The organism is Blautia sp. OM07-19 (genome assembly GCF_003481595.1).
Lineage (GTDB): Bacteria > Bacillota > Clostridia > Lachnospirales > Lachnospiraceae > Blautia_A > Blautia_A intestinihominis.
The window spans coordinates 1-57,671 of record NZ_QULA01000022.1 but is presented as its reverse complement, the minus strand read 5'-3'; the positions used below and the strand labels follow the sequence as shown (position 1 = coordinate 57,671).

Genomic DNA, 57,671 nt, shown 5'->3' with positions numbered 1-57,671 from the left:
CAAGCTCTGCATCCAGAATCGCTTCATCAGCTGTCAGGCTGTCAGAAACCAGTGGGTATTTAACTTTTGCTTCGGTATCATTTACAACTGCAAAAGAAGTTACTTCTGATCCTGTTCCACTTGTGGTCGGAATTGCGATCAGTCCAACCTCGCCGTAATGGTTGATCTTCAGGGCAAACTCACGGATTGCCTTGGAAGAGTCAATTGCAGAACCACCGCCAACTGCGATGATTGCTTCCGGCTGATAGCTCAGGAATTTCTTAACTCCGTCTGCGATTTTGTCGACCGGTGCATCCGGTACAACGTTATGGAAAATATCATATTCCTTACCAGCTTTTTCCAGAGGTCTGGTAATCAGATCAATCATTTTGCTCTGCACTACAAATGGGTCTGTAATGATCAGAACTCTTTTGTATGGAATGTTCTCAAGACGTTCCAGTGCATTCTCTCCAAAATGAATCGCTGTTTTCATTTCAAAGGTCTTCATATCTGTTGCTCCCTTTCTATGGCTGCATGTCAGGATAGAGACATTTTACGCCTGCATCTTTGAAATAACCCATCCATTTGTCTGATGGTTTCCTGTCCGTTACAACCACATCTACATCCCGCAGTTTTCCTGCTACAGAAAAAGCGGTCTGATCAAATTTTGTGCTGTCTACAACCAGAATCTTCTCACGCCCTGATGCGATCATGGCTTTTTTTGTTGTGCCAAAGGATTCCTTTGATTCCATGATTCCCCACTCATGATCCAGTGCCTTGCAGGAGATAATGACCTTGTCTACATAATAGGACCGGATCGACTCCTCTGTTCTGGAGCCCAGGAATGCAAGATATCCTTCTTTCATGACACCTCCGGTTGAAATAATATTCCAGCCGGATACGTCAGAAAGTTCAAGAAGAATCTCCATGGAATTTGTGATTACAGTGAGACGCTCTTTCTCCTTAAGTGCTTTTGCTACAAAGACAGCTGTGGTACTTGCATCAAGAAAAATGTGGTCTCCCTCCTGCACCAGAGAGGCGGCAATCTCCGCCATTTTTTGTTTTCCGCTTACGTTCTGGTTTTTGCGGATATTGAAGGGCAAATCGATACTTACATCCTCGTTTATGACTGCACCGCCATAGCTTTTGATAGCAAGCCCTTCCTTTTCGAGCTTGTCAAGATCGCGGCGGATCGTTTCTTCTGAAACTTCGTAGAGCTGACTGAGTTCGCTTACTACGACCTTCTTTTCTGTCTGAAGTTTCTCCAGAATTAAATTCCGTCTTTCTAATGCCAGCATTTACTTTGCCCCCTTTTGAGAACATTTATTTTTTATAAAAGAGAATCCATCATTCGTTTATCCGGATGTGCAATGACAGATGAATCCAGGTACATACCTTTTTCTGCCACGAATTCTTTTGCTTTCTCGATGGAAGCTTCTACTGCTGAAACTTCTCCTGTAAGAAGCATGTAGGATTTTCCACACATACCTTTTGCGATACGAAGTTCGATAACGTCTACGATCGCAGTCTTGGCTGCCTGGTCTGCTGCTTCGATAATGGAAGCGGCATCATATGTCTCCAGAATTCCCAGAGCACTGATTCCTTCTACCTGTGTTGTTCCATACATTGCCGGGAAAAGGGATTCGTGCGGGTTACCAAGTACAAAGCTGTCGATACATTTGTCCTCATATGTGGTTACTGCTGCGTCAACAGCGGCTTTTACTGCACTTAAATCGCCTGTGATAATTGCAATATATTTTCCCGGACATACGGTCTGTGCCTCGACGATCTCTACATCAGAGGTCTTTACCATGGTATCTGCTGCTGTGATACCTGTGGCAGTCGTTTTAAATTCAATCATTCCGATTGCTTTACTCATGTTCTGCACGTCCTTTCTACTTTGCTGCGATTATGATATGGCGATCTGTTACTTCAGTTACTCTTCCTGAGATACTTGCATGGATGCTTACGCTTAATCCGTCAGCATGCTGCGCGATCATCTGTCCCTTTGTTACTGTGTCGCCTGTTTTCACAATTGCCTGTGCCGGTGCTCCGATATGCTGGCTCAGAAGGATCTTAACCTTGGATACCGGAACTACGTTCTCGTCCATCGGTGCGTCCTTGTCGTATTTTGTCAGTCCTAAACGGGCCATCAGACGTTCTTCCGGAACCTTGCGATATTCTCTTGAAGGTTTAACCGGTACCGGCTGAACTCCCTGAGGAGGTCTGATACCTGCTTTACGAAGTCCGCCCTTCATGTCTGCAAGAAGTGATCTTGGTGCAAGACTCTGCGGGCAGGCATACATTTCGCATACACCGCAGGAACTGCAGAATGCGGAATTGATGTATGGATTTACATCTCTGAAATCTCCGGCAGATGCTGCTCTCATAAAGCGTGCCGGGTCGATCGGGTGTCCGAGGTTATGTCTCGGGCAAAGGTCTGTACAGGTATTACACTGGCAGCAAATAGATGCTGCACGTTTTAAGTCGATTGCTGAAGTTCTTCTTTTCTTCATGACGATCTGATGATCGTGTGGAAGAACGAGAACTGCGTTTGTTGTTTTGGTCACCGGATCTGATCCGTTGCCAATGCGTCCCATCATCGGTCCGCCTACAAAATAAACAGGATCTTTTGTGGTAATGTCACCAGCCTGTGCTACTACTTCATCCAGTGTACAGCCCAGCGGAACCTTGACTGTTACAGGATGACCGACTTCTGCTACTACAGACACGTATTTCTCTGTTACAGGCTTCTGTGATGTCACTGCCTGATATACATTGTAGATCGTCTCTACGTTGAATACAATGACGCCCTGCTCAATCGGCAGTCCGCCAGGTCTGCAAACACGTCCTGTAGCTTCATAGATCAGCACAACTTCATCGCCCATCGGATACACTTCATCAAGAAGATGGATCTTCAGGCCAGGGAATTCCTCAATGTGCTGCTGCAGTGCCTTGATCGTCTGAACATAGGATTTCTTGATTCCGATGATTGCCTGTGAAGCACCAACGGTTTCCATAACCATATGGAAAGTTTTCATGATCTCATATGCATGTTTTTCAAGTAACTGTCTGTGAAGTTTCAGCAATGGTTCACATTCTGCACAGTTCATAAGAATTGTGTCCGCCTTGTCAGTAAGCTTGGCGTATGTCGGGAAACCGGCTCCACCAGCGCCTACGACGCCACTGTCCTGTATAATTTTCTGTAAATCTTTGATTTCCATGGCGTTACTCCAATCCTGCACCATCATCGATGATTCCGACGATTGCGGCATCGATCGGTGCTGTTTCTTCACCGCAGCCAATCCTTGCTGCGCTTCCTTGTGCCACCAATACATATTCCCCGATTCCTGCGCCGATGATATCGATCGCAACGATCTGGGATAAGTCAGTTTTCATATGATGCACCGGCTCCACAATCATGAATTTCTGTCCTATTAACTTGTCACTCTTCCGCGTGGAAACCACGCTTCCAACTACTTTACCTACTATCATGTGTGTGCCTCCGCATTATTATATAATCCCCTAATGCCGGTGGCATACGCCACCGGCTGATCCAGGAGATTCGTATTTACTTTATGATGGTAACTGTATTGCCTGTGGCAATCTTTGCTGCATTCGCTTCATCTGTATCAATGTGCATTTCCAGTGTAAAGCTGTCGTCTACACGGATCGCAACATGATTGAAAATAGTTCCGCGCTCGTTATCTGCCTTGACAGAAACGATATCACCGTTCTTGACACCGGCTGCCTGTGCATCCTTAGGAGACATATGGATGTGACGCATAGCCACGATACATCCCTCTTTGAGATAGATGGCGCCCTTCGGTCCAACGATCGCGATCGGTGCGCTTCCTGCAATGTCACCGGACATACGTACCGGAACATTCATTCCAAGTTTGATGGCATCTGTTGCTGATACCTCAACCTGTGTTGCACTGCGGACCGGTCCGAGTACACGGACGTTCTCGATCGCACGGAGTTTCAGACCAATAATCGTAACAGTTTCGTTTGATGCGAACTGTCCGCCCATCAGATCTTTCTTCTTGGTGAGCTGATATCCAGGTCCGAATAATGTCTCTACGTGCTCTTGTGTCAGGTGAACGTGTCTTGCGGAAACTCCGATCGGAACCATGAAGCCATTGCTTTTTTCTTCTGACTGATTGATGGCATCAATGACCATCTTTGTGATCAGTTCGATATTCTTTGATTCCAAGATTACACCTGCTTTCTTCCGTTTTCAGGATCTTTGGTTATTTGATTGACGGAAGGATTTTTTCTACGTCTGTGTGTGGTCTCGGGATTACGTGTGTAGCAACGAGTTCTCCAAGTCTGGATGCTGCTGCGCTTCCGCTCTCTACTGCAGATTTAACAGCTCCTACGTCTCCACGTACCATAACTGTTACCAGTCCGGATCCGATCTTCTCTGTTCCTACAAGTGCAACGTTAGCTGCTTTGCACATCTGGTCTGCTGCTTCGATAGCTGCTGTAAGTCCTCTGGTTTCTACCATTCCTAATGCTTCCTGTGTCATGATCATATCCTCCTTATGGATAAATAAAAATTAATTCTGGTTACTGTTCACTTCGTTCACAGCAACTTGGTCAAAATGCATTCCAAATCACCTACGGTGATAGCATTTTGCCCTGCATGTCTCGGGATTTTGCCATATTCATGGCAAAACACCTCGCGGGATATTCCCTATAAACAGTAACTAATTGTCTGCTACTTCCTGTGTTTTCTTCTTCCATCGGCTCGCACTCAGCTCTACGAGTTTGACGATCTCCTCGTGCGGCCGTGCGATCACTGCATAACTTGCCGGTTTCTTAATCGCGCCTGCAACAGCGGCTTCAACTGCTTCGTTCACCGCTGATACATCGCCCTGTATGATAAGAGTTACCAGTCGTCCGCCCAGCTTACGTTCCCATGACGCCAGCTCAACGTCTGCAGTTTTGCACATAATGTCGAGCGCGTTGATTGCGGCAACAACACCTGTGATCTCAATAAAACCATATGCTTTATTCATGAGCGAACTCCTTTTGACTGATCTGTATGTATTCTGCTAAGATCAGATCTTTGGAAGAATTTTTTCTACGTCTGTGTGTGGTCTCGGGATTACGTGAGTAGCTACCAGCTCTCCAAGTCTGGATGCTGCTGCGCTTCCGCTCTCTACTGCTGCTTTGACAGCTCCTACATCACCACGTACCATAACTGTTACCAGTCCGGATCCGATCTTCTCAGTTCCTACCAGTGCAACTTCTGCTGCCTTTGTCATTGCATCGGCTGCCTCGATTGCAGCTGTCAGTCCTCTGGTCTCTACCATTCCTAAAGCTTCCTGTGCCATGATTTCTTCCTCCTGAATCATCTGTTTAATTAATTACTGTACCAGGATCTAAGCTGCGTCAGCTTTTATCCAGGGCGCTGATTTTCAGCATCTTGACCGTATCCTCTGTCGGATTCGGTATTACGTAGTGCTGCACTACACCAGTTCTCCGGTTTGCTTCTGCCATTCCTGCTTCCACAGCTGCGGTAACATCCTCAACGCTTCCACGGAATTTGATGCATACCAGAAGCGGTACTGGCAGGCTGTCAGCATTTGCAGGTTTGTTCTTGTCGAACACCTCCAGGCGGACATTGGCTGCCTTGCAACCTGCATCTGCCGCTACAAAGGCTGTTGCCAGCCCAAATACTTCCAAAATTCCTACAGCTTCTGCCATTTTGCTTCTCCTTTATTTCCGGATTATTTATTAATGATCGCGATCTTAAGACCTGTCATTGCAAGGTTTGTCTGATGTGCCTCATTGATCTGCTCAAGCGGGAATCTGTCTGTGATAAGATCAGACATCGGAAGTCCGATTGCTTTTGCTCTCTTGAGGAAATCAAATGTTGTTGCATAATCTCTCAGTGTGTATACCCAGGAACCAACCAGGTTGATTTCTTTGGAACACAGATCGAAGTGCGGGTTGATTGTTGCATCTCCACCATTGATGAAGAAACCAAGCTCGCAAAGTCCACCGCCGTTGCGGATGAATTTGTAGATGTTTGCATGAGCGTGCGGGTTTCCTGTACACTGGAATGCAAAATCTGCAAGATGTCCGCCCTGAGCTTCTTTAACAGCTTCTGTAAGAGCTTCAATGCCTTTGTACTGTGTAAAGTCAACGGATACTTCAGCACCCATCTTCTTAGCGAAATCAAGACGTTTTGCATTTCCGTCTACTGCACAGATGTTTTCGATACCCATGGTACGAAGGATAGCGATACAGATAAGACCGATCGGTCCACATCCCTGAACAACAACTCTTGAGTTGAATTTAAGGATTCCTGTTGTTTTTGCTCTTTCTACTGCATGGATAAGTACTGCACATGGCTCGATCAGGATACGGGAATCCAGATCCAGATCACTTACGTTGAAGAATGTAGATCCAAAAGATCCTCCTCTGATCAGGATGTAATCAGAGAACCATCCGTTAAGATGTACATCATCATCCGGAAGAAGTCCGTATACATCTGCTCCACCAACATTTTTCTTGTTGAGGTCGAACATTGTGATTTCCGGATCATCCTTGAAGATCATACATGTAACAACTTTATCGCCGACTTTAACTGGTTTTCCAGCTGTATCAACTTTAACGTTTTTACCCATTTTTACGATCTCACCAGTTCCCTCATGTCCAAGAGCTACAGGGATCAGACCGAATGGGTCTCTCTTGAATTCGTGTGCGTCAGTTCCGCAGATACCACATCCTTCTACTTTAACAAGGATATCGTCATCTCCAACTTCCGGCATCGGGAATTCTTTGATTTCATAGTGTTCCAGAGCTGTCAGCATTGCAACATGAGCTGTTTTCGGGATTACCGGATCAGCTGTCGGTGCTGCCGGAGCCTGAGCTGCCGGTGCTGCTGTCTGAGCCGGTGCATTTCCGGTCATTCCGGAAAGAACCTGTTTTACGATTTCTTCAATATTTACGTTATTCATATCCATTTTAATATTTCCTCCTGATCAGCGAATGCAAAGGCTGTCTGACATTACGCAGCGTCTTCTCTTGGTAAAGGTGCTTGCACTTGTAAGACCTTCTCCTGTACGGCTTGCGATTGTGAATGTACAGTAACCTTCTCCACCGAATCCAAGTGCAGAATAGGACGGGCCGTTCTTAACAAGGATTGCTGTGTCGATTGCTTTCGCATATTTGGTAATGTTATCAACATTCTTGGAATGGATGTGTGCTGAGTGACGGTTGCCATGTTCAAGCCATACAGCCTGTTCTACAGCATCATCAAAATCTTTGGCTCTTACAATACCAAGGATTGGCATCATAAGCTCTGTTGTGATAAGCGGATGTTCCTTCGGTCCTTCGAAGATGATGCAGCGGATATTTGCCGGTGCGTTTACTCCGATCATGGAAAGAAGGGTCTTTGCATCACGACCTACACATTTACGGTTCAGTTTACCGCCTGCCAGAACAACTTCTGTTAATTTGTCCTGTTCTTCTTTGGAAGCCAGGTAGCAGTCGTTTTCTGTCAGCATGTAGTGCATCAGTTCATCTACTACAGAAGATACTGCAACAACTTCCTTCTCTGCGATACATGGAAGGTTGTTATCAAATGTACATCCGTTTACGATGTCCTGTGCCGCCTTACGGATATCAGCTGTTTCATCAACAACTGCCGGCGGGTTTCCTGCTCCGGCTCCGATTCCTCTCTTACCGGAAGAAAGAACTGCGGTTACAACGCCAGGGCCGCCTGTTGCTGCGATCAGCGGGATATCTTTATGTTTCATCATGATATTGCTTGTTTCAAGGGTAGGCTTCTCAACTGTTACTGCAATGTTGTCCGGTCCGCCTGCTTCAAGAGAAGCTTCGTTTACCAGGTTGATTGCAAAGATAGAAGTCTTGATAGCAGCCGGATGCGGGTTGAATACTACTGTATTTCCGCCAGCCAGCATACCGATTGTATTGCAGAGTACTGTTTCACTTGGGTTGGTACATGGTGTGATCGCACCGATTACACCGAATGGTCCCATTTCGATCAGTGTCAGTCCTCTGTCTCCTGACCATGCAGTTGTTGTGATGTCCTCTGTACCAGGTGTCTTGTCTGCTACCAGATGATGTTTGAGGATTTTGTCTCCCACATTACCCATTCCGGTTTCGTCAACGCCCATACGAGCCATAACTTCTGCATTTTCTTTGATTTTTTTACGGATGCAGGTGATGATTTTTTCTCTCTGATCCATGGACATTTTCTTAACGATCAGTTCTGCTTTCTTGGCAGCTTCGATCGCATCGTTCATTTCTTTGAAAACGCCATGTTTTCCTGTCGGAGCATCTGCAATCTGCATTTTTGCCATTACTTCCTGTACAATATCCTGTACCATGCTCTCACTAATTGGCATGAGATTGTTCCTCCTTAATGTCTACCGGTTATCTGACCGTAAATTATTTCAGGCCAAGCTGTGCCATAACCTGTTTTGTGATGTTTGCAACCAGTTCTGCATCTGCGTTAGCCGGTGCTGCTGCCGGTGCTTCTGCTGCCGGTGCTGCTCCACCAACGAAATCATACTGATATCCCGGGAACTGTTTGTATTCTTCGTTGTGGCATGCTCCACCGCAGTTGTGGCAGTTTACGCCATCTTTGTTCTGGCAGAGGTTTGCAGGATGTTTACCAGGCATACCGAATTTACGACGGATCTCATACAGTTTCTTGATGTTTTCTTTGTCGAATTCCTTCGGTCCGCCAAGGAGTTTGCTCTGATACAGAAGCTGTGCGTAGAATTCTACGGATTCCATCTTCATGTATGCAGCGTTCAGGTCTGTGCTCCATGTAAGAGCTCCGTGGTTCTCAAGAAGAACTGCGTCGAAGTATGGCAGATATTTCTCAAGGTTGTCCGGAATCTCCATTGTGGAAGGTGTACCGTACTCAGCGATCGGAACGCATCCAAGAGCGATAACAGCTTCTGGCATGATCGGCTGTGTAAGCGGGATACCAGCGATAGCGAAGGATGTTGCATAGATCGGATGAGCATGTACAACAGATCCTACGTCTGGTCTCTTCTGATATACTCTCATGTGCATTTTAATCTCAGAAGATGGTTTGAATCCCGGGTTAGCCTGGATTACGTTACCCTGAGCATCTACTTTACAGATGAACTCTGGTGTCATGAATCCTTTGGATACACCTGTTGGTGTGCAGAGGAATTCGTTGTCGTTCAGTTTTACGGAAATGTTTCCGTCGTTTGCTGCAACCATGTTACGGTTGTAGATACGTCTTCCGATGTCACAGATTTGTTTTTTGATTTCAAATTCGTTTACCATGCTTATTTTCCTCCTAAAGCAGTGTGGTTTGCCGTACCCTGGAGGCGATTAGGATAACCCTCAGGGCATAGCTTGGGTTTTGTTTTATTTCTAAGAAGATTTTACTCCTCATAACCTGGATTGTCAAGAAATTATCGTTGTTTTATGTTGTTTTTATTGTTTCTTGAATGTTGTTTTTGTTGTTTTTCGCAACATAACTTTATTGTCCTCAGCCGCCGATCTGAACGTGCAGGGAGCTTACTGCCTCTGCCGCTCTCTTGAGGGTATTCATCTCCTCTGCGGTCGGTGGAAGGATGCCATCCATCAGATATTCTCTGCCAAGTCCGGTGTACTTATCCTGTCCGAGACGGTGATACGGAAGCAGGTGAAGCTGCTCTACTCCGGGCAGGGTATTCGCAAAGGATGCGATTCCCTGGATCTCCTCTACCGTCGCATTGAACGTCGGAATAACCGGAACTCGGATGATCAGCTTGCATTTGCCGGAAAGTGCAACCTTACGGGCATTTTCCATCATCAGATCATTCGGGCGACCAGTGAATTCCTTATGTTTTGCCGGATTGGTATGCTTCATATCCATCAGATACAGATCAAGATATGGAAGGATTTCCTCGATCACCTCAAACGGTGCACATGCCATGCTCTCCAGGGCGGTGTTGATTCCCCGCTCCTTGGCAGCTCTGAGAAGGTCTCTCGCGAACTCCGGCTGGCAGAGGCTCTCACCTCCGGAGAGGGTCAGGCCGCCGCCGGAACGCCGGTAGTACGGGCGATCCTGTTCAACCACCTGGATCATCTCTTCTACTGTAACATCTCTGCCGATCACCTTGTCCTCACCGAGGACTTTCATGGTCTGGATCTTGTATTCCTGTGATTCCGGATTACAGCACCAGCGGCAGCGGAGCACGCAGCCCTTCAGAAAGACGATCGTACGGATCCCCGGGCCATCGTGGATCGAATATCTCTGGATATCAAAAATACGACCTTTTGTCTGTAAATAATCCATAATATCTTCCTTTTAGAAGCCCTGCTCTGTTCTTCTGATTATATCATCCTGAAGAGAACGGGAAAGTGTTGTAAACAGTGCACTGTAGCCTGCAACACGTACAACCAGATGAGAATATTTCTCCGGATGTTTCTGCGCGTCGAGAAGAGTCTCACGGTCAACAACGTTGAACTGCATATGCATTCCCTTCTGATCAAAGAAGGTCTGGATCAGGGAAACAAACTTCTCCAGTCCTTCCCTTCCTGCCAGTGCTGACGGATGGAATTTCTGGTTGAACAGTGTTCCGTTGGATACGATGAAGTGATCCAGTCTGGAAACGGAAGTTGCTGCCGCTGTCGGTCCCTTGACATCCTTGCCTGCGGATGGAGAAACGCCATCTGCAACCGGTGTATGTGCATAACGGCCATCCGGTGTTGCACCTGTCTGTCCACCAAGCGGTACGTTTGCTGATACCGGATAAAGACCTGCCTGATACTGTCCTCCACGTGGATTGTGGTATTTCTGCATCGGGCGTGTGTATGTATAAGCTACGTCTCTTGCAAAATAGTCAACATCGTCGATCGCATTTCCGTATTTCGGAACTTCGTCGATCATGTGATGGATCTCTGTGAATCTGCGAAGCTGCTCCTCTGTAGGTTTCAGTCTCATGACTGTTGTAAGGACTGCTTTGGCTGTGTCTTCTGTGACATTCATGCCGCCGTCCTGCATTCCCTTGAGGATCATCTCGGAGATATCTTTGACTGACTGCTCATCAAGTCCTTTGTCATAGTTCCATGCAAGAGCTTCTTTGTATTCTTCCATGGAAACTTTCTTGTCTTCGTATACAAGTTTGCGGATCGCATACAGGGAATCTGCCATATTTGCGATACCGAAGCCCTGCGGTCCTGTGAAGTTGTAGATCGCGCCGCCTTCCTGAACGGAAAGTCCTCTGCTGATGCAGTCATCTACCATACAGGATTCAAATGGAAGCGGTACACGTTCTGCGTGTGCAACGTCGATCGCATTATCTGCATTTACAAGAAGGGAAATACAGTATTCCATCTGTTTCTTGTATGCGTCATAAAATTCCTCGAAGGTTGTCATCTTGGTGACATCGCCTGTCTGGATACCAACAAGCTCGCCCTTGTCCATACCATTGGAGAATACGAGTTCCAGCGGGCGGCACATATTGAAGAATGCTGCGTCATGCCATCCATCTGTCTTGCCGGCTTTCTGCGGTTCTACACATCCGATGATGTTGTATTCTCTGGCATCTGCAAGAGTCAGTCCTCTGTTCAGAAGTGCCGGGATGATAACTTCATCATTATAGTAGGCCGGAAGTCCGATACCTGTTCTTGTAAGCTCGGCTGCCTTGATCAGCAGTTCGTGCGGGGAGCCATTCCATACACGAATGGAAAGGGAAGGCATCGGCAGGTGTACATGCATAGATGCAAGGATACACATAACAGAAAGGTCATTGGTAACATCATTTCCGTCCTTGTCCTGACCACCGACGATCAGGTTCTGGAAAAGGCTGTATCCTGCAAATCCCTCTGCAGAAGCTGCATCACGGACTTTGTTGAGGTCATTCAGTTTGACCCAGATACAGTCAAGAAGTTCCTGTGCGGATTCTCTGGTGATGATGCCCTTGTCAAGATCTGCCTTATAATAAGGATACATATACTGGTCAAAACGTCCAGGGGAAATGGAATGTCCGCTGGATTCAACCTGAAGGAGCTGCTGTACAAACCAGAAGGACTGGCATGCTTCATAGAAGCTTGTTGCTCCATTTGCCGGAACACGGCTGCAGTTCTGTGAGATCTGCAGAAGTTCCTGTTTACGTACAGGATCGGTACACTCTGCTGCCATCTGGGACGCAAGCTCTGCATAACGCTCTGCGTATTCGATGACTGCCTGGCAGGAAAGGATGACTGCCTTAAGAAAATGTGATTTCTTGACGTAATTGCCGTCTCCAACCTGACATCTGTCGAGTTCTGCCTGTGCTTTGTCGATGATTCCCTTGTAACCGATTGCAAGAACTTCTTCATATTTAACAGTTACATGTCCGACACCGTTGTAAAAATAGTTGCCTGGTGTAAAAATATTGTGTTCGATTGCTCTGATTGCTTCCGGCGCCATGTAGGAGGTTGCAAGTTCGCTGGAGGTTTTGCCCTTCCAGTATTTATGTACTTCTCTTAACTCCTGCTTGGTCTCCTCAGCAATGTAAAACGGGTCTGCGCTCCTCGTTTCAACCGTATCCAGTTCATCCTCCAGCCACTGGTAGGAAAATTCCGGGAAAGTCTGACATCCTCGCGGTGCGATCGTGCTGCTTCCAACAATCAGTTCGTTGTCACGGATGATGATCGGGATATTACGGAGAATGTGGGCAAAAGCTTCTGCACGTCTGGTGATCGTAGGCTGTCCCTCTGTGGCCTTGTACGATTCTGTGATAAGCTTCGCCCTTGCAGATTCGATAACCGGCATGTGGGCATAAAGTGCCTCAACCAGTTTCGGAATTCTGGATGACTTTGGAATATCTGTGGTATTAAACATCTCCACGTCTCCTTTCTTATGGTGTCTCAAACGCCATATCTCATATGTATCAGCGGACATGCCACTGGCACCTCTTAAGGCGCTATGACGCCACGATTCATATAGAACCATTATACTCTACACGCTCCTGCATGTCAACGAAATCCAACAGTATTTATCGGTTTTTTGTGCGGGTTTTGTTGTGGTTTTTGTTTGTTTTGTGTTGGTTTTTATTTGGAATTTGATTTTTGAGTTGACTTTTGGATTTTAGACTGCCATACTGAGATCAGTATAGTTTCTGTTACTGTAATTGGATCTGACAGTAACGATTTTTTCCGATCGGAGGAGGAACAAACATGTATCTTTCTGATGTACATACACATTCCATCGCAAGCGGGCACGGAACGACCTGTACCGTTTCTGATATGGCAAAAGCGGCTTCAAAGAAGGGGCTTAAACTGCTCGGGATCACAGACCATGGACCTGGCACACTTGCCGCGGGAACTTCTTCTTATTTCAGAAGTCTTTCTTATTCTCCCAAGAAACGCTTTGAGATTGAATTATTGTTTGGAGTTGAACTGAATATCCTTGATGTTGATGGACATGTAGATTTAAGTGATAAACTTCTTGACAAACTGGATTACGCGATTGCGAGCATGCACGCGCAAAATTATAAGAGTGGTTCTGTAAAAGAAAATACAAGTGCTTACCTGAACGCTATGAAGCATCCCTGCGTCAAAATCCTCGGACATTGCGATAATCCGCATTTTCCAGCAGATTATGAGACACTTGCAGTCGCAGCAAAAGAATTCGGAGTGATCTTTGAAATCAACGAAGCCTCCCTCGCCCCCTACGGCTACCGAGGAGACACCCGAACCAACAACCGCGAGATCCTGCGCTGCTGCCGCAAGTACAACATCCCGATCGTCCTCTCCAGCGACAGCCACGGCACAGAACACATCGGAGACTTCACCTGCGCCGCCGAATTCGTGCATGAAGAAATGTTCCCGGAGGAACTGATCTTGAATAATCAGATTCCAAGGTTGAAAATGATATTAGAAGAGAGATAATGAGTCTCCCACACACCGGTCCCTAATCTGCCGCCCTACGGGCGGCGTTCAGGGACCACACCCCGGTGAGCGAATGTCATCCGTACAGGAGGTGTTTCTCCGTAGGCGTCCCCATTCCTCATCTACCCCATCTTCTTCATCAACTCCACCAACTCCGCATACTTCCCAGTCACATACCCATAATTCTTCCTCTTATGCGGCAGCTGACAATCCGTGCAGTCCTTAAATCCCTTATCCGTAAACTTAAAATTCCCGCCACATTTATCACCCAGTGCATACAACGGGCAATAACAAAACAGACAATTAAAGTTCTCCGGGTCTGCCCCTTTATGGCATGGAAAATATTCACACTCCTTATTGCTGAAATAGGAATAATGTTTCCCTTCCCAATACGGTTTCTCCATAATATTCACCTCCATCCCCTTTTCATCCTATTATATCCTATAAGAAAATATAAAAAAAGCAGCTATGACCAATGTCATGCTGTCATTCAAACATTCTTATAGAGGATTTGCGATGCTGCTCCGGGGTAGACAATGAATCCGTTCAAATATGCGGAGGGAACGAATGCATCCGAAGCAGTATCGCCTGCCATTTAATCATACCCTTAATGGGTTACCATGCTCTGCGGCGGCCACCGCAATTACAAGCATGAGGTATAATTCATACGAACAGGCGAATTCCATAAAAAAATGCCTGCTTCCAATAAGCAGACAACACTCTGGGACTGCGGATATCCCTAAGTTGGTTGTTACACTTTACACGGAAGTTTAACCTCGCCATACAAAGCAGGTTTCCTGACTTCAGGATCATCGCTTGCCTTCCCCTTCTCATACTATGTACAATGGGATAATGAAGGTTCGCTCCTCTGTTACAGTGACCGGATCGCTCAGGACTCTCACCTGATTCCCTCTTCTGACTGCTACGCGGACACAGCCAGCACTTCATATGTTCAATATGGAATTATACTGACATTATAATAGCATACCCTTTGGTCATTGTCAATAGTATCTGATACTTTTTTCACAAATTCATAAGTAAAAAGTTATAATCTCTTTTCACACCCGTTTTTTCTCTGTGTTGCATTTTTTCTGCGTGTGTCCTATACTGAATTATATTTTCCGGTCCTGCATGACCACTACGTAGTTATCACCAAAAGGAGGATTTTTTATGATTCAGGATATCGCACCGCATACTTATCACAATGAATATAAACCAGTCACACCGGATGGCAACAGCATCATTCTCGCTTACGAAAATGGAAAGTGTTTCTTCCATAAAAAAGAAGATGACGTTTCCATCTCTCTTCCACGTTTTCGCGAACTGGAAGGAAATGTAAGCGATCTGTACGAAAATTATATCTATCTTTTTTCCATTGATCAGGAACGTTTTTATCTGATCCCGGGACTTGATACATCCCTGCTGCCGGGCTATGAATTCCATGAAACAAGAGAGCTTCGTTATGTCCAGCCACAGTATCTTGCTTTCGCCACAGTCACTGGATATCAGCTCTGGTTCTGGTACAAAAATCGGCGTTTCTGCGGATGCTGTGGAAAACCAATGAAGCATGACACAAAAGAGCGTATGATGTACTGCCCTTCCTGCGGCCGTCGGGAATACCCGGTACTTATGCCGGCTGTCATCGTCGGCATCACAAACGGTGACAAGATCATTTGTTCCAAATATGAAGGCCGGAGTTTTAAACAATATGCTCTGATCGCCGGATTTGCAGAAATTGGGGAAACCATTGAAGAGACCGTCCAGCGTGAGGTCATGGAAGAGGTCGGCCTTAAAGTCAAAAATCTTCGTTATTACAAGAGCCAGCCATGGTCCTTCTCCGGCACTTTACTTTTCGGATTTTTCTGTGATGTAGACGGAGAGGATACTCTCACGGTGGATCACGAAGAGCTTTCCATAGCACAGTGGTTTGAGCGTGATCAAATTATCGGTCAGGACAACAACAGCAGTCTTACTAACGAGATGATGATGGTATTTGCTGCTGGAAAAGAACCCAAATAAAGAATAGACAAACGTGGTATCTGTTTTTACAAGCAGGCACCACGTTCAGACTATCGCATTATACTCATCATGCAGATCTGCACTTTACAATTCTTTTATCCGCTTCATTTCAAATATTTTGTTATATAGTATATATATTTCGTAAATTTATCTTTATTTTTCAGTATCAAAGACATATCTTTTTCATCCCGCACATGCTATAGTAACATCATCAAAGCTGTTCAGTTCCTCCAATCACCTTACACATTTGCGTTTACTGCCTGAGCAGCTTTTTCAAAAAAACATTCACATTACCAACAGGGGGTTTTGTTATGAAAGTTGTAGTTGCTGTTGATTCATTTAAAGGAAGCATGACTTCCATGGAAGCCGGCATGGCTGTCAAAGCCGGCGTTCTTGCCGCACATAAAGATGCAGAAGTGATCGTCAAACCACTGGCTGACGGCGGCGAGGGAACTACGGATGCCCTGATCGAAGGGCTGAATGGAGAACGTGTCGATGTCACAGTTACCGGACCTTATCATGAACCGGTCAACGCATATTATGGTTATCTCAAGGACACCAACACTGCTGTCATGGAGATGGCTTCTGCCGCCGGGATCACGATCTCCGAGCAGAAAGATCCTATGATCGCTACCACTTACGGTGTCGGTGAAATGATCCTTCACGCCATCAACAAGGGAATCCGCAATTTCATCATCGGAATCGGCGGCAGTGCTACCAATGACGGTGGGATCGGAATGCTTAAGGCTCTTGGATTTACTTTCCTTGACAAAGACGGTCAGGACACCGGCGAAGGCGGACAGGCTCTTGCCAAAGTGGCTTCCGTCAGACTTTCCGACAATGCTGAGCTTCTCTCCCAGTGTAATTTCAAGATCGCATGTGATGTCACAAACCCGCTCTGCGGCTTCCAGGGTGCCACTTACATCTATGGTCCGCAGAAAGGCGTTACTTCCGAAATGCTTCCGGTCCTCGATGCCGGAATGGAAAACTATGCAAAAGTCACCTCACAGACCATCGGAAAAGACAACATGAACGCATCCGGTGCAGGTGCCGCAGGCGGACTTGGTTTTGCATTCTTAAGCTACTTAAACGGAGAACTGACTCCTGGCATCCAGCTTATCCTGAATGCTGTCCATCTTGAGGACGAAATGAAAAACGCCGATGTTGTCGTAACCGGTGAGGGTCGTCTGGATCATCAGACCGCCATGGGAAAAGCTCCTGTAGGCGTCGCAAAACTCGGCAAAAAATATGGTGCAAAAACCGTCGCTTTTGCAGGAAGCGTCACAAAAGAAGCCGTTGCCTGCAACGAAGCCGGTATTGATGCATTTTTCCCGATCATCCGTGGAATCTCCACCCTCAGTGAAGCCATGGATCCGGCTACTGCCAAAGCCAATATGGCTGCAGCGGTGGAACAGGTATTCCGTCTGCTTTAACTTTGTCCCTTTTCTCCCTTTGCCCGCTGGTCCCTCTCCCGTATGCCAGCGGGCTTTTTTGCGTATAAAACTGGTATTTTGGCGGCTGATTCGTTATAATATGAAGAACGGGTTTTTTACTATATAAAATAATGGGGTATTTTATCATGAAAAAAATAGCACTTATCACAGACGGCTGGAAACGTTACGTTACCTATGCCTGGGTAGAGGGATACCGCCGCTTTGCTTCCGTTCTCCGGCAGAACTGTCCTGTCGGTTCCATATGTATGCGCTATGGTGGCGACGAGTTTGTATGTGTCGTTCCTGATCTTGACATAAGAAAGCTTCATCAACTGGAACAAAATATCCAGCACGCTCTGGCTGAATTTTCTTCTGCCAGTCATTTCTCGTTTCCAATTGAAGCAAGCATTGGCAGTGTCATCGCTGACGATCCTGTATTCTCTCTCAATGACTATATCAATCTCGCCGACCAGAAAATGTACCAGACTAAAAAAGCCCACAAAGCAGCACGAGGAGCAACACCATGACACCTTACATCACCAGAGCACTCGCACAGCAGATCGTAGATACCGTCCGGGATCTGTGCGGACAGAACGTGAATTTCATTGACTGTTCCGGGACGATTTTTGCCAGCACAGATGCGACACGCATCGGGACCTTTCATGAAATCGGACAGCAGACGGCCGAGCGCGGTACTGTGATCGAAGTTCGGGAAAATGACCGCTTTACCGGCACACAGCAGGGTGTCAATCTTCCTGTCTACCATAATCACAAGATGATCGCCGTCATCGGTATCACCGGAAATCCCGATGAAGTACGCAAATATGCCAAACTGGCTGAACGGATCACCCGGCTTTTGATCCGTGAGAAGGAACTGGACGCTTTTAACCGCACAGAATCTGACAAAAAAAGCTATATCCTGCGCGGGCTGATCGACCATGAGGATATCCACCCGGATTATCTCAGAGAAAATCTAACCCGGTGGAACATCAGTGAAAAAAAGTCCTGGCAGCTTCTTCGCCTGAAAATCCATTCTGACAATGGACCTGCACTCTCCGCTTCTCTGGACACTGCCATCTCCCGGCTTTTTCAGAAGCTTGACAATCAGCTTTTTACTTTTGTGTACCCGGATGAGTATCTTGCTGTCATCGAAGACAAGGTTTTCCACCGGCAAAGACAAATTCTGCTGGATTTCGCACAGAAATATGCAGGCACTCTGTGCATAGCTGTGGGAAACCCGTCCTCAATCCATGAAATCGCAGATTCTGCTTTTTCTGCCGAGATTGCACTGAAATCCATGCCTGCCGGATCTAACTATGCAGAGGCTTCCTCTCTGGATCTGGAACTGATCCTCGCCTCCATAAATTCCCGTAACAAAAAAGCCTTCCTGGAGAAAACCCTCGATAAGCTTTCTCCGGAAGACCTTGAATTACTTCGTATTTACTTTTCCTGTGACATGTCCCTCAAAAAGACCTGCGAGGAAACGTATCTGCATAAGAATACGATCCAGTATCGGCTCAATCATATCCATAAGAAATGCGGATACAACCCGCGGGAGTTTCAGGATGCTGTGCGGCTGTATCTGGCACTGAAGATGTAACAATTCTATGCCAGCTGACTGATCAGTTTAAGAATCCTGCCTGCAGAGGAACGGATTTCTTCTTCTGTAAGATCTCCGTTTCTGTATGCTTCGCGAATACTCTCGGCATCTTCTGCATTTCCAGGCATGATAATGTCATTTCCTGCCGCAGCACATTTCCATGCAACACTTCCATCTTCCGGTACGGTTGTATTCCAGTCGGACATGATAACTCCATCAAATCCCCACTCTTTCCGGGCAATTCTGGTACACAGATCTTTGCTGTTCGCCGCATGCACTCCATTGACAAGATTGTAAGAAGACATGATTGCTGCCGGCTGTCCCTCTTTCACTGCAATTTCAAATCCACGAAGATAAATTTCTCTGAGCGTCCTCTCTGAAATCTTTACATCCACCCCCATACGGTTATCTTCCTGATTATTGCATGCAAAATGCTTAATTGTAACGCCGCATCCCTTATGGCACTGCACACCTTTTGTTACAGATGCTGCCAGCGTTCCTGAGAGGAACGGATCTTCTGAATAATACTCAAAATTTCGTCCACAAAGAGGATTTCTGTGGATATTCAGACCCGGTGCCAGCCACAGATTGACGTGAAATGCTTCCATCTCAAGTGCAACCGCTTCTCCAAATCTCTGCATCAGATCTCTGTTCCAGGTCTGAGCCATTACAGTTCCTACCGGGAATGCAGTGCAGTACTGATAATACTGGTCAGCACCCTCATGCTCTTCTCTGTCTACCAGGAAGCCATTCTCCAGTGCCCCCAGTACACCGATTCCATAAACGGTATCTGTTGCCCTGTCCACTTCATAGTGCTGCTGCAATCGAATACCTGCCGGTCCGTCTGCCATGATCAGCGATGGAACACCATACTTGTCAAGAAGTCCTTCTGTTGTCTCACCTGCGGTTCCCGGAACGCGGATTCCTGCTGCCCCCAGAGTACTTGTTGTTTCTGCAATATTTCCGTAGAGAAGAGGAATCAGATCTTCTGCCATCTGTTCCGTGGCATAAGCTGATCTGTATATTTTTTTCTCTTCTGGATGCGGTGTAAAAACAATACAATGACTGTTATCTGCCGTTGTTTTTCTGCATTCGTACGTTTTCCACAGTTCTTCTTCTATCTCTGCTGTGTTTTCCAGGACACAGGTATCCTCCAACGATACACTTTGCTCTACTTTCACAGTGCTGCTGTATTCGAGAGATACAGAACTGTTTCCGGTCCAGATACCATAGTTTCCTTTTTCTACGATCCACTGATGTTTTTCCTCAGAAAAATATGCCAGTTCTTTCTGTCCAACTGTGATCTTCAATGTTTCAGCTTCTCCCGGCTGCAAAAGCTTTGTTTTTGCATACCCAACGAGACGGCGATATTCTTTCTTTACCTCTGTCTGAGGAAGAGATGCATAAATCTGCACAACTTCTTTTCCTGCATAAGTATCTCCGATATTAGTAACTTTCATTTCAACTGTAAGTTCTTTCTCCGAAGTCTCAATCCCTTTGAATTCTATTTTAAACTCTGTATAGGACAGTCCGAATCCAAACGGAAACAGTGGCTTTTTGCCAAAGCTGTCAAAATAACGGTATCCGACAAAAATCCCTTCTTTGTACTCTTCGGTATCCAGATTTCCATTCAGATAACTGTAATCCTCTGCAAAAGGGCAGTCTTCATATCTTCTCGCCCAGGTTGTCGTCAGTTTCGCACTTGGTACACAGTTTCCCAGCAGGATGTCTGCAACCGCATATCCACTCTCCTGCCCCGGCTGGGAAATATTAAGGATTGCCTTTATGTTCTCTGTATTTTCCAGAATGTCAGTCAGTTCGATCGGACCACCCGCATTCAGAAGCAGGATGACCGGAATCTTTTTTTCATTCAGGAAAAAAAGATCTGCTGCTTCTCTTTCACTCAGATAATAGTCTCCTTTTACCCTGCGGCGGTCTTTACCCTCTCCGGAAATACGGCTGAGCACATACACAGCTGCTTTTGCATCTGCGATATCCTTTGCTTCAACAGCCCGTCCTTCCGGAAGAATAAAAGGGTTGCTTGCGTATGCATCAAATGGATTATCTACGTGCTTTGCATCCTCAAGGATTTTTTCTTTCCAGACATTTCGTGCGTTTTTATAACGTTCTTCATAATCCTCCAGCCAGTCCTCGCTGGTAATAGTCACACCTGCTTCTTTCATTCCCTGATAAATGGAAATATTTTCTCTGTTATTTACATCACCGGAACCAATTCCGCCTTTAATAGTCTTTTCTGCCCCACTTCCAAGCAGTGCAATAGCTGAAGCTGTGGAAAGAGGAAGTACTCCTTCGTTTTTCAGAAGTACAATACCTTCCACCGCCGCTTCTCTTGCCAGAGTCCGGTGTCTGATTTCAAGTTCAGACAGACTCTGATCCATACTTCCACTGTGTCCCCATACATCTTTCATATATAATCCTCCTGCTAACGTTTGAATTTATTTTATACAACAAAAGAACGACAGCATTCTTTATCCTTTATACAAGAATATCCTGCTGCGTTCTTCTGACTGATGATAACTTTTATTTTTTACTCTTTTACGCCACCCAGCGTAACACCTGCGATGATATATTTTGACAGAAGCAGATAAACAATAATGATCGGTACGATAGCAACAGTGATCATCATGTAAATCTTACCCATATCAAAGTTCATGTAATCAGCACCTCGTAATGTTGCAATCAGGATCGGAACCGTCATCTTGTTCTTGGACTGGATAACCAATGCCGGTACGAAGTAGTTGTTCCATGATCCAACAAAGGTAAAGATTGCCTGAACTGCGATCGCCGGTTTCATGATTGGAAGTACAATACGGTTGAATGTATGGAACTCTCCAGATCCGTCAATTCTGGCAGCTTCCACCAGTGACAGCGGAAGAGAAGATTGTAAATAACTGTACATAAAGTAAAATACTGCCGGTGAAGCAATGGACGGAATAATCAGCGGAAGAAGTGAATCATACATTCCCATCTTTGTGATCAATCTCAGGAATCCCATTGCAGTTACCTGTGTCGGCATAACAAGGATTGCCATGATGAAAGTAAAAGCAACTTTCTTTCCCTTGAAATCATAAGCATAAATGCCATATGCAGTCAGGGAAGAAAAGTATGTACATAATGCTGCAGAGCATCCGGACACGATCACACTGTTAATGATTCCTCTGAACATTGGAAAGCTTCCATCATTTGCCACACTTCTCAGGTTATCCAGAAAATGTTTACCCGGAATGATAGAAAAGCCTTTCTGCAGTTCTGCATGTGAATGCGTTGCATTGATAAGCAGAATCGCAAAGAAAAACAGACACATAAAAGATAAGAGAATGAGTACAATATGTGCGAAAATGCTCATCACACGTTTTCCTGAATTTGTTTTCATGATCTTGCTCTTCTCCTTTCTTCTTTTGCACGTTTCTTAGCTGCCTTTTTTGAACCATCTGGATCGTTGTCATTGGTCATTCTGTAAACAAAGAAGCAGAGGATACCACTGATGATGAACAGGTAAACAGATAATGCACCTGCCATTCCATAATTCTTGCTCTTCAGATGACTGTTCAGGAACATGATCAGTGTCATGGATGTTCTGTCCGGGTTACCCTGTCCGTTTGTCAGGATCTGAGGAACATCAAACATCTGAAGACCACCGATGATAGATGTGATCAGTGTGTATGCAAGGATCGGACGGATCATTGGCAGTGTAATATAGAAAAATCTCTGAATTCCATTGCATCCATCCAGATCAGCAGCCTCATAGACCTCCACACTTACACCCATAACTGCCGCCATCAGCATGATCGTTGTATTTCCAAACCACATCATAAAGTTCATAAATCCGATCAGTCCTCTTGTTCCCAGAACAGAACCCAGGAAATCAATCGGTGCTTTCAGAACACCCAGAGACAGCAGAATAGAGTTGACCGGACCATTGGTAGAGAACATCGTAAAGAATAATAAGGCAAATGCAGACGCCATGATCAGGTTCGGCAGATAAATAACTACTTTAAAGAACTGTTTGCCGTGGATCTTCATTCGAAGATCTGTAAACCAGCAGGCAAGTACAAGTGCAACCACGATCTGCGGAACAAAACCGATCAGCCACAGGATCAATGTGTTTTTTCCATACAGGAACATATCTGATTTCAAAAGACTGATGTAGTTTTTCATGCCGACAAAATTCGGACCTACTACCTTGATACCCGAACGATAATATTCGAAAAAGCTGTATCTTACAGTATCGATCAAAGGAATAAGAGAAAATATCAGATACGCGATAAAAAATGGAAGAATAAATAACAAGCCCCATTTTCCGTAATCAATATTTTTTTTCTTTTTTTTCATAAATGCCTTTCCTTTCCAATAAACAGCAGGGCACTCTGTACCCTGCTGATCTGATCATTTATTCCGGCCACTGTACTTCTGTGATTTCCGGATAACGTTCCATGATTGCTGTTTCAAAGTTTGATTTTGCTTTGTCAAACTCAACATTTCCCTGGAAATAATCGCTGAAAGCATTCTGGAGCAGTTCTACACAGCCCTGATCATAAGGGGAAAGCGGGGCAATTTTGATGTTTTCTGCAACCGGTGCAAAATATTCAAATGGATTCTGTCCACCGAGGAAATCAGAAGCGAATGCATCGTCAGAAGCAGCCTCCTGCATACCGGATTTTGTATTTGTAAAGTCAGCATAGTCCTGGGAAATCTTTAACAGGTTGTCTTTGTTTCCAGTCAGAGCAAGGATAATATCTTTTGCATGTTCCGTGTTGTCTGTTCCTGTTGCTACATGGATATAAGATCCGCCCCAGTTGTATTCCTGCGGTGGGTTTGTAACAGCCCAGGCACCGTCTTCGCCATCCCAGTTTGGTTTCAGGGTAAAGTCAATTCCCCATGCCGGGAACAGGAATGCGAATACTTTGGAGTCAGAGCTCATAGCTTTGTTCCAGTCATCGTTCCACTGACCTTTTACAGTTTTGTTCAGATATCCTGCATCCAGCCATTCTTTTGAATCACTTATCCAATCCATGATCTTCTGGTCAACTTTGATCGTTGTGCTTCCCGGCTCTACCCATGAATTTTCGATGCTGTTTCCATACAGACGGAATGTATCTGCATAAGAAGCAAATGTGTAGTATCCTTTTGCTTTCAGTTCTTCTGCTGTTGCTTTTGTTGTATCCCAGTCCTTTAATTTCTCGCCTACTGCTTTCGGATCATCTGTTCCAAATACATCTTTTGCGATGTCACGACGATATACCAGAGTTCCCGGGCAACACTGCCATGTAGAACCTCTCTGTACTCCATCAGTGTCAGATGCTGTTGTTTTTGTAAAATCATACTGATCTGCAAGATCTTTGTCAGGATCAATTCCGAGGTCTTTAAGCGGAATTGCCACATCTGCATCTTTGTCTGTATATTTATTTACATAGTCTGTCTCTGACAGGAAAATATCTACTTTGTCATCGTCTGCCGCATCCGCCTGGTTCATCAATGCTTCATCCAGTTTTTGCTGGTAAACGCCATCCTGATTCGGGTTAATGACCCAGTGGATCTCTGTTCCATCTTTCAGTGTTGTAACTGTTCCATCCTTTGATGTAGATTCTACTTCCGGATATACAGCTTCCAATCTCTGACGAAATTCATCATTCCAGGAATAAATATTGATCACTTTTCCTTCTCCGGAATCCGCACTTACTACAGTTGCTGCTGAGAGTGTTCCTGCAACAACTGCTGCTGTCAGGATTACAGATACAAATTTTCTTTTCATTAAAAATTCCTCCTTGTTCAAAGCATTTTTCACTGTTTTCTCTTTGATGATGATACTATATCATTTTTGACATTCAAAATATATTATTAATCTTAACAAAATGTCAGATTCATGTCATAATATAAAAAATCAACACATTAAGGAGTGATATTTATGGCAATTTCAAAAGACTGGTACCACACTGAAATGAAAAACGATGATATGGAGATCCTGCACCGTTCTCCCTCCGTAGAATACTCTTTTTATAATGCAGTCCGAAGCGGAGACATGGAGACTGTCACTGCAAACTGCAAAAACGATTCCTTTCTTCATCTCGAAGGAACTGGTGTCCTTTCAAGAAATCCTCTGACCAATATCAAATATCATTTTGTGGTAACTACCGCCATGCTGACCCGTTATTGCATTGACGGAGGACTGGAACCGGAGCAGGCCTATCGCCTCAGCGACTTCTATATCTTAAAAATGGATTCCTGCACTTCAGTCCGTGAAGTTGCAGACCTCCACCATATTATGGCAAAAGATTTTACCGGAAAAATGCTTCTTCAGAAAAAAAGTTCTGTTCTGTCCAAACCTGTCATTGAATGCATCAACTATATCTACAGTCACATAAAAGAAAGAATCACCATTCAGGATCTGGCTGAACATACAGGGCTGTCCTGCAATTATCTTTCCCGTATATTCAAGCAGAATCTTGGTGTATCGATCAGTGACTACATCCGTGAACAGAAAATAGAAAAAGCCACTCATCTTCTCAGATATTCTGATCAGTCTATCGTGGATATTGCGGCGTATCTTTCCTTTTCCTCACAGAGTCACTTTATACAGATTTTTGAAGGCTATACAGGACTGACACCAAAGAAATACCGCGACAAATACTACAAATCCATGTGGTAGACCAGCAGACATGCCTCTGTCTCTCTCCGGCATTGAGAAAAACAGAAAACAACCCGGCATTATGTCATTTTGCTACATAATGTCGGGTTGTTTTTATTGTAATACTATAGTAATATTATGTGTCTCATCTGAAGACAACTGTTCAATCGTCTCTTTTTTCATGCAGGCACTTCCGCCTGCTCTTTTTTCTATTTCTTTTTCGTCACAGTACGCCTGAACAATCTGATATTCTCCATACTCCTTTTTGTCTGGATTGGAAATGTGAACCTCAAATTTCTTTCCTGCAAATTCCAGATAGAGTGATGCATTTCCTTCTTTATCAAACTGTTCTGCCATAAGTGCTGGTGCGATCACAAGATTGCCAATCTCTCCTCTTACTCCAAAAGCTTCTGTGATCATGGTCAGCATATACCAGCTTGCTGCACCGGTAAGATATGCATACAGCCCTCTTCCATCACTGTCAAAATATTCAGGAAGACCTGGATACATATAGCTGCTTTCAAAGTTCATTGCCGCATGAAGAAGTGTATTGAGCACTTTATATCCTTCTTTTACAAATCCCTGACTGTACAGAGCATTTGCATACATGACTGCCATGTGAGAGAAAACAGCTCCGTTTTCTTTTTCACCATAGGCAAAGCCGAACATCCTGCCGAGATCAAATTTCTCTTCTCTGAAATTTGTATTCAGTCGATAACCGCCTGCTTTCTCATCGAACAGATATTTATCTGCACTTCTGCTGATCGCGGCAGTCTGCTCTTTTGTTGCAGTTCCGCTCATGATCGCGAATACCTGGCTGGTCAGCATCATGCGTACACGATCTTTTTCGCAGCACTCTACCGGATTCTTGTGGTCATCATAATAACCATTGAACCATCCGTCTCCACCATCTGTGATCCATTCATTCTTTCGGATATTTTCCATCATCCATTCTGCTTTTTCACGCAGATTTCTGACTATCTCATCAATTCTGACAATCACTGTGTCGCCGCTGATGTTGTGTGCACACTTTTTGGTGTAAGAACCCAGCAGTTCTCTTTTTTTGTCTGCATTCTCATATAGATCTCTTCCACAGGAAAACAGACATTCCATTTCACTGGCAATCTCAACCCGGTTAATTCCGCTTATGCGTTCCAGGTTTTCCAGGCAGTCTGCAATGTTATTCATATTTCCTGCATAGGCACAGGTAAACGCCACACTCTCACCATTGTCCCACGCCATATCCATGGCATCGTTCCAGTCGGCTCCATGGAGTTTCATTTCATTATGCTCACCCACATCATAAAAAGCAGTTAAATTCTGCAGAAGAATATGCTCCAGAATTGTTCCGAAATAAATATCTCCGCTCTCTACTTTCTGCTGTTTTCCGTAAGCTGTATTCCATTCTTCATCGTGTGTTGTTCCTCTTCCTGACTGAAGATCTTTGAAATATGGAACTTTTTCAAACAGAATATTCATATCACCGGTCTGGTCGATATACAGCTTCGTCGTTCCAAACGGCCAGAATGCATGATCCATCCAGACACGGGCAATATTATTTCTGTCCGCGATAAATTCTCCCTGTTTATTTCCAATAATCGTGGCATTTGTTCCGTCAATGCGGACACCGCCATAGTTGGCAACAATCATCTGACGCACTACAGCCGGATTCATGATCAGGAGTGCAAGACAGTCCTGCCAGAGATCTCTCCATCCCCGTCCGCCTTTTCCATAGTCGTGGTATGGGAGAAAAGAACAGCCATAGATTCTTCGCAGTAGCGGCTGAAAGCTGATCCATTTCATATAGTTATCAGCATCTGCATCACCGGTTTCATAAGATACATTTACTTTTTTCTGCCAGTAGGATTTCACCTCTTCAAGAACGTTCTCCACCTGTTCTTCTGTCCTGTATTTTGCGACAGTTTTGGCAATACTCTCTTTCTTCTCTGTCAGTCCTGCCAGTATGATAAAACCTGCTGTTTCCTGCGGCTTTAGCTCAACATCCGCAAAGCGGATGCCTCCCATTGCCTCTTTTCCCTCAGCTCTGCTTCCTGCCTTTCTGCCTAGCTTGTTCTCTCTTACTGCTTCTGGATTCAGATAGGTACCGCCCTCTCCTATAAACTCCTGCACAGTAGGATAAAACGCCTCCGGCGCATCGCCTTTTTCTGAATATCCATATACAAAATAGGTGGTATGATTCTTCTGATGACCTCTTTCATCAAAAGACAGAACCGGTGTGACTTCCACACCATATTCTGTTGTATTGATTCTGTGAAGAAGCGATGTCACATGACGATGATCTCGAATATTGTCCGCGCTTCTTCCATAAAGTGGTATTGCAGCGATCGGAGTTATTTTTGTCACTTCTTCAGATATATTTTTTATTCTGACCAGTTCAATCTCTGCTGCTCCGTCCACATCAACAAAAGAAGTGATTTCTGACTGAAGACCATATTTTGCAGAAGTTCTGGTCACTTTCTGCCACATAAAACCGGCTTCCAGAATGCTTTTATCCTGAGCTTCTGTAAATTTCTGTAATTCCTGCTCTGCTGAAATTCCCGTTGCAGACCAGCATCCCTTACCTTCTATACGACACCAGAAATTTCTGGTACTGCGATTATTGTGAAGATTTTCAATACTTACCGGTTCCAAAAGAAAATGGTTCTGATCTGTCTTGCTGTCTCCTCCAAGGTTCGGAGTGATACTGGATTTCAGTCCCCCATCACCCGCCAGCGGAAAATACAGACCACTGTAGTTTTCCGGACTCTGAATGGTAAACGTTCCTTTTTTATCCTGAAATTTTATATATTTCATGCTGTCTCCTTTTTATGACATGAACAGTTCTACTTCTGTAATCTCTGTAAGCTTTTCCTGAGGAATATAATTTTCTCCCAGTTCTTCTCCATTGACGATCATCTTCTTGAAACCAGATTCCACGTGTCCCGGATTATGGACTGTAATATGAAGTTTACATCCGCGGAAATCTTTATCAATTTCAAATTTATCCCATTCTTTCGGAACAGATGGTGCAATTCGCAGTCCGCCAAAGTCAGGACGCATACCAAGGATACCTTCTACACACCCTACCATAACGGTAGATGCTGTTCCTGTCAGCCAGTGTACATGAGAGCGTCCGAAATTCGGGCTTGCTTTTCCCTCTGTAAACTGTCCATAGCAGTATGGTTCCAGCCTTCGGATCTCTGCCCTGTCATTCTGTGCCGCAGGCGCATTTTCCATAAAGTAGCCAAAAGCTCTCTCTCCATGTCCTCTCAGAGCTTCTGCAAGAATGATCCATCCCTGTGACTGTGAGAAAATCCCTGCATTTTCCTTGGTTCCTGCATTATAGATCACAGCCAGTGCACCCTCGAATGCATGAGCATGATATGGAGGATCCATCAGGATTGCTCCATATTCTGTATTCAGTCTCTTATAAACCATATCCAGTGCAAGATCTGCCTGTGCATCGTCTGCAAGACCGCTGATCACCGCCCAGCTCTGCGGATTCAGCCACATATTCGCTTCCGGATCTGTGCGCTTTCCAATCACAGCTCCATCTTCTGTAAATCCACGGATAAAGCGGTCTTCATTCCAGCAGAGATCCTGGATCAGTTTTCCAAGTTTCTTCTGACTTTCGTTAAGATATTCAATATATTCTTTATCCTCTTTGTATTCTGCAAATTCTCTGAGAATCGTCATTGCGTAATAATACTGCAGTGCTACAAAAGTTGATTCTCCATCTTTTCCAAGTCTGAGACAGTCATTCCAGTCTGCATAAAGACCTGCCGGCATTCCATGTTTTCCAAGATGATTTTCAGAAAATGCAATTGCACGTTTCAGATGTTCATATACGGTTGCCTCACCTTTGTTTGCAAACGGAATCACTTCATCCATGAATGCCACATTGCCTGTTTCTGAAACATATTTATAGACTGTAGGGAAAAGCCACAGCGCATCATCTGCACGATAAGCCGGATGTCCTGTTTCCTGTACATAGGAAGCATCGTCCGGAGTATCTTCATGTCCCGGGTTATGTGTAAATTTTACAAGCGGAAGTCCACCGCCGTTATCCACCTGTGCTGAAAGCATGAATCGAATTTTTTCCACCGCCATCTCCGGTGCCAGATGAATCACTCCCTGAATATCCTGAACTGTATCGCGATATCCATATCCATTGCGGAGTCCACAGTAGGTAAAAGAAGCTGCCCGTGACCAGATAAAGGTCATAAAACAGTTGTATGCATTCCATGTATTGATCATGGTATTAAATTCCGGACTTGGGGTTCTGATCTGGAAGTGAGAAAGCTGACCATGCCAGTATTCGATCAGTTCTTCCAGTTCTCTTTTACATACATCCTGGCAGTTTTTGTAATGCTCCACGATCTCGCCCGCTTCTGCATCACCTTTCATTCCAACAAGAAAAGTGATTTCTTTTGTTTCCCCCGGAGCAAGGCTTAAAACTGTTGAAAGTGCTCCACAGCTATTCTCATTATAATTTCCCTTATTGCTGAGTTTTCCCGTGATCACGCCCTCTGGATTGTTATATCCGTGATATCTTCCGAGAAAGCTTTCTTTGTCTCCGCACCAGGAATTCACGTCAGCTCCTGCCAGTCCGAAGAATCTGTTAAATACATTTTTGTTATCAATGTTTTCACCTTCTTCCAGACGATCCAGGTTTGCGTGGATCATCTGACGTACACGGTTCCCTCTGAAAACCGTCTGTGTGATATACTGAGAATACTGAAGATTTACCTGATCCTGTTCATAGTTACTGTTGTTGGTAAATTCCGCATATCCTGTTACTGTAAGTTCACGTTTTTTCTCAGAATAGTTTGTTACTGCCAGACTCCATACTTCATAAGACCGCTCCAACGGCACATAATATCTTACTTCTGAGTGAATTTCACTGTAATCTGCCATCATTTTTGTGTATGCTGTCCCATGATGACATTCACTTTTGTACGTCTCCAGATCTTTGCCTACCGGCTGCCAGGATGCAGACCAGTAATCTTTACTTTCATTATCGCGAAGGTAAATATACCGTCCCGGCTGATCAAACTGATTGAAAATATATCTCAGGATTCTTCCATTTGCTCCAGATTTTGCAAAACTGTATCCTCCTGCATTATTTGAAACGATTGCCCCATACTCTGGTGAGCCAAGATAGTTTACCCACGGTGCCGGTGTATCCGGACGTGTGATCACATATTCCTTTTTTGCTTCATCAAAATATCCATATCTCATATCTCTCATCTCCTGTTCCAGCTATTCTTCGCCTGATTTTTCTTACACTATACCCTATATCATATTTTGAATATACAAAATACAAGCTGAAAATATCAGATTCGTGACATAAAATGGGGATGGAGAAAAATGTTCTTTTCTCCATCCCCATCAGTTTCAAGCCATAGCTTCTGTCAGATTTTTATTATCATGAGTAACTTCTCTGATGCCTGCTTTCCCGTTTTTGTTGAAATTGAAAATAAGCATATATTCCTTTTTCAGATGATAATACTCAAGAATTTCTTCATGACCGGAGTTCTTTATTTTTCCAGAGTTTCTATTCTCATTTTTACATCTGTCTCTATTTCTTTGCCCAGATCATACACGGTATTGGAAATTACCGCTTCACCGTCATTTACAAAGACTTCAATCAGGTTCGGGTTTACATATACTTCAAGCTCAAATCCTTCTTTTAATTCAGGTGTTGTAAACTGTACTCTGTGATTCGTAAATTTTCTGTAGAGGCTGCTTCTGTCAGTACAAATCCTGCTGCCTTCTCTGTAAATAATGTATCCGCCAATGTTTACCTTTTCACCATCTTTCAGAGAAAATCTTACACGATATCCGCTTTCATCTGCTTCATACGGTGCGGAGATTTCTCTTGTATATGCTGCCTGAATATTCGGATGGACACGAAAATAAATGTGATTCTCTTTCGCTTCTACAACTCTTGGAATACACATCATTCCCTGCCATTTCCCATCCACCGGCTCCGGCATGCGAAGCCACGCAGTCAGGATTCTTCTTCCCTCCTCATCGAGGGTGCTCTGTGGTGCATAAAGATCCATTCCATAGTCCATAAGCTGGTACTCATCCGGAAGTTCCATCTGACATGTTTTCTCATCAAATTTCACCTGCATACAGACCGCCTGTGCATCATCTGCTTTTCCGTCTTTCAGAAATCCCATTGGTGAAAAGATTACTATCTGTTTTCCGTCCACTTCAAAGTAATCCGGGCATTCCCACATCCAGCCAAATTTCTCTTTGGTAACAGAGTTTTTATATTTCCAGGATTCGCCATCTTTTGAAGTAAAGAACAGAAGTCTTCCCTGCTTATCTTCAATTGTGCTTCCAAGCATCATATACCATCTGTCGCCATTTTTCCAGACCTTCGGATCTCGGGTATGTCTCGCATCACCGGTTTTTGCATCATGGATGACCGGAAGAACTGTTTTCTTATCCCCAATGTTATCAAAATCAAATCCATTCTCAGAAGTGATCATCAGCTGTGCGGATACAAACTGCTCATCTACACAGTGATTGATATTCTCAGGATTTTCAACCAGATAATTTACTCCGGTAAAATACAGCTGCATCTTCCCATCATTTTCAACAGCTGTTCCAGAAAAACACCCACTTCTGTCATCTGTTTTACTTGGATACAACGCTATTCCCTGATTTTCCCAGCTTACAAGATCTTTGCTGACAACATGACCCCAGTGCATTCTTCCCCACTGCGGTGCATAAGGAAAGCACTGATAGAACAAATGATACAGACCTTTGAAATAAATAAAACCATTCGGGTCATTCATCCAGCAGTCTTTTGGTTTTACATATATTTTCTGCATTTTCTGTACTCACTTTCTCATTCTTCTGCATATTTTCGGACTACCTGCAGGGCTTTTTCTGCTTCGGCTCCCTGTGCATGAATTCTTACATTGACCGGTTTGGACAGATCTGTACTGAAAATTCCCATGATAGATTTTGCATCGATCACGTATCTTCCGGAAACAATATCCACGTCGCATTCCAGATGACTCACTTCATTCACAAAATTTTTGACTCTCTCAATCGTACCCAAAAATATCCTGATTTCTTCCATTACTGTCACTCCTATAAATAATTTACCTCAGTTTCCTTATCAAAGAAATGAATTTTGGACGGCATGAATACAAACTCAATTTCATCTCCGACCTGGCTGATCTCATACTTTGAAACTCTCGCAACTGCCTGGCAGCCTCCAAACTGGAAATACAGGTTATTTTCATTTCCCATAACTTCCGTATCTGTGATCACAGCTCTCATTTTATTTTCTTTATATAATTCCAGATTCTGTGCATCCATCTTGAGATCCTCACCACGGATTCCAAGTGTCATTTCACCTTCTCTGCCGTTCAGTTTATTGATGATAGCTTCCGGAAGTGTAAGTTTATTTCCGTCCTTAAATGTAACTTCCTTTCCTTTTACTGTCACGTCAAAGAAGTTCATCTGCGGAGATCCGATAAATCCAGCTACAAATTTATTTACCGGATGATCATAAAGCTCCATTGGTTTTCCAACCTGCTGGATCACGCCCTCTTTCATGATGACGATACGATCTGCCATTGTCATTGCCTCAACCTGATCATGTGTAACATAAATTGTAGTTGCTCCCATCTCACGATGAAGTCTGCTGATCTCTGTTCTCATACTGACACGGAGTTTCGCATCCAGGTTGGAAAGAGGCTCATCCATCAGGAATACTTTCTGATTTTTTACGATGGCACGACCAAGTGCAACCCTCTGTCTCTGTCCACCGGAAAGATTCTTCGGTTTTCTGTAACGAAATTCCTGCAGTCCCAGAATATCAATCGCCCAGTCTACTTTTTTCTTGATCTGATCTGCCGGCATTTTCATATTCTTCAGACCATATCCGATATTTTTCTCTACTGTCATATGCGGGTACAGTGCGTAGTTCTGGAATACCATTGCAATACCTCGGTCTCTCGGAGCAGTTTCGTTTACTTTTTTTCCATCAATATACAGATCACCTTCTGTAATCTCCTCAAATCCGGCTACCATGCGAAGTGTTGTTGATTTTCCACATCCAGATGGTCCGACAAATGCAATAAATTCTTTTTCATTGATTTCCAGGTTGAAATCACTTACGGAGTTCTTATCTGCTCCTGCATATTTTTTTCCGATATGTTTAAATTCTATAAAACTCATAATTCATTAACCCTCCTTGGAACCGGTTGAAGTTACACCTTCTACAATCTGTTTTGAGAACAGTGCATAAATGATAATAACAGGAATTGTGATCAGGGTGATCACTGCAAGTGTCTGACCCATTGTTGTATTGTCATTGGATGTGATTGAGTTCAGACCGATCTGTGCGGTCAGAAGATCACTGGATGTGAATACAAGTGACGGCCAGAGATAATCATTCCATACTCCGAGGAATGTAAAAACACTTACTGTTGCAACAACTGTCTTTGACATCGGCAGCACCATTGTGAAGAAGTATTTTACCGGGCTGCAGAAATCAAGCTGAGCTGCCTCGTAAACGTCATCCGGAAGGCTTACAAACACCTGACGGAAAAGGAAAATATTAAATGGATTCACGATCATTGGAAGTACATATCCGATAACTGTATTCAGAAGACCTGCTTTTGCAATGATCAGAAAGTGAATCGTGATAACTGTTTCTGTTGGTACGATCAGAAGCATCATAATGATCAGAAGCCACTGGTCACGAAATGGAAAATTAATCTTTGCCAGTGCATAACCGGCAAGCCCGTTGACGATCACGCCGAGTACGATCAAAAGTGCCGCATATCCTAAAGTATTAAGCATATAACGGAGGAAATTGGTGTCCGTAAGAATCGTAATATAGTTTTCAAAATAATTTCCGTTTAAAGCAGGCGGAATAAATGCTGCCACAGAATTCATATCCGCTGTGATCGCTGCATCCGGTTTAAAAGAGTTTGCAAGCATCCAGATTACCGGAAACAGGAAGAATATGGAGAGCAGCAGAAGAAAAACTGCCAGAACCCAGTTAAATGTTTTTTGCTTTTTTGTTAACATGTTTTTTCTCCTCCTTTCCCTTAGTCAGTACATTCTGTATGATAGTCAGTACAACAACAAAGACTGTAAAGACAATTGCCATGGTAGATGCAAGTCCCATCTCCCAGTTCATTGTACCAGTTTCATAAATATCATATACCAAAGTGTAGGTTGAATGGTCCGGACCACCGCCGGTCATTACCATCGGCTGTACTAACATACGGAACGCGCCAATTGTAACTGTGATAAATACGAATATACAGAGTGGCTTCAGTTCCGGAAGTGTGATATCCCTGAATTTCTGCCATGCACTTGCGTGATCCATTTCTGCTGCTTCATAAAGTGCAGGATTGATATTCTGGAGTCCTCCAAGGAAGATGATCATCTGATATCCTACGCCCTGCCATACACTCATGATCGCGATGGACGGAAGTGCCTGTTTCGCACTGTGGATAAATGGCTGTGCACTGATTCCGAAGTGTGCAAGCAGTGTGTTTAAGATTCCCTCCGGGCTGTAGATGTCCATCCAGAGTGTGGATACAACTGCCAGAGACATTACGACCGGAATAAAAAACGCTACTTTGAAGTATTTCTTGCAGTGTGTGACTTTGTTGATTGCCAGTGCAAGAAGCAATGCTCCGATACACTGACACGGAACAATGATGAGCACGAATTTCACTGTATTAAAGAATGATTTTACAAACAGCTCATCTTTAAAAATATTGATGTAGTTTTCCAGGCCTACAAAATGTGTCATATCCGGATTCAGTGCAAAGTAATCGGTAAAACTGAACACCAGTGTCAACACCATCGGCAGAAATAAAAACAGCGTAAGAAGTACCAGCGCCGGGCCAAAGAAAGCCATTCCTAAGATTGATTCTTTTTTCTTCATTATTCTCTCGTATAACGTTCCAGTTTCGCGTTAATCCTTTCTACAGATTTATCCAGTTCTGTCTGTGCATCCTTGCCGCCAAGTCCGACACTTTCAAGTGCCTGCTGGAAGGATGTACTTACCTGTGGATATACAGGAGTTTTTGGTCTTGGGTGTCCGTATTTACTCAACTGCTCGTACAGTGCTTTGTAATTTTCGTCTGTCTGGAATATATCGATCTGATCAAATGCCTTATATGTTGATGGGAGTGATTTTGCTTCATTCCAGATTCTGACACCACTTTCCACACCACTCATCCATTTGACCAGCTCTGTTGCTCCCTCAATATTATCTGTCGCAGAAGAAGCCGCAAATGCCCAGGATCCTGTCGGTGTATATCTCTCTCCATCCCAGTCATCTCCTACTACATAAGGTGCCACACCGAGGTTCACATCCGGGTAGTTTTCATATATGGTATTAACCTCCCATGCGCCGTCAAATTTGAAGGCTGCTCTTCCACTCTCAAACAGATTCTCGATCGGAGCTTCGGACATGTATTTATTCTCTACGATCTGATGGAAATAGTTCATGACTTCCACATTTTTCTCTGAGTTAAAATATCCATCCACAGTCAGTCCGTCTTCACTTACCAGATTTCCTCCATTTGCCCAGATAAACGGTGCATAATAATAAATACTTGCTTCACCTACCGGGAAAGTCATATCAATCGGATATCCCTTCTTCTCATCCATTATTGGCTTCAGTTTTGCCAGAATATCCATAAATTCCGTTCTTGTCCATGGATGGTCGGCATCCGGCACTTCAATCCCGGCCTCCTCAAGAATATCTTTATTGTAATAAAGGCCTACACTGGATTCCATGACTCCAAGTGCATAGAGCTTGTCATCATAAGTTCCCTGCTCCAGAATGGATTCCAGATACTCGCCCCTCTCCTCCTCTGTCAGGTCTGCCAGAGGTTGGATGATACCGTTCTCTGCATATGCAGCAACATTCGGTCCGTCCAGTGTAAGAACATCCGGAAGTCCTCCTGACAGTACAGAAGAATTTACTTTGTCAGAATATCCGCCGCCGCTGTCATTTCGCGGAATAAATTCAATATCTGCAAAATATTTACCATCATATTTCTCGTTAAAGCTGTCTACAGATTCCCTGTAAACCTGTCCTTCCGGAGTATCCTCAATACTGTGTACCCATATAGAAAGATACTGTTCGCCCTCATCGTATCCTGCCACATCGCCAGGCTTTACTTCCTTTTTCTGGCATCCCGTCATACTGACTGCCATTGCCAGACCGGCAAGAAGAATCAGTTTTGTTTTTTTCATGTTCTCCTCCTTTTCCTTTCTGCTGTTTGTGTAACCGGTAAAGTAACCGGTTACTTTATAAATTGATAATATCATCAGAATACGATTTCGTCAAGTATTCTCTTATTTTTTCATTGATATATACAAATTCTGTATTTTTCCTTTGTTGATTTTTTACAAAACCGGTTACTTAACCACTTCTGTATTGCTTGTCCTTGTTATAAACCACAATTTCTGTTATACTCTTAAGCAGTATAATACTATTCAGTTTTTTTATTGAAAGGACTCTTCTGTTATTATGGGGAAAAAAAATATAACTTTCAGCGATATTGCAAAATATACCGGTTTTTCCAAAACAACGATTTCCAGATATTTCAATAATCCGGACTCTCTTACCCTGGAAAACCAGCAGATCATTGCGGATGCTCTTGAGAAATTAAACTATAAAGAAAATAAAGTTGCGAGGATCCTCGCAAACGGAAAAACAGAATTTATCGGGGTTATCATCCCAAACCTCTATATGCACTACTATTCTGAAGTTCTGAACCAGATATTAAAAACTTACGAAACTTTTGGCTACAAGTTTCTTGTATTCACAGGAGATGACCAGGAGACAAATGAGCGAAAATATATCCAGGAGCTCCTTTCCTACAAGATTGAAGGAATGATCATTCTCAGTCATACGATACCATCCCGTGAACTCGCCTCCTATAATATTCCTATCGTAACAATCGAAAGAGAAGATCAGTATGTCAGCAGTGTCAATACAGACAACTACATGGGCGGGGTGCAGGCAACCAGTCTTTTGGCAAAAATCGGAGCTGATGTACTCATTCATATTAACGCAGAGTTTTCTTCGCAGATTCCATCCTACGGACGTATCAAAGGATTTACTGATATCTGTAAAGAATACAAAATCCCACATGAACTGATCCTTACCGATACAGGACACAGTTATGAAGAAACGTCCCAGATTCTCAAGAACCTGATTGAGGATATTGATATCAGATATACCGGCAAAACCAAGGGAATCTTTCTTCCAAACGATACTTTTGCCAATATCGTACTTCATCATCTGATCCGGCGATACGGAAAGCTTCCTGATGATTATAAGCTCATCGGTTTTGATGACTCTCCTGTCTCAAGAGAGGCCATCGTTCCGATCAGTACGGTTGGACAGCAGATCGACAAGATTGCCGCTGCCGCTATGGAAATCCTGAACGTTCAGATCAAAGAAAGCCACAAAAGGAAACCTGCACTTTCTTCCGAACCAGTCCACCAGATCATTCCACCGGTATTGATTCATCGCGAAACAACGCTTCCTGTAAAAACACCCTGATATGTTCAAAACTCCGGTCACAAATTTCTTCATGACCGGAGTTTTATTGTGCTATTTATAATTCACATATCTTTTTCCATATTTCCTCGTTGACCGGGATTCCGTTCTTCAGATTTTCCCTGCGTCGGATGAGTGTTCCCTGTCCTGGATATCGGACGGTATGTCCTTCTTTTTCCGGAATGGAAGCCTGGATATCTTTCAGTGTCTCGTTTAAGATTTCCTGTGCTTTGTCTGGATCCTGATTCAGGACTTCCGGGCGGATCGCGATGAATACCTGCGTCAGGCCGTATTCCGATTCGCATTCCTGTCCTACTTTTGTCACAGTTCTTCCGAGTGTGAGTATCCCGCCGATCAGATCCAGTACGATCGAGAGGCCAGAACCTTTCCAGTAGCCGATCGGGACAACTCTTCTTGTTTTTTCGATGGCTGCCGGGTCGCAGGTCAGGCTACCTTTCTCATCGTAACCACCCGGATAAGGAAGTTTTTCTCCATTCTGCCTGCATACAGAAAGCTTGCCGTAAGAATACTGTGCCATCGCAGTATCAACAACAACATGCTCTCCATTCTGATCCGGAACAGCCAGAACGAATGGATTATTTCCGATCCTTCCATCAATGGCTCCCCATGCCGGCATGTTTGGACAGGTATTTGTCCAGCAGATTCCGATACATCCTGCTTCCGCTGCCTGCCATCCGTAGGCACCGCCGCGCATCCAGTGATTGGTATTGGACATCGCCACCATACCGATCCCAAGCTGTGCCGCCAGTTCTACCGCACGCTGCATTGCCATTTTTGCATTGAGATTTCCCATTCCCAGATGGCCGTCCCATCGTTCCACGGCACCAAAGCCGGTGATTTTTTCCGGCACTGCATTTACGTCAATGTAGCCTTTCTGAATATAATCGATCACTCTTGGAAAACGCTGGTAACCATGAGAATACACTCCATCTAAAGAAGAATCGGCGAAATTCTTCGCCGATTCCTCTGCACGTTTCTCATCGAAACCATATTTCACAAGAATGCTCTGTAATTTTTCTTTCATTTCTTCGTAGAAAACTCGCATTTTACATTCCTGCCTTTTTATTTATCTGGAGATTTTATATCATCAAACAAGCTTCATGTCAACCAGAACCTGATGAAGTTTCTCCTTCTCTTCTGGTGTCAGCTCGCCGATCGGTGCCAGGCACTTGCCAACCGGGATGCCCTGCTGTACAAGCCCTTCCTTAATAACAGCCGGGAAAGTACCCATACCGCATGCGATACGGAGCGGTGCCAGTTCAAACTGTGCATCCAAAGATCCCTTGAGATCACCTTCCATAAATTTGTCGTAGATATCAGCTGCGATACGTGGAGCTACGTTTGCACAGGATGCGATCGCGCCTGTTGCTCCATAGCAGAGAGCTGCATGGATCAGAGTGTCTCTTCCCATCAGTACATGGAAATTGTCGTTATCTCTTGTCAGACGGATGTACTCTGCTGCATTTGTCATATCACCGGTGCTGTCTTTGACTGCAACGATATTGTCGATCTCAGCAAGTTTAGCAACAGTTGCCGGTGTAATGGTTACATTTGTTTTTGGTTTGTTGTTGTAAAGGATGATCGGAAGTGAAGTGCTTTCTGCGATTTCCTTATAGTAAGCGTACAGTTCGTCCTGTGTCTGGGATACAAACATTGGTGTCAGTACGGAAACTGCATCCACGCCAACTTCTTCGCAGATCTTTACCAGACGGATAACGCCTCTTGTTGTGATATGGTTTGCACCGCCGTAAACCGGAACACGACCTCTTGTCTCATCTTTGACTGTTTCAAGGATCTTGCGATAGGTATCGTCATCGAATGCGTAAAACTCTCCGGTCGTTCCCAGTGGAAACAGACCATGCACGCCGTTGTCGATCAGATGATTGACCATCTGACGCAGTACTGGATAGTTTACTTCTCCGTCATCTGTAAGTGGTGTGATGATTGGTGGAATAATTCCTCTTGGTACAAATCCCATTGTTTTTTCCTCCTCGTTGTTGCTATATTTTTTGGATTGAATGATCTTGTTATATGTTTTAATTTTTGTTCATTGATTTTAGATAAAGAACTGTGCGATAAGCAGTTCCAGTACACCAACGCCCGACATGATCATCGATACGGCCGTCTTGCATCGAACCTGGTCTTTCAGTTCTGTCAGTCCGAACATTCCGTTGAATACCCAGAATCCACTGTCATTGAAGTAGGAAAATGAAATCGCACCTACGCAGCAGGAAAGGGACATAAGAAGCGGGCTGATGCTTAAAACACTCATAAGTGGTGCTGTCAGGGATGCTGCTGTTGTGATTGCAACGGTTGCAGATCCGAGAGCGATCCTCATAAGTGCTGCAATGATGAACGGGATCAGAACTGCCGGAAGTGCCCAGGATGTAACCATTTCACCAAGTGCAGTACCGATACCGCTTACTTTTACAACGTTTCCAAGAGATCCGCCGGCACCTGTGATCAGCATGATGATACCGGTATCTTTGATAGCGTCATCCATCATCTTGAGAACAGCTTTGTTATCTTCCTTCGGAACAAGTCCGTAGATTGCAAGAAGTGTACCGATTCCAAGTGCTACGATCGGAGAACCAAGGAAATCAACTACGCTGTTGCTGATACCAACAAAACCAAGTACAGTTTTGAGAAGGATCAGGATGATCGGGATGAAGATCGGTGCCACAGATACCCAGAAGCCCGGAAGCTGTTTTGCATCCATCATTGCATTGAGTTCATCCATGGATTTGATGTATTCCTGTTTGAATTCTTTTCTGTCAAATCCACCTTCATCGTTCGGAACCTGATAGATTTTCTTTCCGATCCATTTTGTGTAAAAAACTACTACGATCAGCATCGGAATGGAGATCAGTGCACCACCGATGATCATCTGGCCTACATCGACATTGAACATTCCGGCTGCGGTCAGCGGACCAGGTGTCGGAGGTACCAGACAGTGTGTCAGCTGAAGACCAACTGCCAGTGAAAGTGCAAGTCCAACTACAGATTTACCAGTTACTTTGGACATTGCCTTGCAAAGAGGTGCAAAAATTACGATCGCGGAGTCTGCAAATACCGGAATGGAAATGAACCATCCTGTGATCGCCAGTGCCCATTCTTCGTTTTTCTGACCGATCAGTTTGATAAAGCTGTATGCCATTTTTTCGGCAGCTCCGGATTTCTCCAGGATACCGCCCATCATAACGCCAAGACCGATGATGATACCGGTGCTCTTTAATGTGCTTCCAAATCCTTCCTGAATGGCTGTGATCAGACCAGTCTGAGTTGTGCCGTCAGCGAGGGTAATATCTGAGATCGGCATTCCGCCGATGATTCCTGTGATCATGGCTGCGATCAGAAGGGCCATGAAGGAATGTACTTTTGTTTTCATTACCAGGACGATCATTACGATGATTCCTAATGCCAGTCCTAATAACATTCTTGTTGATTCAGACATGTTTTTTCCTCATACTCTTTCCATATATTCATTCACTAAAGTTTTTAAGGTAACCTATTTTGCTGATAAAATCTTATCTTACGAGACACGGACGCTTGTTATCGAATTTCCATCCCGGGATCAGATACTGCATGCCTTTTGCATCGTCACGTGCTCCCAGACAGTTGTCCATGTAAAGTTTGTGTGCTTTGAAAACCTGTTCGCGGTCAACTTCGATTCCAAGTCCACCTTTTTTCGGAAGATCAATGCATCCGTCAACGATTTTCATCGGCTGTTTTGTGAGACGCTCGCGTCCTTCCTGCCAGATCCAGTGTGTGTCGATTCCGTTCATCTTTCCTGGGATTGCTGCTGCACACTGTACGACCATTGCAAGGCTGACATCGAAGTGATTATTGGAATGACATCCCCACATCATGCCGAAATCGTTGCACATCTGACCTACTCGAACGGAACCGTTCATAGTCCAGAAATGCGGGTCTGCAAGCGGAATATCTACGCTCTGCAGGGACAGGCAGTGATGCATCTGGCGCCAGTCTGTGTTGATCATGTTGGTTGCTGTCGGCATTCCGGAGAGCTGTCTGAACTCTGCCATAACTTCACGTCCGGAGAATCCGTTTTCTGCGCCGCATGGGTCTTCACAGTAAGCAAGACATTCTTTGAGCTGTGGAGCAATCTCCAGTGCTTCTTTGAGGCTCCAGCAGCCGTTCGGATCGAGATCAACTCTTGCATCCGGGAATGCTTTTTTGATCGCCTGAACTGCTTTGAGTTCTTCCTTCGGTGCAAGTACGCCGCCTTTAAGCTTGAAATCTACGAAGCCGTATTTTTCATGGGTCGCTTTTGCAAGTGCTACGATTGCTTCTGGTGTAAGGGCTTCTTCGTGACGGAGACGGTACCAGTCGCATTCTGCATCTGGTTCTTCTTCGTACGGAAGATCTGTTTTTTTGCGGTCTCCAATGTAGAAGAGGTAGCTTAAGAACTGTACTCTTTCTCTCTGAATTCCATCACCCATCAGAGCTGCTGCCGGCACATCAAGGAATTTTCCGAGAAGGTCAAGCAGAGGTGCTTCGATCGCTGTTACTACATGTACTCCGGTACGAAGGTCGAATGTCTGTAAGCCACGCACGTCATCTTTGATATTTTCATCCAGCCATTTACGAACCTTGTTGAGCGTCTGTTTGTAATCTGCAATGCTTGTTCCGATCACCAGGTCTTTTACCTGCTCAAGTGCATTTGTGATCTTCTCTCCTCCCGGAACTTCTCCAACACCTTCTACTCCGTTGGAATCTGTCAGGATCACGATGTTTCTTGTAAAGTAAGGTGCATGTGCGCCGGAAAGGTTTAATTCCATACAGTCATGTCCGGCTACCGGGAAAACTTCCATTTTTTCTACAACAGGTATCATTTTTCTTCCTCCTAGAATATTCGAAATCATTGCGGCCTCAATGTTTTTCTTTGTTTGTTTTGTATGTATTTTATTATATACATTCTGGCTTTTTGTTCAATTCGCAGAATACCCAAGAAGGTTCTTGTGATTTTTATGGTTTCGTTAATGTTGCAGGTTTTGAAATAATATGTTTCATTTTAATCGCATTTTATTTCATGCATTGCGTAAAATGCATGTTTTTTGACGATTTAGGGTAAAAAAAAAGCGGGTCGCTTGATATTTACAATTTCAACTGCATACACATGCAGGCATGAGATGCAGTTGAAATTTTGAAACCTGGATATCAGGTGATCGGTGCCGGGTTGAAGATGCAGAGGTCGTTGTGGAGTTTGTATTTCTCTGCGAAGGACTGATCCTTGCCGCTTGCAACTGCGATGATCTTGTTGAACAGCTGGGTTCCGATTTCCTGGATCGTTGCTTCGCCTGTTGCGATCGGACCGGCGTTGACATCGATCAGATCCTGCCACATGGCTTTCATTTCATTTCTTGAACAGACTTTGATGACCGGAGCTGCTGCGAGTCCATATGGAGTTCCGCGGCCTGTCATAAATACCTGCAGAGTGATTCCTGATGCAAGCTGGCATGGACCGCAGACGATATCGCTTGCCGGTGTCGCTGCATAGATAAGACCGTGTTTGGTTGGTTTTTCTGCCGGGGAAAGTACTTCCACGATCGGTGAGCTTCCTGATTTTGCAATGGAGCCCATGGCTTTTTCTACGATGTTGCAGAGTCCGCCTTTTTTGTTTCCCGGGGTCGGGTTAGCGCTTCTGTCTACGTTTCCTTCTGCAAGGTAATGATCGTACCAGCGCATTTCTGCTGCAAGTTTGTCTCTTACTTCTGCGCTGACGCAGCGTTCTGCAAGGTAATGTACTCCGTCACGTACTTCTGTTACTTCGGAGAACATAACGGTTGCGCCGCCTTTTACCAGCATGTCTGCCGCATATCCTGCGGATGGGTTTGCAGTCACGCCGGAGAATGCATCGCTTCCACCGCACTGCATACCGATGCAGAGTTTGGATAATGGAAGTGTTTCTCGTTTTCTTTCATTGAGGATCGCGAGTTTTTTGTCTGCCATTTTCATGAGGGCGTCAACCATGGCATCGAAGCCTTTCTGTTCCTGGAGAATAATGACATTTTCAGGTGTAATATCGGCTTCATCGAGGAGCATCTGTACAGTGAATTTCTCACAGCCAAGTCCGACTACCATGAGCTGTCCGCCGAAGTTTGGATGTTTGGCGAGATTTCTGAGTGCACGGATCGGAACTTTTGCCTCAGGTGCGTTGATGGCAACGCCGCAGCCGTATGCGTGGTTGATCGGGACGATGTCGTCTACGTTTGGATATTTTGGAAGAAGTTCTTCTTTCATTTTCTTTACTGCGACATTCAGTACTCCTGTTACGCACTGTACGGTGGTGCTGATCCCGAGGATGTTTCTGGTTCCTGCGTAGCCGCCGTCTGGATTTGCATATCCTTCGAAGGTAGTTACCGGCGGTTCAGGCAGGTCTGTGACGATGTTTTTGCCGAACTCCATGTCATCTACGGATGGCGGGGTTGGGAGTTCGAGCATGAATTCGTTGATCCAATCGCCGCGTTTGATCGGGTTCATGGCGTATCCGAGGATCACGCCGTAGCGGATGACCGGGCTTCCTTTTGGAATGTCAGCCAGTGCGACTTTGTGTGCCTGCGGGATGTCCTGGTTGATGTGGATGCCTTCCACTTCTGATCCTGCGCTCAGTGGCTGAACAGCGATGGCTACGTTGTCAGACTGGTTTATTTTTACTAGCAGTGACATTTTGGATTCCTCCTTTGCTTTGTTGAGGTTATTATAACGCAGGAGGTTGTATAAGTAAAATTCATTGTAATTATAGTTCTCTTAATTTTTCTAATTTACATATTGGAATGTGGAGGGAATTGGGGTAGAATGGAGGTAAGGAGGTACCCACAATGGATTTACGTCAAATACAATATATTGTAGCAATCGCGGAAGAAAACAACATCACCCGTGCAGCGGAAAAGCTTTATATCACGCAGTCTGCGCTTAACCAGCAGCTTCTTAAACTTGAGAAGGAACTCGGTGTGCAGCTTTTTCATCGTTCGCGGACGGACTGGCATCCTACGGAAGCTGGGGAGATTTATCTGAAGGCTGCACGGGAAATGCTGTTGCTTAAGAAGGATACTTATCACAGGATCCATGATCTCGCGAAGATCCAGCAGGGGGAGCTCAGTGTTGGCTTTACGCCTGGGCGTGGGATCGCCATGTTTTCTAATGTGTATCCGAAATTTCACCGCCTGCATCCTAATATCCAGGTCACTCCACGGGAACTCAGTGTCCAGAAACAGCAGGAACTCCTGATATCCGGTGAGTTGGATCTGGGATTCGTGACACTTGTTCCGGAACAGCAGAAACCTGCTCTGAGTTATATTCCTTTAGCTTCCGAGGATATTTTTGCTGCCGTTCCGATCCGCCATCCGATCGCCACACCACCGGAGGAAGGATGGACAAATGCTGTTCCTGTTCGCGAGGGTGAGATTTCCGAACTGAACCTTTACGCGCTACGCGAGGAACCTTTTGTCCTCACGTACAAAGAATCCACGCTTCGCGACCTGACCGACCACATCTTCGAATCTGCCAGTTTCAAGCCTCATGTACTCTTTGAGACCTCCAGCAATGCAACCATCACCACTATGGTCGGGGCTGAAATGTGCTGTGGCATCATTCCTGCTTTTTATGCCCGTGGACACGAGGACAAGATCCGATTCTTCACTCTCCCTGGCAAGCCCTCCTGGAACATCATGGCATGTCACCACAAAAAACGTTATCTCAGCAAAGCAGCCAGAGATTTCATATCCCTGGCTGAAGAATTCTGGAGTTAAATTTTACAGATTGTACATTTTGTTCTGATTTTGTGTTATAATAATGTTGCTGCCGCTCCTCCAGCAGAAAGGAGGTGTATCTCTTGGATGATTTTTTCACCACACTTCTTGTCACCGTGTTAGCAAATGTAATTAGCTATTACATATGCAAATGGCTGAGCGGTAGACAATAGGTAGCAACAGCCTAAACGGAATAGCTCACCGTAACGAGCAAGAAAACCCCCAGAGCGGCAACTCTGGGGGTTTTCGTTTTGCCTCTTGGAATTTCACCACATTCCTTAGCTATTATTTATTATATGTCTTTCCCTGGTAAAAGTCAACTTTCTTTTTCCATATACGCGATCATCGCCACGGCCGCTTTCTTTGCCTGTTCTACGGCATGGACGACGGTTTTGGAGCCGTGTACGACATCTCCTGCGGCGAAGACGCCTTCTCTGGTGGTCATTTCGTTTTCGTCTACGATGAGGAGACCTTTGTCGGAGCCTTCCAGTCCTACTGTTGTGCGGATCAGGCGGTTTCTTGGTCCCTGGCTGATGGCGATGATCGTGGAATCTGCTTCCACCTGGTCTTCGCCTTCCTCGTATCCGACGACTTTATTATTCTCATCAATGACCGAAGTCTTGAATACCGGGCCGGTTTCCGTGATGCGCTCGATTGCTTTTCCAAAGACAAACTGTGCGCCATCCAGCTCTGCATACGCCATTTCATGCGAGTTCGCCGCTACATGCGTTCCGCGGGCGTACAATGTCACCTGCAGTGCACCGTTTCGAAGAGCTGTCCGCGCAACGTCCATTGCCGCATTTCCCATTCCAATAATGGCGACTTTTTCTCCCAGATCATATGCTGCCGGATTTTCCAGATAGTCAATGCCGAAATGCACATTCGCCAGACATTCCCCCGGAATCCCCAGGTTTCGTGCTTTCCACACTCCTGTTCCAACAAACACGCTTGCATATCCGTCGCGGAAAAGATCATCGATCGTCAGAACTGTTCCGATCGCAGTATGCGGACGGATGCGGATACCCATCGCAAGGATCTGCTTTTCCAGACGATCCAGGATAGATTTCGGCAGACGGAATTCCGGGATTCCGTAACGTGTGATACCGCCGATCTTGTCCTGCTGCTCAAAGATCGTCACCTTATACCCATGCTGTGCCAGAATGATCGCCACCGTCAATCCTGCCGGACCTGCCCCGATCACTGCCACCGGTTTTTTCTTTTCTTCTGGAATCTGAAGTTTCATTCGATCCAGATAAGTGTCCGAAATATAGTTCTCAATACTGGAAAAATGCACCGGATTGCCTTTCTTTCCAAGTACACAGTGACCGGCACACTGCTGCTCATGGTCACACACGATCGAGCAGATCACAGACATCGGATTATTCTGAAACAGCTCCGCCCCCGCATCCATGATATGGATCGCCATAGCGTTTCCTCCTTACGTCAGATCATATTTATTTATCACGCCATATTTTTTCATTCGTCTCCACAACGTCGTTGTGCTGATTCCAAGCTCCTTCGCCACTGCAGAACGGTTTCCCTGGTGTTTTTCCAGAAGTTCCGTCAGACGCGCGGCCTCCGGGTGCTGATAGATCACTGTTGTGCCATCTTCCGAAATTCTTTCTTTTACAGGATACAATGTGTCCAGAAGAAAATATACATAGTCACTGGTGATCGTCTTCTTGGGTGAAGTCAGAAAAAGTCTTTCACAAAACGACTCCAGTTGAATTTCATTCCCCTGCCATCCAAATCCGGCAAGTGCCTCCATCGCATCCTCTGCGATTTTTGGAAATCTTGCATATCTTTTTGTAAATCTTACCCTGCAGTCCTCCACGATCGCACGGATATCCTGCGGGCGCTTCCGAAGCGGAGGAATCTCCACCGTAAGGCTGTTCAGGAGATAATAAAGATCCTGCCGGAATCTGCCCTGCTCTACATACTGGTAAAGATCTGCTCCCGTTATCGCTATGATACGGTTATCCAGCGTCTGGCTTCGCTCCAGGTCATTCTGGATCAGGGAATCATACCGTATCGCACGGTACAGACGATACTGGCACAGAAGTGAAAGTTTTTCTATTTCAGAGATTACGATCGTTCCATGATCGCTGATCGCAAGTGCCCCTTTTTTCATGCTCTCGTCTTCTGCATCCGGGTTTCCAAAAAGCCTGTCCACCTGCATCTGTTCTGTCATACCGCTGCAATTCACTGCAACAAAAGGCCCCGCTTTATAGGAACTGTTGTTGTGGATGCACTGTGCCAGTTTTTCCTTATCTGTTCCGTCTTCTCCACAGATCAGCACAGGATTCTTTGACAGGGCGTACATTTTGGAAAGTTCCACGCAGTATTCCATTTCTTTACCAGTGATCCTGATATCAGAAAAATGAGCATGCGCCACGTAGCCCTTCAGGTAATAGGAATGCAGCTCATCTGCATCATTTTTTCGGACAGAAGCATTTCGATAGAGTGAAATGATCGCGCCACGAATCTTGTTTTCATACTGGATCGGCGCTGCCGTGAGCATCATCGGAACACCAGCCACATAGACCGAGGTCATAAATGAATCTCTTTTTCCGCTCAGAACGTCATCGATATACCGTTGTTCCAGTTCCGGGATCACTTTTTCCAAGGCAGTTCCTTCAAGCTGAGAAGCTTTTTTGTGAAAAAGTTCTTCTCCTGCACGGTTTACGATCATGATCTCTTTGTTTTCATCAATTTCCAGAATCCCGTTGTAGGAATTATCCAGCACTGTCTCAAACTGTGCGGTAAAATTTTTCTCTGCCTCCGCAGTCAGGATCATCTTTTTTGCCACGCCGATAGCGGAACGGATCGACTCCTCTGTGGAATCGATGAACTGCGCCGGAATGCCTTTCTGTGCCGCCAGTGCATTGACGGTATCGCCGCCGAGCAGGACATCTGCGCCTTCCTGTATCGCAAGGTCTACTTTTTCTGCTGCCTGCTCAATGGCTGTGATGTCATAAAATTTCAGCCGGATATCAAAAAGCTCATCTGCATAAGTTGTATCGCTGAACATGTTTTTGAAACCGATCAGTGCGATCTGCGGGCACTTTTTGTCCGGGACTTTTTTCTTGGCGCTGGCGATCATAAGACCGATTTCCTGGCCTGTAAGTGTCAGTTCTGCAACAGGAATATTTGTGTACTGGCGGATAAAAGCTGCCTGCACGCCTCGGGCAAGAACCACCTCCGCGCCCTGCTCTACGGCCTGTCTTGCTTCATAGACAGAGTCGGAAGTCTTGATCACTTTGAGGATGTCGATATCCAGTTCGTCCTCCCGGATTACATTTCTTGCCTGTTCCAGCATATATTCCTTTGGAAGTAAAATCGCTATTTTTGACATAAAAGGTCCTCCATTCCACTCAAAAAAGCCCCGGCAGGCTCATGGCAACCTGTCGAGGCTTTCTTTACGGTTAGCAAAAGTCTTACCTTATTATATACCGGATTTTAGTCTCTTGTAACTGTTACATTACCAATTTTTTCGTAGAATTTTACAATGCTGGAATGATCTTCTTTTTCGTGTCCGTCTGCTTTGAGTGCCTGCATGATCTCCATAAGTTCTCCTGTCAGCGGAAGCGGTGCGCTTACGGCATGTCCTGCATTGAGGGCGTTGTTCAGGTCTTTGATGTGAAGTTCAATACGGAATCCCGGTTTGAAGTTTCTGTCCATCATCATAGGTGCTTTTGCATCGAGGACTGTAGATCCTGCAAGTCCGCCGCGGATTGCCTGGTATACAAGCTCCGGATCTGTTCCGGCTTTCTTTGCCAGGGTGAGGGCTTCAGATACTGCTGCAATGTTGACTGCAACGATGATCTGGTTTGCAAGTTTTGCAACGTTTCCTGATCCGATCGGTCCTACGTATACAACGGAACCAGCCATAGCCATCATCAGGTCATAGTATTTATCAAAAGTCTCTTTCTTTCCGCCAACCATTACAGAAATGGTTCCATCGATTGCTTTCGGTTCTCCACCGGAAACAGGTGCGTCCAACATGTCGATGCCTTTCTTTGCAAGCTCTGCGGAGATTGCTTTGCTCTCGGTAGGATCAATGGAGCTCATGTCGATCAGGACACTTCCTTCTTTGCCGCCCTCGATGATTCCGCCTTCGCCAAGTGCAACTTCTCTTACCTGTGGGGAGTTCGGGAGCATGGTGATGATCACATCTGCTTCTTCTGCAACTTCACGTCCGCATGTTACAGTTTTGGCTCCGAGTGCTTCCATTTCTTTGAGGGTTTCTTTATTATGTGTGGTTACAACCATTTCGTAACCTGCTTTCATGAGGTTTTTGCACATCGGTTTTCCCATGATTCCAAGACCAATAAATCCAACTTTCATTGTTATTTCCTCCTGATTCTTCTACAATATTGATTTCGTTGTTTCTTTACGTATCTTTCAACTGTCCTTATTGTAGCCGACTTCATTTGAAAATTCCATTGACAAAAGACTCAAAAAAATGGGGTGGTTTTTATGGTTTTATAAAAACGTTGCAAAAAATGAAAGGTTTGTTTCATTTTTTTGATATTTGCTTTCTATTTTTTCTTTTATTTTGTCTGGTAGACTAAGAAGACCGCAGAGGAGGCTGGCGGTTTTCTCTGCTCCCAAGCAAATAAATCCCACGAATTTAAGGGATAAAAAAAGGAATGGAGCCAAAAAACTCCATCCCTTTTACCCAATTTTTTAATTGGAAAAAATTCTCTCCTTCACACTCTCCACATCAGACGCTTCCGTCAACTCCTTAAAGCCCTGCGGATCCGCATCCACATCAAACTGCCCGATGACCTGCATAAGGTCATCACAACTATACGCATTCTCATAAATCCCCGTCGCATACCCATACAGTTCAACATATTCTTCCTCAGACTTCGCAGTCCAGAGATTCTGGTACAGGCGTACTGCCTCACCGTTTTCCCGGACTACATCCGGAGTTCCGGTGATCGCGTTGTAGATCATTGCGAAGGCCGGGCCTGCCATGGAAGCGTATTTGCCGCGTACATAGTCGATCGGTGCATTTCCAAAAGAATCTTTTTCTTTGAAGATTTCAAAATTCTGCTCAGAAAAGCTGTCGATCGCGCCGACCATGATGTTGCTGTCCTGATCTTTTTCCTTATCGGAGATCTTGTCCAGATAGGCAGATACATGGAACGCACTCATAAGCGTATCACAGGTGCCTTCCGCAAATGCGGTCTCCAGATTGTCAAGTCCCTCTCCACCCTCGGTATATCCCGGGCAGATCGTAACGTGTAAATTTCCGTCCTTGTCTGTGAGTTCGGTCACTTTATCTGTTGCAGAAAGTTTTTCTGCATCTTCATCAAGTACAAGTCCCGCTTTTTCTTCCAGAGTGTTCAGCATTCCCCAGGTTCTTACCTGATGAAGTCTGTTTCCAGAAGATGCACCGCCTGACATGAGCACGATGTTTCTGGCATCTTTATCCAGAAAAAACTCTGTCATGTCGCAGCCGGCCTGATAAACGGTCTCAAGATCCGGTCCGACGCTTCCCATGTACCATGGATTATCTTTGATGACCTCATAGTTCTCATCGCTTACCGTATTGGAACCCAGTGCATAGTAGATTTCCTCTTCTTCACAGGTTTTGATAACGTTTGTAAGCCCATCTGCATATCCGGCAAAAGAAATGATCCCCTCTGCACCTTCTGCTTTGGCTTCTTCAATAAATGTCTTTTCTTCCTCAGAATCTGCAATTTTTCCTGAAAAAATAAATTTTACAGGAAAACCTTCCTGGATGTAATCACGGTAATAGTCCGCAAACATTTCCATCTCCGCAGAGTCCGGATCATATACAACTACACCGATCGTATGAACATCTCCGTCTGAGTAGTCTTCCACATCGGCCCATACAGTGCTCTGAGTGCCGGCAATAAGTGCCGCACTCATCATCAGAGTGAGTATTCTTCTCTTCATCTACTTGCCTCCTTCTGTTTATTTTGTGATATTTTCTACATAAAAGCAGGCAACTTCATGACCCGGTGCAATTTCTTTTAATTCCGGCATTTCTTTTTTGCACTGTTCCGTACAGTGTTCACAGCGGTTCTGGAACGGGCAGCCTACCGGTACATCGAGCGGACTTGGTGCTTCGCTTTCAATGCTTTCAATCTTTTTGGCTGGATCCATATGAACAGAGAACTGTGCTCCGACAAGTGCTTTGGTATATGGATGTTCTGCATTTCCTGAAACATCTTCGCCCGGAATCGTTTCCACGATATGTCCCAGGTACATGACTGCGATCTGATGCGCGAAAGAACGGATCAGCGCCAGGTCATGGCAGATAAAGATCATGCAGATATTTTTTTCTTTCTGCAGACGTACCAGAAGCTCGATGACAGACTCCTGTACGGAAACATCCAGTGCAGAAGTTGCTTCATCACAGACCAGGATCTCCGGTTCCAGAGAAAGTGCTCTTGCGATACTGATCCTCTGACGCTGTCCACCACTCATGTTGTGCGGATAACGGTCTACAAACTCTTCCGGAAGTTCTACCATGCGGAGAAGTTCTCTTGCTTTTGCATCTCTTTCGTTTCTTTTGATCTTTTTGTAGTTCATCAGAGGCTCTGTCAGAATATCCCTGATCTTCATCTTCGGGTTAAAAGATGCCATCGGATCCTGGAAGACCATCTGAAGGTTCTGGCGGTTTTCCCAGGTTTCTTTCTTTGAAAGCCCTGTGATGTTTTTGCCGTGATAAAGAATCTCACCGCTGGTCGGTTTTTCCAGGAAAGTCACCATGCGGACAAATGTAGATTTACCGCATCCACTCTCTCCTACGATCCCGAGAGTCTTTCCTTTATACATGGTCAGGTTGATATCATTGCAGGCAGTCAGGGTTCTTCCGCGGGAAGCAGGGAACTGTTTTACAATATGCTTTGCCTGCATGACGATCTCATGATTTTCAGACATATCGTTTTCCCTCCATTTCCGGAACTGCATCAAGCAGTTTCTTTGTGTAATCGCTGGTCGGGTTATTCAGGACCTCTTCTCTGGTTCCGTGGTCTACCACCTTGCCGTGGTGCATAACGATCAGCTGATCTGCCATATAAGCTGCTACTCCGATATTATGTGTAACAATGATGATCCCTGTTCCGAAATCATCGCGGAGCTCCATCATCTGACGGACGATCTGTGCCTGTGTTGTTACGTCCAGAGCACTTGTCGGCTCATCTGCCAGAAGAAGTTCCGGGTTAAAAGTCATCGCCATAGCAATTCCGACACGCTGGCGCATACCTCCGGATAACTGATACGGATAACTGTTCATGATGTTTTCCGCATCCGGAAGTCTCATTTTGGAAAGCATGGTGACTGCTCTCTGCCAGGCATCTTTTTTTGCCATAGCCTCATGTGTACAAATATATTCTACATATTGGCTGCCAATCTTACGAATCGGGTTCAGGGTTCCGCCACAGTCCTGGAAGATCATTGACATCTTGCTGCCACGGATCTTTCTCCAGTCGCTTTTGGAATTTTTCAGAAGAGATTCCCCGTGAAAGAGGATATCTCCTGAAGTAACCTGTCCCGCTCCGGGGAGAGCCCCCAGAACGGCACGGATCACTGTGGTCTTACCGCTTCCGCTCTCACCTACAACACTGATGATCTCACCCTTTTTCATGGAAAGGTTAAAATGCTCGATCGTAGGATCATGATGTCCATACTGTACAGCCAGATCTTTAATTTCCAGCATTCTTACAGTCTCCTTTATTATTCAGCCATCTGCATGTCAGCAGTTACCCAGTAGTAATCCATTGGATACATTACAAGTCCTTCTACGCTTGCTTTGGAGATAAGGAATGTGTTTTCATATCCGAAGAATACAGTAGCTGCATCGTCCATGATCGCCTGCTGGATCTTTACAATCAGTTCTTTTCTTGCATCTGTATCGATTGTTTCTGCCAGCTCATCCAGCCATTTGTCTACATCTTCATTTGCATATCCTGCTGTGTTGTTTGCAGATGTGCTGTACCAGTTCTCACGAAGGTAGTTTTCCGGGTCACCTGTGTTTGCAACGAGTACGTTCCAGATCAGGAGATCGTACTGAGAGGAATCACGGCGGTCAAGAAGTGTCTCGTAAGATACGCAGTCAAGTTTGATGTTGATTCCGATCTCTTTGAGGCTTGCCTGTGCTGCCTGTGCATATACACCGAGTTCTGCACGGCTGTCATAGTATACAAAAGTAAGTTCTACCGGGTTTCCGTCCGGATCTTCTACATATCCGTCACCATCTACATCTTTGTATCCTGCATCTTCAAGAACCTGTTTTGCTCCATCCGGATCGTAAGCGTTCTCATCGTTCAGATCATCATAGCCATAATCCAGTGTCGGCGGTACCGGTGCTTTTCCTGGTGTTGCGCCGCCCTCAAGCAGAACGCTTGTGTAAGTTTCTTTGTCAAGTCCACGAAGAACTGCCTGACGAAGTGCCAGATCTCCGAGTGCTCCGTTCTGGTTCATGAATGCATAAGTAGAACGAAGGGATTCCAGGGACTGGATGTTGTAGTTGTCATTTCCGTCAAATTCAAAAACGTTCTCTGTCTTTAAGTTGTAAGCAACATCGATCTCACCGGACTGAAGAGCCATGGAACGTGTTGTCTGGTCGCCAATGATACGAAGAGTTACGCTGTCATTCGGAACATCTCCATCCCAGTAGTACTCGTTGCGTACAACAACGGTATCACCTGACGGGTCAAAAGACTGGAATGCATACGGTCCTGTACAAACTGGTCCTTCCATTGCGATGTTGGAGTTGTCAATGCTGGTGTCCATGATCAGGAACAGCGGGTCTGCCAGACATCCTGCCATGTTTGCGTTTGCTCTGTTCAGGTTGAATATGATGTTCTGTCCATCAACTTCAATGCTGTCAATATCAAAGAACTCCGGTACACGGTTTGACATTTCGATGGTACGCTCCAGAGATGCTTTTACAAGCTCTGGTGTCATATCGTTACCGTTTGAGAATTTAACGCCCTCACGAATCGTAAATGTCCATGTTTTTCCATCTTCACTGTTGGTCCACTCTGTTGCAAGACATGGTACCATGTTTCCTTCTTCATCAAACCTGGTAAGACCCTGGCCAACGCCGTAACGGGAGATAACCCAGCTGAAGTACTGCTCTGTCGGCTCCAGTGTATCAGCGAAGCTTGTTACACCGATCGTCATTGTTCCTGCTGCAAATACGGATGTTGGAACGAGTGCCATTGTCATGAGACCTGCAAGTGCTGCTGCACAGACTTTTTTTGCGATTCTGTTTTTCATATATTTTTCTCCTTTATTTTTCGGTAGTTTACGATACCTACGAATTGCTCCGTTACCAAGTAACTTTCGCAATTCTACCCTCTCTTCGCATATCGCGGGATTATCATCCCACTTTTATGCTCATATCGGGGCGGGTTCCAAGATTCTTCATCCACTTATGAGCAAGCTCATGTGGATTCAGCTCTTTTCACCCTGGTATCTGTGTTAGTCCTGTCTCGGGTCAAGAATATCACGGATACTGTCGCCGAGCATGTTAAATACGATTACTACGATTACGATGGCGATACCCGGTGCGATCATAAGCCACGGTGCTTTTGCCATATAAGTTCTTCCTTCATTCAGCATCAGTCCCCATTCCGGTGTCGGTGCCACGGCTCCGAATCCCAGGAAAGAAAGAGATGCAAGTTCAAGCATCATGGTTCCCATATCTGCCGCTGCTGTTACAGTCATGATCGTCAGCATGTTCGGGAGAATATGTTTCCATAAGATTTTGAATGTGCTTGTGCCGTTTACGATCGCGGCTTCCACATACAGATTACGTTTTACTTTCAAAACCATACTTCTTGCCAGACGTGCGTATTTTGTCCAGCTTACCGCTGTGATCGCGATAACTCCGTTACGAAGGCTTGGTCCGAGCATACCTGCAATTGCGATAGCCAGGATCATTCCCGGGAAAGAGATCATCATATCTGCGATTCGCATGATCACCTGATCGATCCAGCCGCCAAAATATCCGGCAATGATTCCAAGGAAAGTACCTACAACAAAAATCGTTGCCACAAGGATCAGGGTAGACACCAGTGAAGTTCTGGTACCATAGATCACACGGGAAAGAAGATCACGTCCGAGTTTATCAGCGCCAAGAGGGTATTCCGCACACGGGGCTTTGAGTGAATCGATCATCACTGCTTCCAGAGGATCCTTCGGTGCGATCCACGGGGCAAAAACTGCCACGCCTACAACAGCGAGAGCCAGAATAAAGAATAAGGTAAACTGTTTGTGAGCCAGGAAAAATTTCTGTTTCTTCAATTTACTTAACCTCCTTTATTCTTGGGTCCAGATAAGTATAGGACAGGTCAACGATGATATTGATGACCATGTACATGATCGCGATCATAAGTACGTATGCCTGTACCATCGGGTAGTCACGACAGGCGATCGCCTTGATCGCCATGCTTCCCATTCCAGGCCAGTTGTAAATGATCTCAACAACTGCTGTTCCTCCGAGCAGAGAGCCGAGGGAAAGACCAAGAAGTGTTACAATAGGAAGCATTGCGTTTGGAAGTACATGTCTCCAGAGGATCACGCTTTCTTTGATCCCTCTCATTCTGGCTCCAATGACATAATCCTGTCTGAGTTCTTCCAGCACTGCGTTTCGTACCTGTCTGGTATATTTTGCAGACATGGAAAGCGCCAGTGTCACAGACGGCAGGATCATTGCCTTGAAATCAGTCGTACCTCCTGCTACGTTGATCCAGCGAAGCTGCACTCCAAAGATGCTCAGAAGAATCAGGCCGATCCAGAAGCTCGGGATAGATACCCCGAAAAACGTGATTCCGCGGATCAGATAATCCGGCCACTTGTTCTGATATACCGCGGAGAGGATTCCGCATGGTATGGAGAACAGGATCATCAGAAGAAGCGCGAAGAGCGACATCTGAAGGGTCGGCCAAAAACATTTCATCAGTTTCTCAGTTACAGGAACTTTAAATGCATATGAAGTTCCCATGTCTCCGGTAAGTACTCCTTTTACCCAGGAACCGTACTGCACCAGAAACGGCTGGTCAAGGCCCAGTTCATGTCTCGTCTGTTCGAGAAGTTCCGGTGTCGGCAGGTTACCACACTCTGTCAGCATGATCTCCGCCGGGTCACCTGGTGAAAGGTAAGTAAGTCCAAATGTAAAGAAACTTACACCGATCAGAACGATCAGGATCTGCAGAAGCCTTTTTCCAAATTGTTTTTTTGACATTGTTTCTCCTTCCTACATTGTAGAGGTTTTGTTACTGTTTACTTCGTTCACAGTATCAGCGACTTTAACTGGATCAGATTCAATTTTAAAAATGGCAGGGGAAATACACCTTTGAATAAAAGCGCAGAAAAAAACATCCGTAAACAACATAATACGGACGTTTGCACAAAAAAAACAATGTTTCCTATCTACCGTAAGAATCATATCTGATCATCCATAAGCAGGTCTCCTGACTTAAGATCTTTGCTCCGAAACTCCTTCCCAGACTGGCGACTGCCACTCCAGTGGATTATGTTTCGCAACTCCCTATCACAGTGACGGGATCGTACCGGAATTCGACCGGTTTCCCTTTTAATCCGTGTATTTAAAATAAAAATATTTTACTGGAACTTATAGAGGCTAGTTCAAAACCAACAAATGTTATTTGATTTGCTTTTCAAGCATATATCTATAAATGAGCAAATTTGAAAAAATGCACAAAATTATCCTGCTAATTTCATAAATGCT

At 45.0% G+C, this 57,671-nt stretch carries 50 protein-coding genes, 1 pseudogene and 2 riboswitches (1 of these 53 running past the window's edge); of the genes and pseudogenes, 9 read left to right on the top strand and 42 right to left on the bottom strand.

Annotated features, from left to right (window positions below; all coding sequences use genetic code 11):
* The 15 genes from DXC01_RS14115 to DXC01_RS14045 all read right to left on the bottom strand — a co-directional run.
* Nucleotides 1-487, bottom strand: the 5' end (the start) of a protein-coding gene (locus DXC01_RS14115; protein WP_022215775.1) for a 1-propanol dehydrogenase PduQ. It extends 665 nt beyond the left edge of the window; only the first 487 of its 1,152 coding nucleotides appear in the window; it begins with the start codon at nt 485-487; its stop codon lies beyond the left edge, outside the window.
* A 16-nt stretch (nt 488-503) separates the two neighbouring features.
* Nucleotides 504-1,277, bottom strand: a complete 774-nt coding sequence (locus DXC01_RS14110; protein ID WP_022215774.1) for a DeoR/GlpR family DNA-binding transcription regulator — start codon at nt 1,275-1,277, stop codon at nt 504-506.
* 32 nt (nt 1,278-1,309) lie between these two features.
* The gene (locus DXC01_RS14105) at nt 1,310-1,858 is read right to left on the bottom strand and encodes a BMC domain-containing protein (protein WP_022215773.1); all 549 of its coding nucleotides are present in this window, start codon (nt 1,856-1,858) and stop codon (nt 1,310-1,312) included.
* Nucleotides 1,859-1,874: 16 nt separating this feature from the next.
* Complete coding sequence (locus tag DXC01_RS14100) at nt 1,875-3,203, bottom strand: 4Fe-4S dicluster domain-containing protein (protein WP_022215772.1); 1,329 nt, start codon at nt 3,201-3,203, stop codon at nt 1,875-1,877.
* A 4-nt stretch (nt 3,204-3,207) separates the two neighbouring features.
* Nucleotides 3,208-3,474: a EutN/CcmL family microcompartment protein gene (locus DXC01_RS14095; protein ID WP_118252025.1), complete on the bottom strand. Its 267-nt coding sequence runs from the start codon at nt 3,472-3,474 to the stop codon at nt 3,208-3,210.
* A gap of 76 nt (nt 3,475-3,550) precedes the next feature.
* The gene (gene pduL, locus DXC01_RS14090) at nt 3,551-4,162 is read right to left on the bottom strand and encodes a phosphate propanoyltransferase (protein WP_420314324.1); all 612 of its coding nucleotides are present in this window, start codon (nt 4,160-4,162) and stop codon (nt 3,551-3,553) included.
* A 70-nt stretch (nt 4,163-4,232) separates the two neighbouring features.
* Complete coding sequence (locus DXC01_RS14085; RefSeq protein WP_118252026.1) at nt 4,233-4,511, bottom strand: BMC domain-containing protein; 279 nt, start codon at nt 4,509-4,511, stop codon at nt 4,233-4,235.
* A gap of 180 nt (nt 4,512-4,691) precedes the next feature.
* Nucleotides 4,692-5,003 carry a BMC domain-containing protein gene (locus DXC01_RS14080; RefSeq protein WP_022215768.1) on the bottom strand — a complete coding sequence of 104 codons (312 nt, stop codon included), beginning with the start codon at nt 5,001-5,003 and terminating at the stop codon, nt 4,692-4,694.
* A gap of 42 nt (nt 5,004-5,045) precedes the next feature.
* The gene (pduA, locus tag DXC01_RS14075) at nt 5,046-5,321 is read right to left on the bottom strand and encodes a propanediol utilization microcompartment protein PduA (protein WP_022215767.1); all 276 of its coding nucleotides are present in this window, start codon (nt 5,319-5,321) and stop codon (nt 5,046-5,048) included.
* Between the two features lie 58 nt (nt 5,322-5,379).
* Nucleotides 5,380-5,694: a BMC domain-containing protein gene (locus tag DXC01_RS14070; protein ID WP_005427726.1), complete on the bottom strand. Its 315-nt coding sequence runs from the start codon at nt 5,692-5,694 to the stop codon at nt 5,380-5,382.
* 23 nt (nt 5,695-5,717) lie between these two features.
* Nucleotides 5,718-6,959: a zinc-dependent alcohol dehydrogenase gene (locus tag DXC01_RS14065; protein ID WP_022215766.1), complete on the bottom strand. Its 1,242-nt coding sequence runs from the start codon at nt 6,957-6,959 to the stop codon at nt 5,718-5,720.
* An 18-nt stretch (nt 6,960-6,977) separates the two neighbouring features.
* Nucleotides 6,978-8,366, bottom strand: coding sequence for an aldehyde dehydrogenase family protein (locus tag DXC01_RS14060; protein ID WP_118252027.1), 1,389 nt, complete (start codon nt 8,364-8,366; stop codon nt 6,978-6,980).
* Between the two features lie 43 nt (nt 8,367-8,409).
* Nucleotides 8,410-9,285 carry a class II aldolase/adducin family protein gene (locus tag DXC01_RS14055; RefSeq protein ID WP_118697962.1) on the bottom strand — a complete coding sequence of 292 codons (876 nt, stop codon included), beginning with the start codon at nt 9,283-9,285 and terminating at the stop codon, nt 8,410-8,412.
* Between the two features lie 208 nt (nt 9,286-9,493).
* Nucleotides 9,494-10,285 (bottom strand): glycyl-radical enzyme activating protein, encoded by a 792-nt coding sequence (locus DXC01_RS14050; protein WP_022215763.1) that lies wholly within the window; start codon nt 10,283-10,285, stop codon nt 9,494-9,496.
* Nucleotides 10,286-10,297: 12 nt separating this feature from the next.
* Nucleotides 10,298-12,817 (bottom strand): glycyl radical protein, encoded by a 2,520-nt coding sequence (locus DXC01_RS14045; RefSeq protein ID WP_118698158.1) that lies wholly within the window; start codon nt 12,815-12,817, stop codon nt 10,298-10,300.
* Nucleotides 12,818-13,152: 335 nt separating this feature from the next.
* Here DXC01_RS14045 and DXC01_RS14040 point away from each other — a divergent pair, with 335 nt between their 5' ends.
* The gene (locus DXC01_RS14040; RefSeq protein WP_118697960.1) at nt 13,153-13,866 is read left to right on the top strand and encodes a phosphatase; all 714 of its coding nucleotides are present in this window, start codon (nt 13,153-13,155) and stop codon (nt 13,864-13,866) included.
* A gap of 122 nt (nt 13,867-13,988) precedes the next feature.
* Here the strand turns inward: DXC01_RS14040 and DXC01_RS14035 are convergent, their stop codons facing one another.
* A complete protein-coding gene (locus tag DXC01_RS14035; protein ID WP_022215760.1) occupies nt 13,989-14,270 on the bottom strand; it encodes a cysteine-rich small domain-containing protein in 282 nt (93 codons plus the stop codon).
* A 366-nt stretch (nt 14,271-14,636) separates the two neighbouring features.
* Nucleotides 14,637-14,828: riboswitch (cobalamin riboswitch) on the bottom strand.
* Between the two features lie 208 nt (nt 14,829-15,036).
* On the opposite strand from DXC01_RS14035, the gene nudC reads away from it, so the two are divergent.
* From nudC to DXC01_RS14015, 4 genes are all read left to right on the top strand, one after another.
* On the top strand, nt 15,037-15,885 hold the full coding sequence (gene nudC, locus DXC01_RS14030; RefSeq protein WP_022215759.1) for an NAD(+) diphosphatase: 849 nt from the start codon (nt 15,037-15,039) through the stop codon (nt 15,883-15,885).
* A 311-nt stretch (nt 15,886-16,196) separates the two neighbouring features.
* Nucleotides 16,197-17,318: a glycerate kinase family protein gene (locus DXC01_RS14025; protein ID WP_118697959.1), complete on the top strand. Its 1,122-nt coding sequence runs from the start codon at nt 16,197-16,199 to the stop codon at nt 17,316-17,318.
* Between the two features lie 146 nt (nt 17,319-17,464).
* On the top strand, nt 17,465-17,845 hold the full coding sequence (locus DXC01_RS14020) for a diguanylate cyclase domain-containing protein (RefSeq protein WP_158583598.1): 381 nt from the start codon (nt 17,465-17,467) through the stop codon (nt 17,843-17,845).
* Nucleotides 17,842-18,918 (top strand): CdaR family transcriptional regulator, encoded by a 1,077-nt coding sequence (locus tag DXC01_RS14015; protein WP_118697957.1) that lies wholly within the window; start codon nt 17,842-17,844, stop codon nt 18,916-18,918. The genes DXC01_RS14020 and DXC01_RS14015 overlap by 4 nt, the downstream gene beginning before the upstream one ends.
* Nucleotides 18,919-18,923: 5 nt before the next feature.
* Here the strand turns inward: DXC01_RS14015 and DXC01_RS14010 are convergent, their stop codons facing one another.
* The 4 genes from DXC01_RS14010 to DXC01_RS13995 form a co-directional block, all read right to left on the bottom strand.
* Entirely contained in the window at nt 18,924-21,347 is a 2,424-nt protein-coding gene (locus tag DXC01_RS14010) for a glycoside hydrolase family 3 protein (RefSeq protein WP_118697956.1), read from the bottom strand.
* Between the two features lie 119 nt (nt 21,348-21,466).
* Nucleotides 21,467-22,312: a carbohydrate ABC transporter permease gene (locus DXC01_RS14005; protein ID WP_118697955.1), complete on the bottom strand. Its 846-nt coding sequence runs from the start codon at nt 22,310-22,312 to the stop codon at nt 21,467-21,469.
* Nucleotides 22,309-23,271 (bottom strand): carbohydrate ABC transporter permease, encoded by a 963-nt coding sequence (locus tag DXC01_RS14000; RefSeq protein ID WP_022215751.1) that lies wholly within the window; start codon nt 23,269-23,271, stop codon nt 22,309-22,311. The genes DXC01_RS14005 and DXC01_RS14000 overlap by 4 nt, the downstream gene beginning before the upstream one ends.
* 58 nt (nt 23,272-23,329) lie before the next feature.
* Nucleotides 23,330-24,691: an ABC transporter substrate-binding protein gene (locus tag DXC01_RS13995; protein WP_118697954.1), complete on the bottom strand. Its 1,362-nt coding sequence runs from the start codon at nt 24,689-24,691 to the stop codon at nt 23,330-23,332.
* A 153-nt stretch (nt 24,692-24,844) separates the two neighbouring features.
* Between DXC01_RS13995 and DXC01_RS13990 the strand changes: the two genes are divergently transcribed.
* Nucleotides 24,845-25,585: a helix-turn-helix domain-containing protein gene (locus DXC01_RS13990; protein ID WP_022215749.1), complete on the top strand. Its 741-nt coding sequence runs from the start codon at nt 24,845-24,847 to the stop codon at nt 25,583-25,585.
* Nucleotides 25,586-25,678: 93 nt separating this feature from the next.
* On the opposite strand, the gene DXC01_RS13985 is transcribed toward DXC01_RS13990, so the two are convergent.
* From DXC01_RS13985 to DXC01_RS13950, 8 genes are all read right to left on the bottom strand, one after another.
* On the bottom strand, nt 25,679-28,378 hold the full coding sequence (locus tag DXC01_RS13985; protein WP_118697953.1) for a GH36-type glycosyl hydrolase domain-containing protein: 2,700 nt from the start codon (nt 28,376-28,378) through the stop codon (nt 25,679-25,681).
* A 12-nt stretch (nt 28,379-28,390) separates the two neighbouring features.
* The gene (locus tag DXC01_RS13980; protein ID WP_118252038.1) at nt 28,391-30,805 is read right to left on the bottom strand and encodes a GH36-type glycosyl hydrolase domain-containing protein; all 2,415 of its coding nucleotides are present in this window, start codon (nt 30,803-30,805) and stop codon (nt 28,391-28,393) included.
* Between the two features lie 299 nt (nt 30,806-31,104).
* Nucleotides 31,105-32,412 (bottom strand): glycoside hydrolase family 32 protein, encoded by a 1,308-nt coding sequence (locus DXC01_RS13975; protein ID WP_118252039.1) that lies wholly within the window; start codon nt 32,410-32,412, stop codon nt 31,105-31,107.
* 17 nt (nt 32,413-32,429) lie between these two features.
* On the bottom strand, nt 32,430-32,666 hold the full coding sequence (locus DXC01_RS13970; protein ID WP_022215745.1) for an HPr family phosphocarrier protein: 237 nt from the start codon (nt 32,664-32,666) through the stop codon (nt 32,430-32,432).
* 11 nt (nt 32,667-32,677) lie between these two features.
* The gene (locus DXC01_RS13965; protein WP_022215744.1) at nt 32,678-33,772 is read right to left on the bottom strand and encodes an ABC transporter ATP-binding protein; all 1,095 of its coding nucleotides are present in this window, start codon (nt 33,770-33,772) and stop codon (nt 32,678-32,680) included.
* Nucleotides 33,773-33,778: 6 nt separating this feature from the next.
* The gene (locus tag DXC01_RS13960) at nt 33,779-34,630 is read right to left on the bottom strand and encodes a carbohydrate ABC transporter permease (RefSeq protein ID WP_022215743.1); all 852 of its coding nucleotides are present in this window, start codon (nt 34,628-34,630) and stop codon (nt 33,779-33,781) included.
* Nucleotides 34,602-35,501 (bottom strand): carbohydrate ABC transporter permease, encoded by a 900-nt coding sequence (locus DXC01_RS13955; RefSeq protein WP_118697952.1) that lies wholly within the window; start codon nt 35,499-35,501, stop codon nt 34,602-34,604. Before DXC01_RS13955 ends, DXC01_RS13960 begins: the two co-directional genes overlap by 29 nt.
* Nucleotides 35,501-36,823 carry an ABC transporter substrate-binding protein gene (locus DXC01_RS13950; protein WP_118697951.1) on the bottom strand — a complete coding sequence of 441 codons (1,323 nt, stop codon included), beginning with the start codon at nt 36,821-36,823 and terminating at the stop codon, nt 35,501-35,503. Before DXC01_RS13950 ends, DXC01_RS13955 begins: the two co-directional genes overlap by 1 nt.
* A gap of 277 nt (nt 36,824-37,100) precedes the next feature.
* Between DXC01_RS13950 and DXC01_RS13945 the strand changes: the two genes are divergently transcribed.
* Nucleotides 37,101-38,141, top strand: a complete 1,041-nt coding sequence (locus DXC01_RS13945; RefSeq protein WP_118697950.1) for a LacI family DNA-binding transcriptional regulator — start codon at nt 37,101-37,103, stop codon at nt 38,139-38,141.
* Between the two features lie 55 nt (nt 38,142-38,196).
* Here the strand turns inward: DXC01_RS13945 and yiaK are convergent, their stop codons facing one another.
* From yiaK to garD, 5 genes are all read right to left on the bottom strand, one after another.
* Nucleotides 38,197-39,204: a 3-dehydro-L-gulonate 2-dehydrogenase gene (gene yiaK / locus DXC01_RS13940; RefSeq protein WP_118697949.1), complete on the bottom strand. Its 1,008-nt coding sequence runs from the start codon at nt 39,202-39,204 to the stop codon at nt 38,197-38,199.
* A 42-nt stretch (nt 39,205-39,246) separates the two neighbouring features.
* Nucleotides 39,247-40,137 carry a dihydrodipicolinate synthase family protein gene (locus DXC01_RS13935; protein ID WP_022215738.1) on the bottom strand — a complete coding sequence of 297 codons (891 nt, stop codon included), beginning with the start codon at nt 40,135-40,137 and terminating at the stop codon, nt 39,247-39,249.
* A gap of 78 nt (nt 40,138-40,215) precedes the next feature.
* Complete coding sequence (locus DXC01_RS13930) at nt 40,216-41,613, bottom strand: GntP family permease (protein ID WP_022215737.1); 1,398 nt, start codon at nt 41,611-41,613, stop codon at nt 40,216-40,218.
* Nucleotides 41,614-41,686: 73 nt separating this feature from the next.
* Nucleotides 41,687-43,015, bottom strand: a complete 1,329-nt coding sequence (locus DXC01_RS13925; RefSeq protein WP_118697948.1) for an enolase C-terminal domain-like protein — start codon at nt 43,013-43,015, stop codon at nt 41,687-41,689.
* 325 nt (nt 43,016-43,340) lie between these two features.
* Entirely contained in the window at nt 43,341-44,849 is a 1,509-nt protein-coding gene (gene garD / locus DXC01_RS13920; protein ID WP_118252047.1) for a galactarate dehydratase, read from the bottom strand.
* A 152-nt stretch (nt 44,850-45,001) separates the two neighbouring features.
* On the opposite strand from garD, the gene DXC01_RS13915 reads away from it, so the two are divergent.
* Entirely contained in the window at nt 45,002-45,931 is a 930-nt protein-coding gene (locus DXC01_RS13915; RefSeq protein WP_022215734.1) for a LysR family transcriptional regulator, read from the top strand.
* A 316-nt stretch (nt 45,932-46,247) separates the two neighbouring features.
* On the opposite strand, the gene DXC01_RS13910 is transcribed toward DXC01_RS13915, so the two are convergent.
* The 7 genes from DXC01_RS13910 to DXC01_RS13880 all read right to left on the bottom strand — a co-directional run bounded on the left by DXC01_RS13910 (nt 46,248) and on the right by DXC01_RS13880 (nt 55,195).
* Nucleotides 46,248-47,357, bottom strand: coding sequence for an FAD-dependent oxidoreductase (locus DXC01_RS13910; RefSeq protein ID WP_118697947.1), 1,110 nt, complete (start codon nt 47,355-47,357; stop codon nt 46,248-46,250).
* A 12-nt stretch (nt 47,358-47,369) separates the two neighbouring features.
* Nucleotides 47,370-49,286 carry a sigma 54-interacting transcriptional regulator gene (locus tag DXC01_RS13905; RefSeq protein ID WP_118697946.1) on the bottom strand — a complete coding sequence of 639 codons (1,917 nt, stop codon included), beginning with the start codon at nt 49,284-49,286 and terminating at the stop codon, nt 47,370-47,372.
* A 104-nt stretch (nt 49,287-49,390) separates the two neighbouring features.
* Complete coding sequence (gene garR, locus DXC01_RS13900) at nt 49,391-50,278, bottom strand: 2-hydroxy-3-oxopropionate reductase (RefSeq protein WP_022215731.1); 888 nt, start codon at nt 50,276-50,278, stop codon at nt 49,391-49,393.
* A 342-nt stretch (nt 50,279-50,620) separates the two neighbouring features.
* On the bottom strand, nt 50,621-51,862 hold the full coding sequence (locus DXC01_RS13895; RefSeq protein WP_118697945.1) for a hypothetical protein: 1,242 nt from the start codon (nt 51,860-51,862) through the stop codon (nt 50,621-50,623).
* Nucleotides 51,863-51,880: 18 nt separating this feature from the next.
* Nucleotides 51,881-52,852 carry an ABC transporter ATP-binding protein gene (locus tag DXC01_RS13890; RefSeq protein WP_022215729.1) on the bottom strand — a complete coding sequence of 324 codons (972 nt, stop codon included), beginning with the start codon at nt 52,850-52,852 and terminating at the stop codon, nt 51,881-51,883.
* Nucleotides 52,845-53,630: an ABC transporter ATP-binding protein gene (locus tag DXC01_RS13885; RefSeq protein ID WP_022215728.1), complete on the bottom strand. Its 786-nt coding sequence runs from the start codon at nt 53,628-53,630 to the stop codon at nt 52,845-52,847. The genes DXC01_RS13890 and DXC01_RS13885 overlap by 8 nt, the downstream gene beginning before the upstream one ends.
* Before the next feature lie 17 nt (nt 53,631-53,647).
* Nucleotides 53,648-55,195 carry an ABC transporter substrate-binding protein gene (locus DXC01_RS13880; RefSeq protein WP_022215727.1) on the bottom strand — a complete coding sequence of 516 codons (1,548 nt, stop codon included), beginning with the start codon at nt 55,193-55,195 and terminating at the stop codon, nt 53,648-53,650.
* Between the two features lie 2 nt (nt 55,196-55,197).
* Here DXC01_RS13880 and DXC01_RS21495 point away from each other — a divergent pair.
* Nucleotides 55,198-55,403 (top strand): annotated as a pseudogene (locus DXC01_RS21495) (hypothetical protein).
* On the opposite strand, the gene nikC reads toward DXC01_RS21495, so the two are convergent.
* Together nikC and nikB are read right to left on the bottom strand one after the other, a co-directional pair.
* The gene (gene nikC / locus DXC01_RS13875; protein ID WP_118697944.1) at nt 55,400-56,224 is read right to left on the bottom strand and encodes a nickel transporter permease; all 825 of its coding nucleotides are present in this window, start codon (nt 56,222-56,224) and stop codon (nt 55,400-55,402) included. The pseudogene DXC01_RS21495 and the gene nikC sit on opposite strands and share 4 nt — an antisense overlap.
* 1 nt (nt 56,225) lies before the next feature.
* Nucleotides 56,226-57,164 (bottom strand): nickel ABC transporter permease, encoded by a 939-nt coding sequence (gene nikB, locus DXC01_RS13870; protein ID WP_022215725.1) that lies wholly within the window; start codon nt 57,162-57,164, stop codon nt 56,226-56,228.
* A 202-nt stretch (nt 57,165-57,366) separates the two neighbouring features.
* Nucleotides 57,367-57,573: riboswitch (cobalamin riboswitch) on the bottom strand.
* Between the last annotated feature and the right edge of the window lie 98 nt (nt 57,574-57,671).

Coding starts and splice junctions, on each gene's coding strand:
- DXC01_RS14110 (WP_022215774.1), bottom strand. CDS start 1,277: ATGCTGGCATTAGAAAGACGGAATTTAATTCTGGAGAAACTTCAGACA.
- DXC01_RS14105 (WP_022215773.1), bottom strand. CDS start 1,858: ATGAGTAAAGCAATCGGAATGATTGAATTTAAAACGACTGCCACAGGT.
- DXC01_RS14100 (WP_022215772.1), bottom strand. CDS start 3,203: ATGGAAATCAAAGATTTACAGAAAATTATACAGGACAGTGGCGTCGTA.
- DXC01_RS14095 (WP_118252025.1), bottom strand. CDS start 3,474: ATGATAGTAGGTAAAGTAGTTGGAAGCGTGGTTTCCACGCGGAAGAGT.
- pduL (WP_420314324.1), bottom strand. CDS start 4,162: ATGGTCATTGATGCCATCAATCAGTCAGAAGAAAAAAGCAATGGCTTC.
- DXC01_RS14085 (WP_118252026.1), bottom strand. CDS start 4,511: ATGACACAGGAAGCATTAGGAATGGTAGAAACCAGAGGACTTACAGCA.
- DXC01_RS14080 (WP_022215768.1), bottom strand. CDS start 5,003: ATGAATAAAGCATATGGTTTTATTGAGATCACAGGTGTTGTTGCCGCA.
- pduA (WP_022215767.1), bottom strand. CDS start 5,321: ATGGCACAGGAAGCTTTAGGAATGGTAGAGACCAGAGGACTGACAGCT.
- DXC01_RS14070 (WP_005427726.1), bottom strand. CDS start 5,694: ATGGCAGAAGCTGTAGGAATTTTGGAAGTATTTGGGCTGGCAACAGCC.
- DXC01_RS14065 (WP_022215766.1), bottom strand. CDS start 6,959: ATGGATATGAATAACGTAAATATTGAAGAAATCGTAAAACAGGTTCTT.
- DXC01_RS14060 (WP_118252027.1), bottom strand. CDS start 8,366: ATGCCAATTAGTGAGAGCATGGTACAGGATATTGTACAGGAAGTAATG.
- DXC01_RS14055 (WP_118697962.1), bottom strand. CDS start 9,285: ATGGTAAACGAATTTGAAATCAAAAAACAAATCTGTGACATCGGAAGA.
- DXC01_RS14050 (WP_022215763.1), bottom strand. CDS start 10,285: ATGGATTATTTACAGACAAAAGGTCGTATTTTTGATATCCAGAGATAT.
- DXC01_RS14045 (WP_118698158.1), bottom strand. CDS start 12,817: ATGTTTAATACCACAGATATTCCAAAGTCATCCAGAATTCCGAAACTG.
- DXC01_RS14040 (WP_118697960.1), top strand. CDS start 13,153: ATGTATCTTTCTGATGTACATACACATTCCATCGCAAGCGGGCACGGA.
- DXC01_RS14035 (WP_022215760.1), bottom strand. CDS start 14,270: ATGGAGAAACCGTATTGGGAAGGGAAACATTATTCCTATTTCAGCAAT.
- nudC (WP_022215759.1), top strand. CDS start 15,037: ATGATTCAGGATATCGCACCGCATACTTATCACAATGAATATAAACCA.
- DXC01_RS14025 (WP_118697959.1), top strand. CDS start 16,197: ATGAAAGTTGTAGTTGCTGTTGATTCATTTAAAGGAAGCATGACTTCC.
- DXC01_RS14020 (WP_158583598.1), top strand. CDS start 17,465: ATGAAAAAAATAGCACTTATCACAGACGGCTGGAAACGTTACGTTACC.
- DXC01_RS14015 (WP_118697957.1), top strand. CDS start 17,842: ATGACACCTTACATCACCAGAGCACTCGCACAGCAGATCGTAGATACC.
- DXC01_RS14010 (WP_118697956.1), bottom strand. CDS start 21,347: ATGAAAGATGTATGGGGACACAGTGGAAGTATGGATCAGAGTCTGTCT.
- DXC01_RS14005 (WP_118697955.1), bottom strand. CDS start 22,312: ATGAAAACAAATTCAGGAAAACGTGTGATGAGCATTTTCGCACATATT.
- DXC01_RS14000 (WP_022215751.1), bottom strand. CDS start 23,271: ATGAAAAAAAAGAAAAAAAATATTGATTACGGAAAATGGGGCTTGTTA.
- DXC01_RS13995 (WP_118697954.1), bottom strand. CDS start 24,691: ATGAAAAGAAAATTTGTATCTGTAATCCTGACAGCAGCAGTTGTTGCA.
- DXC01_RS13990 (WP_022215749.1), top strand. CDS start 24,845: ATGGCAATTTCAAAAGACTGGTACCACACTGAAATGAAAAACGATGAT.
- DXC01_RS13985 (WP_118697953.1), bottom strand. CDS start 28,378: ATGAAATATATAAAATTTCAGGATAAAAAAGGAACGTTTACCATTCAG.
- DXC01_RS13980 (WP_118252038.1), bottom strand. CDS start 30,805: ATGAGATATGGATATTTTGATGAAGCAAAAAAGGAATATGTGATCACA.
- DXC01_RS13975 (WP_118252039.1), bottom strand. CDS start 32,412: ATGCAGAAAATATATGTAAAACCAAAAGACTGCTGGATGAATGACCCG.
- DXC01_RS13970 (WP_022215745.1), bottom strand. CDS start 32,666: ATGGAAGAAATCAGGATATTTTTGGGTACGATTGAGAGAGTCAAAAAT.
- DXC01_RS13965 (WP_022215744.1), bottom strand. CDS start 33,772: ATGAGTTTTATAGAATTTAAACATATCGGAAAAAAATATGCAGGAGCA.
- DXC01_RS13960 (WP_022215743.1), bottom strand. CDS start 34,630: ATGTTAACAAAAAAGCAAAAAACATTTAACTGGGTTCTGGCAGTTTTT.
- DXC01_RS13955 (WP_118697952.1), bottom strand. CDS start 35,501: ATGAAGAAAAAAGAATCAATCTTAGGAATGGCTTTCTTTGGCCCGGCG.
- DXC01_RS13950 (WP_118697951.1), bottom strand. CDS start 36,823: ATGAAAAAAACAAAACTGATTCTTCTTGCCGGTCTGGCAATGGCAGTC.
- DXC01_RS13945 (WP_118697950.1), top strand. CDS start 37,101: ATGGGGAAAAAAAATATAACTTTCAGCGATATTGCAAAATATACCGGT.
- yiaK (WP_118697949.1), bottom strand. CDS start 39,204: ATGCGAGTTTTCTACGAAGAAATGAAAGAAAAATTACAGAGCATTCTT.
- DXC01_RS13935 (WP_022215738.1), bottom strand. CDS start 40,137: ATGGGATTTGTACCAAGAGGAATTATTCCACCAATCATCACACCACTT.
- DXC01_RS13930 (WP_022215737.1), bottom strand. CDS start 41,613: ATGTCTGAATCAACAAGAATGTTATTAGGACTGGCATTAGGAATCATC.
- DXC01_RS13925 (WP_118697948.1), bottom strand. CDS start 43,015: ATGATACCTGTTGTAGAAAAAATGGAAGTTTTCCCGGTAGCCGGACAT.
- garD (WP_118252047.1), bottom strand. CDS start 44,849: ATGTCACTGCTAGTAAAAATAAACCAGTCTGACAACGTAGCCATCGCT.
- DXC01_RS13915 (WP_022215734.1), top strand. CDS start 45,002: ATGGATTTACGTCAAATACAATATATTGTAGCAATCGCGGAAGAAAAC.
- DXC01_RS13910 (WP_118697947.1), bottom strand. CDS start 47,357: ATGGCGATCCATATCATGGATGCGGGGGCGGAGCTGTTTCAGAATAAT.
- DXC01_RS13905 (WP_118697946.1), bottom strand. CDS start 49,286: ATGTCAAAAATAGCGATTTTACTTCCAAAGGAATATATGCTGGAACAG.
- garR (WP_022215731.1), bottom strand. CDS start 50,278: ATGAAAGTTGGATTTATTGGTCTTGGAATCATGGGAAAACCGATGTGC.
- DXC01_RS13895 (WP_118697945.1), bottom strand. CDS start 51,862: ATGAAGAGAAGAATACTCACTCTGATGATGAGTGCGGCACTTATTGCC.
- DXC01_RS13890 (WP_022215729.1), bottom strand. CDS start 52,852: ATGTCTGAAAATCATGAGATCGTCATGCAGGCAAAGCATATTGTAAAA.
- DXC01_RS13885 (WP_022215728.1), bottom strand. CDS start 53,630: ATGCTGGAAATTAAAGATCTGGCTGTACAGTATGGACATCATGATCCT.
- DXC01_RS13880 (WP_022215727.1), bottom strand. CDS start 55,195: ATGAAAAACAGAATCGCAAAAAAAGTCTGTGCAGCAGCACTTGCAGGT.
- nikB (WP_022215725.1), bottom strand. CDS start 57,164: ATGTCAAAAAAACAATTTGGAAAAAGGCTTCTGCAGATCCTGATCGTT.